The sequence below is a fragment of the Fictibacillus sp. NRS-1165 genome (genome assembly GCF_050468105.1).
Taxonomy (GTDB): domain Bacteria; phylum Bacillota; class Bacilli; order Bacillales; family Fictibacillaceae; genus Fictibacillus_C; species Fictibacillus_C terrinigri.
Genome location: NZ_JBDPNU010000045.1, coordinates 1 through 57671 on the forward strand (window position 1 = coordinate 1; position 57671 = coordinate 57671).

A 57671-nucleotide genomic window follows, 5' to 3' on the forward strand; every position below is an offset into this window, starting at 1 on the left:
TTATCAAAGCCTAAAACTAATTCTCTACAGGAATGCTAAAGGGGAGAGGTTAGTGGAGGAATTCTTAAGTCGGCTTCAGAATAAATATAATGGAAAACTTTGTATGATGCGTTCGGATGGAAGGAGACAGCCGTATGATTTGGTTGCTTGTTATTTTTCCATTAGCATTGCTCTTCTTCATCGCTGCAATCATTGAGAGAAATGGAAAAAAGAAACGAAATGAGTTTAACATGAATCATCACAATCAACACATTACTGAGGAAGGCAATGCTGTACGAGAGGCAGCATTGCAAAACGCTAAAAATAATAATAATCATGTATAGGAGTGTAAAAACGTTGGAGAGGGGATAAACCTGATCGAAATGGTGTTGTATTTGATGATGATTATTCCAAACAAACTATTTTGGTGTGAACTGGTTGCTGCGGCAGCCTTTTTTTGCGCGGAATTCTAGTAATTAGATGGTTAATGGTGGCCGTTTCGAGGCTGATCTTCGTTGTCCGGGTGCATTACTCACGGGTTTCGTTCATTTACTTTCACGGTTCGACATGTTTACTCACCAAACGCATCATCTTCAAAAATTTTATGAAAATATCGTGGATGCAAGAAGCCGCAAGCACTGTTAATCGAATCCGGCGTTTATTTTTTTTCTTCTCTTAATCTACTTTATTGTGTTTACTCTCGAAAAAACCCTTATTATCGGTTTTTAGCCCAATCAAAAACTATTATTCTTCATAAGATAATTAAATCACTTAATAGTGTTATAGATTTTGATTTCTTTTGTCATTGGGACAAGGCTAGGAGGGCTACCATGGGGTTGTTGGAGGATTTAGAAAAAAAAATATTAATAGGGGATGGTGCGATAGGCACCTTGCTGTACTCCTATGGAAAAAGCTGTTGTTTTGAGGAATTGAATCTTTCTCGGCCCGAACAGATTTTAAATATTCATAGGGCTTACATCGAAGCAGGAGCGAATGTGATTCAAACGAATACTTACGCCGCGAATTATGTGAAGTTATCAAGGTATGGTTTAGAGGATCAAGTAAAGTCTATTAATAGTGCAGCTGTAAAAATAGCAAAAAAAGCTGCCGGAGACAAAGCATTTGTAGTGGGGACGATAGGCGGGTTGCGAGGGATACGGCCGGACAGCAGCATTACTATAGATGATATTAAACGTACTTTTCGAGAGCAATTATATTGTCTATTACTTGAGGACATAGATGGTTTATTACTTGAAACCTATTATGACCTCAATGAATTATTAACCGTATTATCCATTGCCAGAAAGGAGACATCATTACCCATCATCGCACAAGTTACGCTCCAAGAACCAGGTATGATGCAGGATCGTATCCCGATAAAAGAAGCCATCCAAAAATTAGTGGAACATGGGGCTGATGTCGTCGGATTGAATTGTCGATTAGGTCCAATCCATATGATTCAAACATTAGAAGATATTCCCCTCCCTGAAAGGGCTTTTTTGTCAGCCTACCCCAATGCCAGCCTTCCTTCATTCTGCGACGGAGAACTTAAATACGAAAGTGATGCGGATTATTTTAAAGAGTATGCACAATCTTTTCAAAAGCAGGGTGTTCGGTTACTCGGCGGGTGTTGTGGCACTACACCGGATCATATACGCGCATTTTCCAGCGTGCTTCAGGATACTGCTCCGATCAAAGTGAAAACGGTGAAACCAAAAGCACAAAAAGTAACAGTGCAGGTGTCCCAACCACCGCGTCCCACGCCATTACAAGAACTCGTGAAGAAAAGAAGTTCCATTATCGTTGAATTAGACCCTCCAAAAAAATTAGATGCGGATAAATTCTTTGCAGGTGCAAAAGCACTTAAGGAAGCCGGTGTAGATGCGATTACTTTAGCGGATAATTCACTGGCATCCCCACGGGTCTGTAATATGGCTTTAGGTTCCATGGTTAAATCACAAGTTGGGGCAAGGCCCTTGGTTCACATTGCATGCCGTGACCGAAATATCATCGGCCTCCAGTCACATCTTATGGGGCTTCATACATTAGGTATACATGACATTTTAGCCATTACAGGAGATCCTACCAAAGTGGGGGATTTCCCTGGTGCTGCTTCCGTATTTGACGTGTCATCATTTGAATTGATCCAGATGATCAAACAGTTTAATGAAGGCATCTCGTTATCCGGAAAGGATCTTGGCCAAAAAACGGCGTTTTCTGTCGGCGCTGCCTTTAACCCTAACGTCCGTTCACTGGATCATGCCATAAAAAGGATGGAAAGGAAAATTCAATCGGGTGCAGATTATTTCATTAGTCAACCCGTGTTCTGCGAGAAAAAACTAATGGAAATCCATCAGGCGGTCAAACCATTAAACGTTCCATTATATATTGGCATTATGCCGCTCACCAGCAGCAGAAATGCAGATTTTCTTCATCATGAAGTGCCTGGGATCAAGATTCCCGAAACGATTAGGGAGAGCATGGGGAAATTCAAAGATGATCCAGTTAGGGCGCCCCTGGAGGGTTTAACCATTGCAAAATCTTTGCTGGATACGGCAATGGAGCTTTTTAATGGTATTTACCTGATCACTCCTTTTTTACGTTATGAATTAACAGTAGAATTATCAAATTATGTAAAAGAAAATGCTAGTCACCAACCGAAAGGAGGATAACCAAGATATGTATGACCCATTTTTAAACCGATTAAAAAACAAAATATTAATTATGGACGGTGCGATGGGTACCATGCTTCAACAAGCCCAGATAACCGCAAAAGATTTCGGGGGAGAAGAATACGAGGGCTGTAACGAGCATCTAAACTTAACAGCACCTTCTGTTATTAAGTCGATTCACCTGGACTATTTGCACGCTGGAGCAGATATTATTGAAACCAACACATTCGGCGCCACGAATCATGTTTTGGATGAGTATGGCCTTGGTGAAAAAGCTTATGAAATCAATCGAACAGGCGCACTTATTGCAAGAGAAGCGGCAGATCAAATTTCAACCAATGAATGGCCGCGATTTGTCGCAGGCTCGATGGGACCGACAACTAAAACCTTAAGTGTAACGAGCGGAGCAACGTTTGAAGCTCTTACGATTGCTTATGAAGAACAAGCAAGAGGATTGTTGGATGGAAATGTTGACATATTATTGCTTGAAACATCTCAGGATATGCTGAATGTGAAAGCCGGTTTTCTAGGCATTAAACGGGCGTTTAAAGCAACTGGCAAGGAAGTTCCGATTATGGTATCAGGAACCATCGAGACCATGGGAACAACACTTGCCGGCCAGTCCATTGAAGCGTTCTATATCTCCCTTCAACATATGAATCCTGTTGCGGTAGGACTAAATTGTGCGACGGGTCCTGAATTTATGCAAGATCATATAAGGTCGCTCTCGCAGCTCTCTACGTCTGCAATAATCTGCTACCCGAACGCGGGGTTACCCGATGATGAAGGCCATTATCATGAAACACCGGAATCTCTGGCAAAAAAGCTGGCCGGTTTTGCGGAAAAGGGCTGGTTGAATATTGCAGGCGGATGTTGCGGGACAACACCTGAACACACTAAAGAGATCTTCAAGGTGATGAAGCAATATAAGCCTCGAATGATTCAACAAGACCATCCCCATATGGTATCAGGAATTGAACCGTTTATTTATGATGATCCATCATTGCGGCCGATCATGGTCGGTGAGCGAACGAACGTCATTGGATCCCGAAAATTTAAACGATTGATTGCAGAGGGCAAATTTGAAGAGGCTTCAGAAATTGCCAGAGCTCAGGTGAAGGGCGGAGCCCATGTCATTGACATTTGTCTTGCGGATCCTGACCGCGACGAGCTTCAAGATATGGAAAGCTTCATGAAGGAAGTTGTAAAAAAAGTAAAAGTGCCCCTTGTTATTGATTCAACCGATGAACAAGTGATTGAAAAAGCATTAACTTATTCACAGGGAAAAGTGATCATTAATTCGATCAATCTTGAAGACGGCGAAGAACGGTTTGAAAAGGTTGTTCCCCTTGTGCATCAATATGGTGCGGCTGTCGTTGTCGGAACCATTGATGAAAAGGGCATGGGAGTGACAGCAGAGCGCAAATTGGAAATTGCCAAACGTTCCTACAACCTTTTGGTTCATAAATATAAAGTTTCACCAAAAGATCTTATTTTTGATCCGCTCGTCTTTCCAGTCGGAACGGGTGATGAACAATATATTGGTTCGGCCAATGCAACGGTTGAAGGCATTCGTTTAATTAAAAAGCATTTTCCTGAATGTCCAACGATTCTTGGTATTAGCAACGTCTCGTTCGGCCTTCCTTCTGTCGGCAGAGAGATCTTAAATGCCGTCTATCTTTATCACTGTACTCAGGCAGGATTGGATTATGCAATCGTGAATACGGAAAAATTGGAACGGTATGCCTCCATTTCAAAAGATGAGGTGGATATGGCGGAGAAACTTCTGTTTGAAACAACAAAAGAAGCGCTGGATACTTTCACTGAATTCTATCGGGGAAAAAAGAAAGAAGCAAAAGCGGCCGGCCCGATTCTGTCACTTGAGGAACGTCTCGCCTATTATGTTGTTGAGGGGACAAAAGAAGGCTTGATTCCCGATTTGGAAATGGCGTTAAAAAAATACTCCCCTCTTGAAATTATAAACGGACCCCTAATGGATGGAATGCAGGAAGTTGGCCGCCTTTTTAACGACAATCAATTAATTGTTGCGGAAGTTCTTCAGAGCGCAGAGGTAATGAAAGCTTCTGTTACGTTTTTGGAACCCTTTATGGATAAGAATGATGCTGCCTCTACAAAAGGGAAGGTTTTGCTTGCGACCGTAAAAGGCGATGTTCATGATATCGGAAAAAATCTCGTGGATATCATATTCAGCAATAACGGTTACCACGTCATTGACCTTGGAATTAAAGTTCCTCCCGCTGAGCTGATTGAAGCGGTGAAAAAGGAAAAACCTGATATGATTGGACTCTCCGGCCTTTTAGTAAAGTCTGCTCAGCAAATGGTCGTAACTGCCCAAGATTTAAGACAGTCCGGAATAACGACACCCATTTTAGTAGGGGGTGCGGCATTAACCCGTAAATTTACCGAAACGAAGATCGCTAAAGAATACGATGGAATCGTATTATATGCAAAAGACGCCATGCAAGGATTAGATCTTGCCAACAAACTGCAAACACCTGAAGAAAAAGAAACGATGCTGATTCATAAATCGAAAAAGAATGACCCTCCTCCGTCCGATGTAAATGTTGAAAAACACCCCAAACCATCAGTCGAGAACAAACGATCTTCCATTTCTCCTTCACCGGCTTTCATTCCCAAAGACACGAAACGTCATATTTTGAAGAAAGTTCCTTTAGGTCACATTGAACCCTATATTAATCTTCAAATGCTTCTAGGACATCATCTTGGGATAAAAGGTAAAATTCCTAGACTCATTCAAGAAAAGGATAAACAAACCTTAAAGCTTAAAGCCTTTGTGGATCAGCTGCTGAAAGAGGCAAAGCAAAATAAATTCATTGCACCCTCCGCTGTTTATCAATTTTTTCCGGCACAGTCCAAAAATGATACGATTCTTATCTACGACCCTAACAACCATCAATCCATTATTGAACGATTTCATTTCCCGCGTCAGGCCAATTCTCCCTATCTTTGCCTAGCTGACTATTTAAAGCCCGTTGAAAGCAACACGATGGATTATTTAGGATTTTTTACAGTTACTGCAGGGCTTGGTATCCGTCAACTCGCATTAAAGTATAAAGAACAAGGAAGATTCCTTGAAAGCCATACATTGCAAGCTCTGGCACTGGAAACGGCTGAAGGGCTCGCTGAATTCATACACCAACAAATGCGGGATCGCTGGGGATTCCCTGATCCCATTGATATGGCCATGCAGGACCGTTTTGCCGCCCGGTATCAGGGCCAAAGATATTCATTTGGCTATCCGGCTTGCCCAGAGCTGGAAAATCAAACAAAGCTCTTTAAATTGTTAAACCCAGAAGATATTGGCGTGCAATTGACTGAGGAATTTATGATGGATCCGGAAGCATCTGTATCTGCAATCGTGTTTTCACATCCAGAAGCCCGGTATTTTAATGTTGATAATAGATGACGATGACTAAAGAAAGAAATCAGTTTGATCGACTGCGTTTGACTGCCGGCCACAAGAATTGTCTTTAAGCGAAAAGTGCTGACTTCTATTTTAAGTCAGCACTTTTTGTATAGCTATTTGCGGATTTTTAAGATAACTAAGAGAGTTGTCCAACCAATTCTATTAAACTTGCATAAAATGGAATTTAAATAGATAAGTAAGGAGAGGATGCCCTTCAAACACTCGTGGGGATGAACTAGATTTAAAACACTTTTGTCTCTCTTTTATGAAGGCGGCGGAAGGTAAGTATAAAAAATTTTTTATTTTGGGGGATTAGAAAGGAATGTATCAAAAACAACGACACTTTTTTACATCAGAATCTGTTACTGAGGGTCATCCTGATAAAATCTGTGATCAAATATCGGATGCGGTATTAGATGCGATTTTTGAAAAGGATCCTTGTGCCCGGGTTGCTTGTGAAACGTCTGTTAGTTCTGACTTAGTCGTTTTATTCGGGGAGATCACAACCGACTGCAAGGTAGATTTATTGCAAATCGTAAGAGAGACCATTCGAAATATCGGTTATACAAATACCGAACTTGGATTTGATGCTGATACCTGTAAAATTTTAATAGCGCTCAATCAGCAATCTCCAGATATAGCTATGGGAGTGAACCAGGCTCTGGAAGCCCGTGAAGGTTCAATGAACGAGCATGAAACAGAAGCCATTGGTGCCGGTGACCAAGGCATAATGTTTGGTTTTGCATGCAATGAAACTGAAGAACTAATGCCATTGCCGATTTCTTTATCAAATAAGCTGGCTAGACGTTTAACAGAAGTGAGAAAAAATGGAATGATTGGTTATTTGCGCCCGGACGGAAAAGTGCAGGTTACCGTGGAATACGAACATGCTAAACCAGTCCGCATCGATACCATTGTTATTTCTGCACAACATCATCCCGAAGTAAAATTAGAACAAATAAAAAATGATTTGCATAAACATGTAATTAAACACGTATTACCGCCAGAATTAATTGATCATAACACAAGATATTTTATTAACCCGACTGGCCGTTTTGTCACTGGTGGACCACAGGGGGATGCAGGATTAACAGGACGTAAAATTATTGTTGATACGTATGGTGGATTTTCACGTCATGGAGGAGCGGCTTTTTCGGGAAAAGATCCAACTAAGGTGGATCGTTCAGGAGCCTATTCTGCACGTTATGTGGCTAAAAATATTGTTGCAGCAGGCCTTGCAGAAAAATGTGAAGTTCAACTGGCTTACTCTATTGGGGTAGCTAGCCCTGTTTCAATAACGGTTGAAACTTTTGGTACTGGAAAGATAGAAGAGGCAAAAATCGTTGAACTAATACGTAAAAACTTTGACCTTCGCCCAACTGGCATTATTAAAATGCTCAATCTAAGGCAACCCATTTATTTTCAAACGGCTTCCTATGGACACTTTGGCAGAACGGATGTTATATTGCCGTGGGAGAAAACGGATAAGGCAGATATGATAAAAAAAGAGGCGGAGAAAATCATGAAACATGCATGATGTTTAAGAACTTAAACAATAGTTGATTCCACTGAAGGTCCTGGGATGAATCAATGCCAACAGGCACTTTGCATGGAATTCAATTTTTTGCAAAAAGGAGAGGTATTTATGAATCTCTATGGGGATTCGGGGGCCAATTCTATAAGGGGTTATATTAGTGCGGAAGAGGAACCTGCAGGAAGTTATAAGATTCTACGAAAATTTGAAACTCCAACACAGAGGATTGCCCTTGTCGATCATAATGGGAATCTATTGGTTTATAGCAATGGCCACCAGATGTTTGGCACAACAGCTGATGAGGATCTGTTCGCAGAAGCAATGATACACATCCCCATGGCTGCCGCACGAAGGAGGAAGAGTGTTCTGATCATTGGCGGCGGCGGCGGAATAACGACTCGTGAAGCCCTTCGTTATACTGATGTGGAAAAAATCAATACTCTTGATGTTGACAAAATAATGATCGATTTCGGTAAAAAATTGAAGCCACTGGTTCAATTTAATAAAGGGTCATTGAATCATCCAAAGGTCGAGACCGTAATTGAAGACGGCAGAAAGTTTGTAAAGAAAAACTCAGAAAAATGGGATGTCATTATTGTTGACCTTCCGGAGCCAAACGAGAAAAATCCTAAGTTATCCCGTCTGTTCAGCAGGGAGTTTTACAGCCTTCTTAAAGAACGTCTATACCCAGGAGGCGCAATCGGTGTAGCTTGTTCCAATGCAGACTCGACAGCAGAGTACCTATGGAGTATACACGCAACGCTCACAAAAGCAGGTTTCTATGTACTTCCATACCACTATTTTGAGCCGGTAGCCGCAGAGAATTGGCTATTTTGTCTTGCTACAGCATCGACAGTTCAACCAAAAGACTTACGCATGTCAGTTGAGGCAAAATACCTGTCAACTAAAAAGTTAAGAGATATGTTCGACATGCCCTATTATTTTGTCATCTCTAAGGATACAGGCAAAGTCCAAACAGATGACAACACAGTGTTGGTTGAAATTATAAATAATGCGTGGTACAGTTGAACGTCGTTTCGTTCTAAATACGAATCTCCAAACGAAAGCTACCAATTAAACATGGTAGCTTTTCGTGGCCATAAGTACGGTTATACAATTTCCTTTTTATAAATTTCATGCAATTGCAGATTATCTAAGGCATTTACAATAGCGGATCGTTGATGGGATAAAGTATTACTTTGGAAATGAAATAAGCTGGCTAAATTTTTAGGAAGTGTCCGACAAGGAACAGGTACTGTTTTTAATTTAGAGGGGAAAGGTTTATTAGATGCTAAATGAAAACCCCAATCACCGAAAGATGGGATAACCGTATGATAGCTTTCTGTATAAAAACCTGTTTTTTCAAGGGTTAACCCAATGCTCCAATATACAACAGGTGTGTCAAAAGGGGAATTGGATTGGCAGACAATCATCCCGTTTTTTGACAAATGGTTTCGCACCATTTGAAACATCTCCAATGAATACAGGCTTGCAAGAAAATCATCTGCAGGGTCTGGAAAATCAATAATCATAAGGTCATACGTCTTTTTGTTCTTTTTTAAAAATTCGCGGGCATCTTTTGCATAGACGTTCACACGTTTATCGAACAATGATCGTTCATTAAGAGCCACAATTTCAGGAACTTGACTCGCTATTTTTAAGATTTCAGAGTCAATGTCAACTAGATCCACATGCTTAACATCTGAATATTTTAATACTTCTCTTAATGCAAGTCCGTCACCGCCCCCTAATATTAGGATGTTATCATGAGATTTTGTAAGTGCCATAGGTACGTGGACAAATGCTTCGTGATAAATTCGCTCATCCAAAGAACTAAATTGTAATTGTTCATCCAAATACATACGGATGTCACTAGCTTCTAAAACTTGGATATTTTGATACTTGCTTTGCCCTTGATATAATTTTTTGTTTTTAACAGCCAACATTTCTCTAAGACTGATTCTATCCCACAGATCCCCTCGAAAATGTTTTTTATTATCCTTTGGATTCGATTTTTGTTTCAGTTTCTGATTCTTATTATCATTACTGGTTTGGTGATTTATAAAATGTTGCGACTGCCAAAGCTTTGAACCATTCATCTCCATTCCCCCAACAAATTTAATTAATCTTTGAAATCAATGTCATGACATTCTATTGTGCATTTCAAAAGACGGTTTGTACGAATGTCCAACGATTCATTAAAATGATGAAAATACCTATAAGTTTTAGATGAAGATACTGTCTGAAAAATAGCGGGGTCGAAGCAAATTCGGTGTTTAAATAACAGTGAGGAACACGGTTTCGCATAGAATAATGGTCTAGTAGGAGGGAACCCTTGGAAAATAATGAACATCATACAATGTATGATTCCTCAATATAGTTTAAAGGTGAATCTTTCAGGAATCGGTTTAATACTTAATGACCCAGCTGCCATTTCAGGCTGCTTTTTATTGAGTTAACGGGCATGTTAGTAGAGTAAGAGTTATGTTGAAATTTGGTTATAAAAAAGGAGAGGGAAGAGGTTTTTTTAATGAAGTTCATATTTAATTAAACCAGCTTATGCAATTTCTTCTTCAATCCATCTTTAGCCGTTCACATCAACAAAAGAAGCTCGAGGAATCCTCGGGCTTCTTGTATTGTTTGCAATTTTTAATAGTAGATAATATCTAGTTTTCCGGAAACCTGAGTATTGGAGATACTATCCCTAACATCAATTTTTAGGGTCTTAAATGCAGTACATGCCTTTGTTTGTGCATTGCATAAGCGGACCTTTAATTTAGATGTGTCGGTAAGTTTTTTGGTCCCATTTACATACAGCGGATGCACAAGATCGATCTTAAGATTGCTGTGTGAATTGGGATTATAAATGGAGCCATCCCATTTACCATCTTCTGTCTTGAATGCAAATCGAGGGACACTCGCAGAAGCAGTCTTATTCCAAAACGAAAAGGCCGTAACAAAGGCAATGGCAAATACAATTAAAAATGCTGCAATTCTTTTCATTTTTTCCTCTCCCTTCATACTGTGGCAGTAAAGCTTTGTATCGAGCGGCAGTTAAACCGAATAAGGAATTTGCAGCGATTGTAATTCCTTCTTCAATATCTAACTACATGATTAGACGTCTTAATAAGAAGGTTACGTTTAAAAAGACCTATTTGTGGAGTGCTTGACTGAATTTTGAAGCTGTTTATTCCTAGATATAACGATTTTTTATTTTGCATTTTTCGTTATGGGAGTGCGATTACGGAATCATTCTATCACCCTTAACTGATCAGTAAAATTCACTTGCCGGCTGGCATTTTTTCCTATCACCGTAATCGTCAAATCCTCTGGCGAAAGACTTGTTGTCGCAATTTGAAATGTAAAAGCAGAATAGTTAACAGCAATATTTTCCAAGCTTATTTTTGTACCAGCAGAAACACTTTGAAGGCTATGATAGATTTTTTATTTTCCGTAACTCCCTCTACAAGTACATCCATTCCTTTTAATGATGTATTGTGCATAATAATATCCATAACATTTGCGATCATCGCTCCCTTTGTCCACATTTTGAATGGGACCTAAGAAGTAAATGGACAAGTCAATCACCCCTTTCTTTTTTCTACTATTACTATATGAGCTCTCGGAGACAACGTGTGCGTTTTACTATGAATCTATCTAGTGATGCAAGACTATCACCTATATATAAAATAAATTCTGTGAATATGGTATGTATAGCAGGCAGAAACGATGCTGAAAAGGAGAGGTGAAATGTGAAGATAGTATTGGCTGCATACTGGTTTATCCCTCATCTCGGAGGGGGTTGGCGCTGAATAACTGGTATATTGATTTAATGGTAGAACGGCTGTTACAGCATTATAAAACTTACGGTCATTAAAAAACCAAAAGTGAAAGGAAACTGATTCATGAAAGTACTTGGTGATTTATATCATTCATTGTTTCTTGATGGAGTACATAGCGAAGTGCACCAATAATGAAAGCCATAAAGGGGCTGGTAATTATTTAATATAAGAGGATGCGGTTTCACCGATTCCGATATCCGATGCTACTGCTAAAAACTGAATAAATTTTATGTTGCCGCGGCCCCCGATTTTAGTTACAGAAACGGAAAATTTAATACGGACCCAGTGTGCCACTGGGCCCAAGCAATTAAAACCCGCCTTCAAAAGGCTGAAAAGGAATTCGCAATCTTTGTTCCACGACGCGCAGCCGTTGGTTTAATCGGTTTAACCGGCGTGAATGGATAGCGACAGTGTTTTCTAGCTGGTTAACTTCCCGATTAAGCTGGTTGACTCGGTTTTCCAGCTGATTAACCCGCCTTTCCAGCTGCCTTATCGGAGGCTGTCGATCTGGATCATGCTCCTGCTGAGGATAATAATTATACGTCTGTTGTGAATAAGGGTCGGATGGCTGCTGCTGCACGTATGGTTGATAACTGTATTGCTGCTGCTGAACATATGGTTGATAAGAACCGTATGGATAAATAAATAACCTCTCCTTTTCATAAATTCTCAAAATAAACTCCTGTATAAGATATGTATCCAAGATGGGAGTGGACATATATAAACACCTATTTTTTTAAAAAAGAGAGAGGAATCCAGTTTTTTTTTAATGCTGTTTGGTGACAATCCACCTTATGGAAGCGGGTTAAGAGGTAACACTGTAAAACAGGATGACATGAATTTTATGCAGGATAGATCCTATTTTGTTGTCAGTGCTTGCTGTCCGCCTGCAGCAAAAAACTCTACGAAAATTTAAAAATGGATAAACCCCGGGGATGTATCCCATACGAAAATAACATTCAGTGCATGTGATCATTTCTTGGGCAGAAACGGCGCAAATGATTCACAGGCTTGGCCGTCAATGTCTGCCCACCGCTAACGGAGATTGCTATTGTGATAGGGGCGTTAGACATCTCTGCAAAGAGGTGTTACAATGAAAAGTGATTATAAGCTGAAAGGAATGATGGGTGGACGATGGATAACTAATCTCTTTTTTAGAAATTTGAAATGATATTTCGAATGATACTAATTAAGGATTAGTCTGCCCATTTTCTCACCATATTCCTGCCATCTTTCTGCAATGAAAGATGGGTTATTTCAGTACGGTAAAATGCGGCTAATCCTTCCAAATTCATTGGGAGGATTTTTTTTATCCTCCCACGAAGAGGGGAAGATAATTGATGCAGGAATTAATCTTATTACAAAATGTAAGTGTGGAAATAAAAGAAAACACTATTTTCGAAAATTTAAATACAAACGTACAGCAGGGAGATGTGATCGGGATCATTGGCAAGAATGGTGCTGGGAAATCCACCCTGTTAAAGTTGCTGAACCAGGATGTACCGCCTTCAAAAGGACAGATGATACATCTGCAAAACGATCTTAAAAAGACGATGGTTGAACAAGAAACCGAGTCTTATTCTTTTCAAGAGGTGACTTCTGATGAAGTAGCCTTATTAGAGAAATGGCAAGTTCCAACTCTTGATTTCTCCAAATTAAGCGGGGGGGAAAAATTAAAGGCCCGGCTTTCAAAAGGGCTCTCACAAGAGACAGATATTTTATTGCTGGATGAACCAACAAACCATCTTGATGAGCAAAGCATGAAGGTTCTCACAAAACTGATTAAAAGACACAGAGGCACCATTATTCTTGTATCCCATGATCGTTATTTTTTAGATCAAGTGGCAACCAAGATATGGTCGCTTGAAAATAAAACCCTTATAAGCCATAAGGGCAACTATTCCAGTTATATGAAATTCCGTGAACAGAAAAGACTCACACAGCAGCGGGAATTTGAGAAACAGCAAAAAATGGTTGAACGCATTGAAGGCCAAATGAATGAGCTCACCTCCTGGTCGAAAAAAGCCCATGCACAATCGACGAAAAAAGAAGGGTTTAAAGAATATTTTCGAGTGAAAGCCAAACGCATGGATGCCCAAGTAAAATCCAAACAAAAGCGCCTCGAGAAAGAGATTGAGAAAATGAACGTTGAACCGCTTGAACCAGAATACAAAGTGAGTTTCTCCATGAAAGCAAATAACAAAGTGGGAAAACGCTTCTTGGAAGTCAAAAATTTAACTAAATCGTTTGATGGAAGAACGTTGTTTAAAGACGCCAGTTTTACGATACAGCATGGAGAAAAAGTTGCCATTTCTGGTCCGAATGGCAGCGGGAAGACGACTTTTTTAAAAGTCATTCTCGGACAGGAAACGGCTGAAGGAGAGGTATGGATCTCACCTTCTGCCAAGATCGGCTATTTAACGCAGGAAGTGTTTGATTTACCGCTTGAGCAAACGCCCGCGGAGCTCTTTTATAAAGAAACCTTCGAAGAGAGGGGGCAGGTTCAAAACTTAATGAAGCATCTAGGATTTATGGCTTCTCAAGGGTCAGAACCCATTGAACATATGAGCATGGGTGAACGTGTCAAGTGCAAGCTGATGAAGTATATTTTAGAAGATAAAGATGTACTGATCTTAGATGAGCCAACGAACCATCTTGATTTAGCCTCACGTGAACAGCTTGAAGACACGTTAGCTCAATATAATGGTACTTTATTGGTCGTATCGCATGACCGCTACTTCCTGGAAAAAACGGCCAATACCAAGCTTGTTATAGCGAACTCAAGTATCCACAAGCAGTTAGGCGAACCAGCATCCGCAAAAGATGATAGGGAAGAAATTCGTCTGCAGCTTGAAACAGAGAGGCAAGAAGTTTTAGGGAAGCTTAGTTTTATGACTCCCCAGAATAAAGAATATAATGAACTTGATCTTAGGTTTAAGGAGCTTACGAAACGAATAAAAGAGCTTTAAGAATGATACGTTAGGCAATTTATGCAATTTAAACGAACGTTTAACCTGAACAAAGGTTTTTTGCCCGGACTGTAGAGTATGAAGCAGAAAGGGAGAATTTCATGTTTAATGTGGAGATAAGAAGGCCCTCGATTAAAGATGTTTCACTGCTGCATGAATTTTTCCGAATCGTCATCACTGATACCTTTTCTAAAGAGGGAATCGGAGAGAAGCTGGAAGATTTAAACGAGGAAATTGAGAGGAAGAAAGATTATTTGGAAAATGATTTAAACAGTGAAGGATTGGATCGCTATTTCCTAATTGCACTTGTAAGGGATCAAATGGTTGGATCCATCGAATTCGGTCCCGTAAGTGAACTTATCCGTTCTTGTACAAAAGGTGCTCTAAAAGAGCTGATGGAGATCGGTACTGTGTTTGTTCATCGTGATTGCCAAGGACAAGGCATAGGCAATCTCTTATTGAGCAGGATGTATGCCACACTTCAGAATAGAGGCATAAACGAATTTTGTTTAGACAGCGGGTACCAAAGTGCGCAAAAAATCTGGACAAAGAAATTCGGTGAACCGGATTACCGGCTTAAGGATTATTGGGACAAAGGCTATGACCATATGATATGGAGAGTAGGCTTACAATCTATGAGGGTATAAAAAAGTATAGTTGCAAGAAATTTAATAATAAAAACGACAGAAAAGGGCAGCGAATCAGCCACCCTTTTCACTTTATTTTGATAGTGTCATTATATCTAAGATCGCGGCAATCAGGATCCCTGCGGCATATCGAAACAGATCTGCAATAAGAAAACCTTTGCCCAGGATTAATGCTCCGAACAATGTACTTCGAATGTGATTGATCCAGTCAGCCTGATAAAGCTGGCTGAATTCAATGCCGAAGCTGAACAACAGACTGAGACATATGGCTGTCGGCAGGCCTTTTTGTATGAGCAAAAATCGAAATCCGAAATAGACCATCATGGCCCACAGCACATCCCCGGCATTCTGTGCCGCTAATAACGGAAGCAGATGGCTCCATTTTCTGGAGGCGAGGCCTGAAAAAATGGTGATAATGATTGCGATACTATAGGCTATCCTTAATTTGCGAGTCTTCAATGGAATCACTCTTTATACTTTTATATATGGCAAATCTGAATGTACATGGATAGGATAATAGAAGCAATCATTAAATTTGTTATGAGAGAGCGATGTTAAATTCCTTTAGCAGATCTTTAAACGCCGGCCTTTCATTTCCGCCTCTCCCCAAGATATGGGTGGCTGTTACTAAAGAATTTAACACAGCTTCTTCCACTGCTTCTCCAACGGCACGAAAAGCTGTATCCATATCCTCCTCATGAATGGCAGGAATGGTTAAGCAGGTTGAAGGTTTGTCATGGGGGATTTTAGTCGCTGTTGAAAATCCGATGACGATCTCTCCGCTGCCATGCGTGATGATGGAACCTGTCCGTGATAATCCGGCAACCGATCGTTTAATGATACGGTTGAGCTGGCGTTCAGAAACTGGCAGGTCAGTGGCAACGATCACCATGATCGAGCCTTTATCTTTTTCCTCCAATGATTGGAGCAGTGCTTCTTTCAGCTCCTGCCCAATCATCCTGCCGTTTATCATAAGATCACTTAAAATCCCAAAGTTCGACAACACGAGCACGCCGATGGTGTATTCTCCATGATCCAATTGAAATCTTCTGGATGCTGAACCGATTCCGCCTTTCAAGGAATAACAAAGCATGCCCGTTCCTGCTCCGACACTGCCTTCCTCAAATTCAGGTGAAGCGTTATGTATCGCTTCGTGAACATGTTCCTTCTTAACAAATTGTGCCCTCACATCATTGAGCAGCATGTCGTTGCACTCTCCGATAATAGGATTAACCGTTCCCGTCGAACGGCCGATTTCAGGATTATCTTCCAGCATATATTGGATTAAAGCATCTGCTGCTGTTCCGATACTTAAGGTGTTCGTTAAAATGATGGGCGTCTCCAGCACACCCAACTCTTGCATTTGAATGGCACCCATCGTTTTTCCAAAGCCATTGATCACATGGCTTGAAGCAATCAATTTTTCTTTAAACGTATTGCCAGGGTGGGGCAGGATGGCTGTTACTCCTGTTTGCATGTCCTGATCACTAAGGGTTACATGGCCGACTGTTACACCCGCTATATCGGTAATGGCGTTATAGTGGCCGGGTTCCAGCCGCCCTATTTTTACCCCGTAATCACGTATCCTTTTTTGGTGGTGCATTGAAAAATCACCTTCTATCTCTTATTAGATTTTCTTTCTTTAGTTTACCATTGTCTTTTCCTTCATTTCAGAAGAAAGAATGCCGGAAATGGATATGTCTGGTAAAATAAAAGGAGAGGTTTAATTAAGGATGAGGAAAACCGGTATTACTGTTAATATTGATCATCGTTGCTCTGTGAGATGTTATCAGACTAAGGAAAAATAGCCAGACGATAAAAAATAAAGAGGCTTAAATTATCGGACGGGGGACATTGATGAAGAACAAGTATGTTGTTCTAGGATTGGTGCTGGTGTTTTTTATTGGGTTTGTATCCTTTTCCACAAATGAAAAAACAGAGAATGTACGAACGGCCACTGATGACCACCCGGAGCAGACCGATGCTCCAGAAATGGATGTTACGAAAGCGGTTAAAAAAAATGCACTGCTGCTTGACCCTAACGTTTATGCTTTAGTAAAGAAGGATGAAAAAACCTTTTGGCTTAAGCTTACACCCGACATGGATTTGGAAGAGATGACCGATATCGTAAATCATATAGCTTATTTTATATTCTCCAGGGAAGCCTTAAAGGCAGGCATGAATATTAATCAGGAGGAAGTGAAGCGAGAACTCGAAGCCTTGCAGACTGGAGAAAATAAGAAGTATCATGACCGCAGGCTGAAAGATTCCAATTTAACAAAAGAACAGTATTGGTCAGAAATAAAAGAACAGATTGAACGCAACAACTTAAGTCAGCAATATTTGAAAAAAGAAATTGGAGAGCCTTCAAAAGTAGGCGGAGCCGAATACAAACAGGCTGTAAACCAATTGATTGAAAAGACCTACTTAAAACATCAAAAGGATATCCAGGTCAATTCAATGCTGCTGAAAAATGAGGGTTAAGAAATTGGGATTGATGATATTTCGTATAGTGATAATGAAGGACTATCGGTGCTTCATGCAGAAAGTTAATCGATCTAGACGCATGGTTTAGAGAAGCAATGGGGGATGTTAAATGAATCAGTTAGTGTCAGAGCTGGAAAAGATCCTCTCTGCAGTGCCGAGGAAAATGGAAACTGTTACGGATTTCGAGGACAAACCACTTCCGTCCAAGTGGTCTAAAAAAGAAATTCTTGGACATCTTTGTGATTCAGGGAATGTGAATCACCAGCGTTTTGTTGATATCATCGCTTCAACTGACGTGGTTACATTAAAAGGCTATAATCAGGATTTTTTTGTGGAGATCCATGATTATCAGCATTCTTTTAGCGTCGAAGATATTATTCATCTATGGATTTCAGTTAATAAACAGATCACCGCGCTTCTTGTGAATGTTTCTGAAGAACAGTGGAAGCTTGATTGTAGAGTAGATGCCCAAACCGTTCAAACGTTAGAGTGGCTCGTAAAGGATTACATTGATCATATGAATCATCATCTCGCACAAATATTGGCAGGGTGTTGAGGAACTGTCCATATTGAAACGCAAACTTTTAACTTCTTTATATATGACCGTTCTAATAACCATAACTTATGGTTCAATCAGTGGTGTTTAATGGTCGTTTATCTCCACTGGGGAATGACAGTTGAAGATGGCCTGGTGAATCTTGGACTGAAAATGAGATCCGGACATGTAAAATAAAGGGAATAATCTGTCGTACCGCTAAGCTGCAGCTCTCGTCCTCAAGAACTATTTTGGGATGGGAGTTTTTTAACACCTACAACGAATATAAAAAAAATGATAAGACAAAAGGGGATAGCTATGAATCCTTTATTAATGGAAGTTCCGACTCAATTAGAAACGGAAAGACTGATCCTTAGAGCACCCTTGCTGTCTGGGGATGGAGAGGTCGTCAATCAAGCGATAAAAGCATCTCATCAAGAATTAAAAGCCTGGCTGCCATTTGCTCAGACGATTCCGGCTGTAGAAGAAACGGAAATTAATTTGAGAGGGGCACATATCAGCTTTCTGAAAAGAGAAAACTTCCGCTTCCTCATTTTTGACAAGAACACTTTTGATTTTATAGGCACCACCAGTCTGCAGGGGATTGACTGGGAGATACCAAAATGTGAATTAGGATACTGGATGAACACAAAATTCGTCGGACGCGGATATATGACTGAAGCTGTAAAAAAATTAACGGATTTTGGTTTGGAACAGCTGCAGTTTAAAAGAATTCAAATCAGGTGTGAATCGGCAAACATAAGAAGCCGATCGATTCCGGAAAAATTGGGGTTTATCCTGGAGGGAATCCACAAAAACGATGATTTATCAGCAGATGGTTCAAGGCTGACTGACACTTGCGTTTATGCCATAACCAGATGAACGGGACGTAAGGAGGACATGAAGCGGCTGACGTGAATTGCATTTCATATCAAGCTTTACAGGAACCAAAAAGTAATCATAGAACTTATTAGTTCCTACGTCACTTGAAAGTGCGTACTTCTCATTTGAAAATTAATGTTCGATAATGAACTTGTTTGATTTAGCTTAACAAGAGGAGGAAGAATAGTGGCAAATCATTTACAAGATACAACCACTTTGCATAATGGAGTAAAAATGCCCTGGTTCGGGCTAGGGGTATTTAAAGTTGAAGAAGGTCCGGAATTGGTGAATGCTGTAAAGTCAGCCATTAAGCACGGTTATAGGAGCATTGACACCGCAGCCATCTATGAAAATGAGGAGGGTGTCGGAACAGGGATCAAAGAAGGGCTTGCCCAAACAGGTTTAAAACGGGAAGATCTATTTATTACTTCAAAAGTCTGGAATACGGACTTGGGTTATGAATCCACGCTGGCCGCCTATGAAGAGAGCCTGAGAAAGCTTGACTTGGAATATCTGGACCTGTATCTTATCCACTGGCCGGTTGAAGGCAAGTATAAAGATGCCTGGAGAGCGCTTGAAACGCTATATCAGGAAGGCCGGGTAAAAGCGATCGGAGTAAGCAATTTTCAAATTCATCATCTTGAGGAATTGATGAAGGATGCGGAGATCAAACCGATGGTCAACCAGGTTGAATACCATCCGCGGTTGAACCAAAAAGCGCTTCAGGAATTTTGTAAAACGCAGGATATCCAGCTCGAAGCCTGGTCACCTTTGATGCAGGGGCAATTGCTGGATCATCCGGTTTTAAAAGAAATAGCAGACCGGCACAACAAGTCTGTGGCTCAAATTATCCTAAGATGGGATCTGCAAAATGGGGTCGTTACCATTCCTAAATCAACGAAGGAGCATCGAATCATCGAGAACTCCCAGGTCTTTAATTTTGAGCTATCGGATTCGGAAATGACTCAGATCGATCAATTAAATCAAAATCTCAGAGTAGGACCAGACCCTGATAACTTTGATTTCTAAAAAAAAGACGCGATTTTATTCGCGTCTTTTTTTCATGCCTTTCATCTTTTGAAAGGAAGAATTTTCTGTCTCATTTTTATATCAAAACTTATTGACAAAGCAGCCAATTGCCATCATCATTAGTAATGATAATTATTATCAATTATGTTGGGGGAATTCAAATGAATAGAAGAAATCTCTCTATTTTTATTTTTGCCTTTTTTTTATTAATAGGTATACCATCTCAGGCAGCAGCGAAGGAAAGCAGCTCCCAGGTCAAGGTGTCTCAGAGCATTCCTTACATAGATGCATCGATTGATGCGGTGAAACAAAAGGATTTCAACCAGGCTGAAACGTCGTTTAACACGTTTAAACAGAAATGGACCCGGGCTGAAGGGGAGGTCCGTAAAGAAAATCTGAGCGGCTACAGCAAGATAAAAACGAAAATGGCAGCTGTTTCTGTAGCAATGTTAAATGAAGATCAGAAGAAATCGGAAGAATCTCTTCAAATGCTAAAAGTGTTGCTTAATCAATATAAAGAAGGACAGATGGCCAATTCATCTGCCAAAACATCTTCGAAACACGTAAGTATCTCTGCGTATTTACTAAAAATTAAAGAAGCGAAACAATCTCTTGATGAAGGGGATCAAGCCCAATCAAAAGCACAGGTTGAGGAGTTGAAATCTCTTTGGCTCAGCGTAGAAGGAAACGTGGTAGGGCAATCCCAAAAAGTATATAACAACTCCGAGCGGAGGCTGGTTCTGCTTGCCTCTTCTGTCAATAACCCAAATGAAAACAAGAAATCCATTCAAATGCTTGATGATATGGAGAAGGACCTGAAACCGCTCGCAAATTCTTCATACGGCATGTGGGATGCAGCATTGATTCCGCTGCGCGAAGGCCTTGAAGCATTGCTTGTGATCGGCGCCCTGTTAACTTTTACAAAACGAAGAGAAGAAAGTAAAGGCGGTCTTTATGTCTGGGGCGGAACGATCACAGGAATCGCTGCCAGCTTGGGGGTAGGCTTCCTCGTCAGCTATGTGCTGAGTTCATCTGCTTTCGGCCAGAATAATTTTCTCATTAATGGCTGGTCTGGGGTCATCGCGAGCCTCATGCTGCTGTACGTCAGTTACTGGCTGCACAGAAATACCAATGTGAACCGCTGGAACTCTTTTATGAAGACGAAAACAGAAAAAGCGGTAAGCGGTGGAAAACTTCTCTCACTCGGAATATTGGCGTTCTTGGCCGTTCTCCGTGAAGGAATTGAAACCGTCATCTTCTTGATCGGGATGGCGAATCAGATGTCCTACACCTCTTTGATTACAGGTATCCTTCTCGGGTTTGGAATCCTGGCCGCCATCGGTGTATGCATGCTGAAGCTAAGCGTTCGTCTGCCGCTGAAGCCTTTCTTTATGATTTCAAGTCTGATCGTGTTTTATCTGTGCATAAAATTCATGGGATCCGGCATACACAGCTTGCAGCTCTCAGGCTTCATGCCGTCCACAACAGCTGAATACATTCCTACCATCCATTCATTTGGCGTGTATCCGTCCTTGTACAGTACGATGCCGCAGCTTATTATCATCAGCATTGCAATCATTGTCATTTTTGCACAGCAGTTAAAGAAGAAAAAAAATAACCATAATCGGCATCAGGAGGCCAGCTAATCATGAAATTATCAAAATCCATTATTCATACTGCACTGACTCTTTCTTTAATCACAGTACCCGTTATTTCGGGCTGCAGCAATGAGGCGGCATCATCCGGTGAACATAAAAAAGCAGCATCATCCAAGAAAAATGAACTGAAATCACAAGTAAAAGAAATGCAGGGATCACTCCATCAACTGCAGGACTCTCTTCAAGAAAAGAATGAAGAACAAGTAAAAGAATACGGCAAACGCTTGAATAAGCAATGGTTATCGTATGAGAACAACATCCGCGAAAAGTACCCGCTGCTGTATACGGACACTGAAAAATACTTGCTCCCTTTGTATGCTGAAGTAACAAAAGATAACTATAACAGCAGCAAGGTCCAGCAGTTAAGCGTGGACTTGGACCGTTCCTTAACAAACCTTGAAAAAGCAAAAGAAACTACACAGAAAACGACAGAAGTATTGGATACAGCAGTGAAGAAATATAAAACGTATGTGGACGAACAGACAGAGGCACTGGTCAAATCAACAAAAACTTTTAATGATGCCGTAAGAGCGAACGATACACAAAAAGCGAAAGAGGCTTATGCCGAAGCTCGTGTATACTATGAACGCATCGAACCGATCGCTGAGAGTTTCGGTGATCTTGATCCAAAGATTGACGCTCGCGAGAACGATGTTGAAGGTGAGTGGACAGGTTTCCATAGAATTGAAAAAGCCTTATGGAAAGACGGCAGCTTAAAGGATATGAAAAAATACGCCGACCAGCTTGATCAAGATGTGGCGGAGCTGCAGAAAAAGGTTCAGGGTGTAAAATTGAACCCGACTCAGATTGTTGCAGGTTCCATGGAATTGCTGAATGAAGCGGCAATCTCCAAGGTAACGGGAGAAGAAGAACGTTATTCGCACATTGACCTCGTTGACCTCGCGTCCAATGTAGAAGGTTCTCAGGCGGTATACCATGCGGTTCTCCCGGTTCTTAATGAAAAAAATAAAGATTTGGCACAAGATTTGGATACTGAATTTAATAAAATTACAGCCTTGCTTGAAGAGCATAAGAAAAGCGGAGCTTATTTGGATTACAAGAAACTGACCAAGCCTCAGGTGCGTGAGCTGAGCCAGCAGTTGAATACACTATCTGAATCCATGGCCCAAACGGCTGAAATTTTTCAATAGATTAGGAGAATCAACGTGAAGGAAAAAGAAGACCAAACGGTAAAGGAGCAGGAAGAACTTAAAACTTATTCAAGAAGGGACATGCTGAAAATGTCTCTTCTGGCTGGGGCTGGGGTAGCGATCAGTGCGAGCGGCATCGGCGCAGTCACAACCATGACAAATGTCTTTGGCGAGACTACGAAAAAATCAGGGTCATCTGCTGAAAAGGAAAGCATTCCGTTTTATGGCAAGCATCAGGCTGGCATTGTGACACCTCAGCAAACCTATGCTTACCTTGCTGCCTTCGATTTTACAACGGACTCGAAAAGCGATGTGATCCGGCTGTTGAAGCAATGGACGGTTCTTAGCGAGCACATGAGCCAGGGCAAGACAGAACAGAAATTCAACAATGATTGGCTTCCTCCAAAAGACACCGGTGAGGCTCTCGACCTTCCTCCATCCCGCTTAACGATGACCTTTGGCTTTGGACCTTCTTTTTTCAATACAAAGGGAATCGACCGGTTTGGCGTAAAGAGTAAAGCACCCAAGCATCTAAAGGACATTCCGGCCATGCCGCGGGATAACCTCCAGGACCCATTCATTGGCGGGGATATGTGTGTGCAGGTTTGTGCAGAAGATCAGCAGGTCGCTTTCCACGCCATCCGGAATTTTATTAAAACAGCAGTGGGTAAAGCTGAGATCAGATGGATGCAGTCAGGATTCATTAGTGCCAAGCATGGAAAAACTCCGCGCAATCTCTTCGGTTTCAAGGATGGAACCGCGAATTCCGGGCCAAAGGATACGAAAGCCCATGACCAGATAATCTGGGCAGGAGAAGGTGAGCCAGCGTGGATGAACGGCGGTTCGTATATGGCCTTCCGCAAAATTAAAATGTTTCTGGAAGTCTGGGACCGTTCATCTCTAAAAGATCAGGAGGACACGTTCGGCAGAAAGAAGGAGAGCGGTGCTCCGTACGGCAAGATCAACGAGCATGATAAAGTGAATCCGATGCAAATGCCTCCTGACTCCCATACAGCGATCGCCAAACGTTCAGGACAGCAGATGTACCGCCGGGCCTATTCCTACACGGATGGTGTGGATTCCAAAACGGGATATGTCGATGCGGGCTTAATGTTTATCAGCTATCAAAAAAATCCGGACGAACAATTTGTACCGATGCTTAAAATGATGTCGAAGGCAGACAAGCTGAACGAGTATACGCAGCATATCGGAAGTGCCCTATTTGCCGTCCCAAGAGGGATAAAAAAAGGTGAATATATTGGACAGCCTCTTTTAAGCAGCTTTTAAGAAAAGAAACAACCCGATGAAAACCAGATGATTGAAGGCAGGTAAACCAAGTGTTTTACAACTTTTTCCTATAAGGCGATACGGTGGTGGTTCATCGGTCTAGCAGCGTCAGCCGGGCGCAAGCAAAAACAGGTGGCAGACCTAAAGTGGATCCCCTCATGCTGGAACTGGCACTGAAAATGTATTTTGATGTAGACAGCGCCTATTCTATACATGAAATCGTACAAAAAACCGGGGTGAGCCTGGCAACATTCTATCGCTATCTAAACAGAAAGCCTGTTCATGGAAGTAACCTTTTAAAAACAGTGCATCATACCGAATTTTTTCGGATGATGCACTGTTTTTTTATTACGTTTGATTTTCAGAGATATATGTTTTTACGCTTGGAGGCTCATAGGTGCTGAATTGAATAAGAAGGTCTTCAGGTGCGGAAGCGGCGAGTGCCATCTCCCGGTACTTTTCCTGCAGAAATCCTTCGGCCGCCATGTGGTTAAACAACGAGATCAGAGGATCAAAATAGTGGTTAATATTTAAAAGACCACAGGGTTTTTGGTGAAGGCCCAACTGCGCCCATGTGAAGATCTCAAAGAACTCCTCCATGGTACCGGGTCCGCCCGGCAAAGCGATAAATCCATCTGACAGTTCGGCCATTTTCGCTTTTCTTTCGTGCATCGAATCAACCACGATCAGTTTAGATAAATTCTTATGGGAAATTTCTCGTTTTTCCAGAAAGTCCGGCATGATTCCCGTCACATGTCCGCCATGCTGCAGAACGGAATCCGCTACCGCGCCCATCACACCAACACTTGCTCCGCCATAAACCAGCCCAATTTTCCGGTCAGCGAGCTCCTTGCCCAACCGGGCAGCTTCTTTTACATAAATATCCGAAACGCCGTTGCTGGAACCACAGAATACCGCCAAATTTTTCAAATGCACCACTCCTCCTTTTATCCAGTTAAAATTATATCAATACTTTCTTAAAAGCTAGTAATTTTATTTTTAAAAGGAGAATCTTATCCCTTCTGACGAATACATGATAAGTCGAAATTAACGGTGGAGGTAGTTAGAGTATGAAATTGGATTGGGTAAGAACCAAAATCCGTTCGCTTTCTGGTGCTGAAAAAGTAGAGCACATTCCAAAGGGATTTTCGGGAGATGAAAAATACGCTGTAACGTTAAACGATGGCAGGGTTGTATTATTACGGCTGGCGGCGATGGAAAAGTATGAGAGGAAGAAATCAGAGTTCCAGCTTTTAAATCATCTCATGAAATATCCCGTTCAATCACCGGAGGCGGTCGAGATCGGGAGACTCGATCAGATGGGCCTTTGTTTTTATGTGCTCTCATACATTGATGGAGAGGATGCGAGTGAGGTATTGCCTCATCTTTCGGAAGAGGAGCAATACCAGATCGGCAAAAGTGCAGGGAAAGACTTGTGGAGCATGCACCAGTATCCTGTACCTGATGAGCTTGAGCCTTGGCATGAAAGAGTGATGAGCAAGTTTTATCGATATTTAGAGGCTTATGAGACGGGTGAGGTCAAAATAAATAACGATGGGAAAATCAAGGCGTTTATCGAGAGGAATAAACACCACTTAAAAAGCCGTCCGAATCGGTTTCAGCATGACGATTTTCATCCCAGCAACCTTGTTGTGAGAGATAAACGATATGCGGGTGTCATTGATTTTAACCGGTTTAACTGGGGAGATCCTTATCATGATTTCTGTAAGGTCGGGTTATTCAGTAAAGAGGTGAGTGTGCCTTTTTGCATCGGACAGATCAATGGCTATTTTAAGAATAAGCTTCCAGAGGACTTTTGGATGATATATGCCCTTTATATGGACATGAATGTGATGTCTGCCATCGTATGGTCGGTAAGGGAGACGCCGGATCAAGTGGATGAAATGCTGGAACGATTGAACGGAGTGCTGGAAGATCATCAAGATTTTGAAGTTCTTCAACCGAAGTGGTATACAAAACATGCCTCCCCAGTCAATCAGGTGTGAGCCGATGCTGATTAAACGTATTTCATGCAAGGTGATAGAAGGACAGATGGATTCTTTCTATGACTCCCAAAAACAATGGAAATCACTCAGCCGGGTGAACGGGTTTATCGGACAGGTGGGCGGCTGGAGTAAAAGACACCCCCTGACGGCTTCTATCTATGCATTTTGGGAAAGCCAAGGAGATTATGATTTTTTTATGGGTGAGATCCATGACCAAATCTTTGTTCAGTCACGGCAGGGAAATACATACTCATCCATCGAAGTGGATATGTTCCAGGAAGAGAAAAGGATTCTGGATTGGAGAATGATATTTTGGGAGTTTTAAGGAATGCTCAATTTATTCGTGCTGTGGTCCAGCAAGCAGCAGACCATGTCTGGAATGCAAGCTTGGAAAGGGTGAAAGGAATGCTGGGAATGACATTCGCCTCTTCTCAAAAAGAAAAGGACTGTTTTCTTGTATGGTCAGCCTGGCAGGCGGAGCTGGATGACACAATCAAGCAGCAAGAAGAAACCATTCGCGTGATAGAAGATTGGCGAGTGTGTTCGGGGGAAATGAGGAGGAAAATATGATTTTCACAACAGGGGTCAGTATTGCCATAGGAGTGGTGGTCATATCATCACTTGCCGCGTGGTACAATACCCAAAAGATTTCGAGAGATTTGGCTGATATAAAGGAAAAACTCGGAATATCTGATATTGAAGTGAACAAATCTTCTTTTTTCGATCGCGATTAAGTAAAGCAATAGAAGAGACCAGGAGGTACAGACTATGTTTCCAGGAACGCTTTATGAAACCCACGTCAAAACAAGAAATTTAGAAGCAGCTATGGAGTTCTATGAGAAATTGGGTTTAGATCTCGCTCATATCATTGAAGAGCGGCGTGCCGCGTTTTACTGGTTTGATAAAAAAAATAAGCGAGAACAGATGCTGGGTGTATGGGAGGTGCCGGAAGAAGAATTTCATAGAAGCCACTTTGCCTTCAAGGTATCCTATTACGACATGATCCATGCGAGGGATTGGCTTTTGGAGAGAGGGATAAGCCCAAGGGCGGCTTTTGGGCTTGAACCTACTGAGCCGATGGTTCAGACATGGACGCCAACTGCCAATCTCTACTTCTATGATCCAGACGGCAATTCTTTGGAATTTCTCTGTTTGCTTCCGGAAAAGAACATTAAAGTGGAGCAAGATGTCATGTATTTAAGTGAATGGGAAAAGCTTTAAGAAAATGGGGGGTAACAAGATGAATACAATGTTTAAGACAATAGATACGGTGTTTCTGGAAGGGAAGGATAATGAGTGGTCCATTCAAGGATCTGGCTTGGGTTATATTATTTTTACGTCTTAGAATTTATGAAAATGATGCGTTTTGTGAGTAATAGTGTCAAAACGGTGAGTAAAGTCTGAATTTCCGTTAGTAAAGGTGATAAAACAGTGAGTAACATCCACATTTCCGTGAGTAACTACATTAAATCGGTGAGTAAATCGTGGCCGCCAGACAGACCGCATGAATATACGCTGACAGTGTTTGCTCAACGTGATCTTTTGCCTTTAAAAAATGGCTTTTTTCTAAATGAACTGTATAAATGCCTGAAACACAATGTATTAGCCGTAGCCACTGTTTCAGGAACCTATTTTAATCAAAGAAAGAAGGAGAGTGTTCGGCCACTCCATTAACTTCTTTTTGATGGGAGGGCAAGACTGATACAGGAGCCAATGCCAATGCTTCAACGGATTCATCTTTATTTTTTATCGTATTCTGGTGAATAAGATGTGGCCTGAACGCAGCCGAAGATCTTAACCGGCTTACGAGGTCATGCTCTTTTTGATCACTGTACGGCGCATTATTAAACGCTTGTTTAATGACATCGATCCTCTGTGAAATGAACATCTTACATTTCCTCTGTTCGAATAGGCATAGATCTTTCTCTCCTCATATGGTCATTCCGTTTATTAATACATAGTAAGGGACGAGACGTTATTAAATAAGAAAAGTGAGTAAGCACTCACTTTTTATTGACAGGCCGCATAAACATGCTATTATAAAAATGAGTGAGTACTCACTTTTGCTGGAGGAGGCTGGTTATGGACTATAGTGTGGAAATTGAGAGCGTCAGTAAAAGCTTCGGGAAAAAGGCTGTTTTAAAAGAGATCAGCTTAAATATTGAAGAAGGAAAAATTTATGGATTTATTGGCCCATCGGGTTCTGGAAAGACCACTTTAGTAAAATTGATGGTCGGAATGGATGATCCTGATAACGGGACGGTTCATGTGTTTAAGGAAAAGGTTCCAAATCTCGGATTGCTGCAGCACATTGGCTATATGGCGCAGTCTGATGCTTTGTATCTGAGCTTAACGGGCAAGGAGAACTTGAAATTTTTCGCGTCCCTTTACAAGATGCCTAAGTCAGAGGCGGCAGAACGGATCGCTTATGCTGCTGATCTCGTACAGCTGACAGCTGATTTAAATAAACGTGTTTCTGCCTATTCCGGTGGTATGAAACGCAGATTATCTCTGGCCATTGCCTTAATCCAGAACCCTAGACTTCTGATATTGGATGAGCCGACCGTGGGGATTGATCCGGAATTGCGGTTAAATATTTGGAATGAATTATTGAGGCTGAAAAATGAGGAAGGAAAAACGATCATCGTAACGACGCATGTGATGGACGAAGCGGAACGGTGTGATTTGATTGCGATGATCAGGGAAGGCCGCATATTGGCTAACGGCACACCAGACGAGTTAAAAGAGCTGTATCAAGCTGACAACTTTGATGAAGTCTTTTTAAATGCGGGGAGGAAAAGTCATGAGAACAGCCGCTCTAATTAAACGGATCTTTCAGGAGATGTTCCGTGATAAACGAACGTTAGCCTTATTGTTTATTGCACCCTTGCTGATCTTATCCCTGATGTATCTTTTATTTAACTCAGACAAAGTCCAGCCGAATCTGGGAGTGACAGGTGCGGATCATCAGCTGGTTAAGGCACTGGAAAAAGCCGATATTCATACCGTTCACTATAAGAGAATAACGAACACGGAAAAGACGATAAAAGATGATGATCTTGATGCGGTTTTGCAGTATAAAGATTCTCAATGGAAATTAACCTTGCAAAATGATGATCCGAATGCTGCCAAAGCCCTGCAGATGAAGGTTCATCAAACCGTATCACAATTTCAATCCGCATTGATGAACAACGACAAAGCAGCCCGTCCTATGGAGGACATCAAGACAGGGTACATTTACGGAAATAGAAATACCGACTTTTTTGATGTTCTGAGTCCTACGCTCGTTGGTTTTTTTGTTTTCTTTTTCGTTTTCCTCATTTCGGGTATTGGCCTATTAAAGGAACGGACTTCCGGTACATTGGAACGATTAATGTCTACACCCATTCGCAGATGGGAAATTGTCACGGCCTATCTCGTTGGTTTTGGAACGTTTGCCGTCATACAAACCATAATCGTTGTACTGTATGCGATCAATATTTTGGATATGGTTCTGGCAGGGTCCATTTGGAATGTTATTATAATTAACTTATTATTGGCGCTGGTGGCTTTATCCCTGGGAATCCTTTTGTCATCTTTTGCCGCCACTGAATTTCAAATGGTTCAATTTATCCCAATCGCGGTTGTTCCGCAGATCTTCTTTTCAGGAATCATCCCCCTTGATGGATTGGCGGATTGGCTTCAAGCTGTGGCTAAAGTGATGCCTCTTTATTATGCGGCAGACGCTCTTAAAGGTATAATGTATAAAGGAATGGAATTAAGCGATATTAGCTGGGATCTTATTGCACTATTGATATTTGCTTCGTTCTTTACAATTCTGAATGTATTTGCATTGAAAAAGTACCGTAAATTATAAAGGTGAACGTTCGAAAGTAGGGATGAAATTGTTTAAAGGCAGTCTCTTGGAGGCGATGGTTGCCCATGCATCAGAAAACAAAAAGCAAACCGACAAACAGCAGAAGATTTTGGAATCGGCGATTAGAATCTTTGCAGAAAAAGGGTATACAAACACCTCGACAAGTGAGATTGCCAAAGCTGCCGGTGTAGCCGAGGGAACCATATTTCGTAAATATGGAACAAAGGATAACTTATTGCTCTCGGTTATCGTTCCTTTTCTAAAGGATTTATTTCCTGCCATTGCCGAGGGTGTGTTTAATGAGGTGATGACAAAAGATATTCTTAGTTTTGAAGACTTTTTAAGGGCTTTTCTAAAAAATCGAATTGATTTCTTTAATGAAAACAAAGAGATCTTTCAGATCGTTGTGAAAGAGATGCTCTATAATACAGAACTTCGGAATGAAATGCTTCCTTTCTTTTTGGAAAACGTCTCCCCTCGGATCGCCAAAATAATCAATGTATTCAAGGAGCGCGGTGAGCTGGCTGATTTTCCAACAAGAACGATTCAAAAAATGGTATTTACCTTTATCGGCGGGTATTTCGTATCAAACTTCGTATTGCTTCCTGAAAATGGTACTGACAGTGAGGATAAAGAAATTGAAAATATCATCCGTTTTGTAATGAATGGAGTGGGAACAGGAAAGAAGCCTCATTAACAGAGTGTATCAACGAAGAGAGAATATAGGAGAAGCAGGTTCCAACGGGAGCCTGCTTTTTTAGTTCGGATAATAGATGGTCATGCTCAAACGGGTCAGTGTTTCTCCCGAGTTATGATAGACATGAGGCCTGTCTGCTCTAAACCGGATGGAATCCCCGCTTTTCACAGTATATTCTGTGTTGTTCACCCGTACGGTTAATTCTCCGTCAAAGACCGTTATAAATTCCTCAGTGCCTTCACCATGAGCGTCGGAGCTCAAAAAACCGCCCTTGTCGATCTCGACGGAATACATTTCAAACCGGCGATCATCCTGGAAGGGGAAGTAAGGATATACCCTGTATTTTCCGTGGTCTTCCGTTAAGGCCTGGACTTCGCCTCGTAACACGACTTTCGTATCCGGCTGTGGTTCGTTGATCAGGGAAGTAAACGAGATTTTCAGTCCATTGGCGATTTTCCAGATGGTTGTAATGGTAGGGCTGGATTCTCCTCTTTCGATTTGTCCGATCATGGTTTTGCTTACTCCGGTGAGTTCCGCAACCTTTTCCAAGCTTAATTTTTTGCTTTCCCGAAAGGCTTTTAAATTTTTTGCTATAATCAGGTGGATTTCCTCCATAAATAACCTCCAGACCTATTTACAATATAACGACCGTTCTGTACAATATAGTGAAAATCGTTATAGTGATCATAATAGACATTATAACATACACCACGGAGGGGAAACACAATGTCCATCTTGTCATTTTTGTTGTATGTGTTCGTTACAAGCTTCACGCCAGGTCCCAATAATATTATGGCGATGCTGTTTGCCAACCAATACGGTTTAAAGCGGACGCTCAGATTCTGTTTCGGGGTAGGGGCAGGGTTCTTCATCATCATCATGCTGAGCAGCTGCTTTAATCTTTGGCTAAAGAATGTCATTCCAAAGATTGAGTTTGCGATGACGATCCTCGGTGCGGTTTATATGCTGTATCTTGCTTACAAAGTTTTAACAAGCACAAGGAAAACAAAAAGCAGCGAAACAGAAGACAGAAATAACAGCTTTACGGCTGGGATGCTGCTTCAATTCATTAATCCGAAAGGCCTTTTATACGGCTTGACGGTGATTTCCACGTTTGTAATTCCCTTTTATCATTCCAATATCAGTTTGTTGCTGTTTTCATTGTTTCTTGCTTTTATCGGTTTTCTTTCTACGTTCAGCTGGAGTCTGTTTGGTTCCATGTTTCAAGCCTTTCTATCCAAATACCGAAGAGCATTTAATGTAGTGATGGCCCTGTTGTTGGTATACAGTGCGGTTTCGGTGGTATTGGAATAAAAAATAAATGAATTGAAACGATCGTCATCTGCATTAATAGAAAAAAAGCAAGGCTGAAAAACTCAGCCTTGCTTTTTTCTGTATCAGGATTCGATTTATTTTTTCGCCTTGCTTACTTTTAGTTTCTTGCCTTTCACTGTGGTGTTTTCCATGGCTTGCATAACAAGTGACCCCTTTCCATTGAGAATATCCACATAAGACCAGTTTTCCTGGATGGTGATGATTCCGATATCATCTGCTGAAACTCCAGGGATTTTAGCAATCGTTCCAACAAAGTCGACTGCCCGGATCTTCTTATTTTTTCCGCCGCTGAAATGGAGCTTCGTAATATCCTGATTGATGCGGGCTGTTTTATTATTTCGTACCACACGGCGTCCGTTGAGCTTTTCTTCAAAAGCATGCTTCATTTTTACGACTTCCTGTTTTGTTGGTGCTTCCGCCTCATCGATCTCAAACCGGATGTATCTTTCGATGGCTCTAAGGTATTTTTCTTCAAAAGGCAATACAAATGTAATGGCTCGCCCTTTTTTGCCTGCACGGCCGGTTCTTCCTGTCCGGTGGACATAGCTCTCTTTTTCCATAGGAACATCATAGTTGATAACGAGGGTGACATTATCAATATCGATTCCTCTTGCTGCCACATCGGTGGCCACCAGATAACGGAAATTTCCTATCTTGAAGCCGTCCATCACTGCAAATCGATCTTCTTGCTCCAATCCTCCATGAAGTTTTTCACAAGAATACTGAGCGGAATGCAGTTCTGCAAATACGGTATCGACGTGCTCTTTCGTATTGCAGAAAATAATGCAGCTGTCTGGGTTTTCAACGACTGTCACGTCTTTCAGAAGAGAAAGCTTTGCGTCTTCCTGCGTTTTAATTATGGAATGCTCTATGGTATCTGTCGTAACTCCGTCGGAAGCGATCTCAATTTTTATGGGATCCTTCATGTATTGATGGCAGAGGTTTTCAACTGCGTCAGGCAATGTGGCAGAAAACACCATCGTCACTCTGTTGGAAGGAAGCTGTTTAATTATCCTTTTCACTTCATCAATAAAGCCCATGTTCAGCATTTCATCGGCTTCATCAATGATCAGATACTTGACTTGAACCAAGCTGAGGGTTTCTCGCTCGATGTGATCTATAACGCGTCCCGGTGTACCGACCACCACATGCGTTTTTTGTTTCAATTCCTCTTTTTGTTTCGCAAAAGGCTCCTTGCCATATAGAGCTACCGCTTTAATCCGTTTAAACCTTCCGATATTCGTAAGGTCTTCCCGCACTTGAACAGCGAGTTCACGTGTAGGGGTTAGGATTAAAGCCTGTGGCCCCTTTTCTTCCCATTCCAGCATTTCACATACCGGAATACCAAAGGCGGCCGTTTTTCCGCTGCCTGTTTGGGATTTCACGACAAGATCTTGCTTCCCCAGGGCTAAAGGTATCACTTCCGTCTGAACTTCGGTCGGTGTTTCGTATTTTAACACAGTCAGTGCTCGTTTTATTTCATCGCTTATACGATAATCATTAAACCTTTGATCCTTCATGTAGTAACCTCAATTTTTTTGTATTATCCAGAATCAGCATAACCTGAATAGAGTTCATTATACTCGAAATGATGGGAAATTCGGGTTTTATTTTCAACGATTGGTTTAAGGAAGCCTCCTTTTCAAGATGAAACCACCCCAGTGTCCGCAACGGTAATTTCGTCGCATTAGGATGGAAAGAAAAAACAGTTGAAGGAAACAAGGAGCTGTTTTATAATAACTCTTAGCGTTAACTAACTTGATATTTAAAATCCTCATCAATCCGATGAGGTAGAGGTCGCGGCTTTTATTAGTAAGACGTACGAGATGCAGAGAACATCAGAGACTCCGTGTGAAAAGAAAAGCTGCCGAAATTTGTGCTTAACTCTGGAAGTATGAATTGGGGCTGTATCCGAACAGGAACAGCACTGTCACACCCGCGAACAACCGGCGGGTGGGATGCGCTATCTTACGGAAGGCATGATGCGGATTAATAATAATCGTCGCCCAATGCTTGGCGGCTTTTTTATTTCCCGCTCCTTCCTAAAACGAAAAGGAGTATTTTTTATGCAAAAGACAGCAAAGAATTCACCAGCACGACCGCCGTCTCCAAACACGGCGAATGAATTGAAGAGGGGATTGAAGTCCCGCCATTTAACGATGATCTCTCTTGGGGGAACCATCGGAACCGGATTATTTCTTGCAAGTGGAGGCTCGATTCATACCGCAGGCCCTGGAGGGGTACTGCTCTCTTATGTAGCCATTGGCATCATGGTGTTCTTCTTAATGACAAGCCTTGCGGAAATGGCGTCATACATGCCGGTCGCTGGCTCATTCAGCACGTATGCATCGAAATTCGTGGATCCTTCTCTTGGATTTGCGCTCGGCTGGAACTACTGGTACAACTGGGCCATCACGATTGCGGCAGAGCTTGCGGCTGTAACGTTAATCATGAAATTTTGGTTTCCTGATACACCTTCTTTTATATGGAGCGCCCTGTTTTTAGGCATTATGTTCTTATTGAATTATTTATCCGTTAAAGGGTTTGGAGAAGCAGAGTATTGGTTCTCTTTAATAAAAGTAGTTGCTGTTATCATCTTCTTGATCTTGGGAACGCTGATGATCTTCGGCATTATGGGCGGAGACACGATCGGGTTTAAAAACTTTACGCTCGGGGATGCACCGTTCCACGGCGGATTCTTTACGACGCTCGGCGTATTTATGGCTGCCGGATTCTCGTTCCAGGGAACGGAACTGTTAGGGGTTGCAGCAGGAGAAACGGAAGATCCGAAAAAGAACATTCCAAAAGCGATCAAAAGCGTGTTCTGGCGCATCCTTATGTTCTATGTTCTGGCAATCCTGGTCATCTCCTTGATCATTCCTTATACAGACAGCCGATTGGCAAGCAGTGATATAACTGTAAGTCCATTCACACTTGTATTTGATAAAGCAGGAATTGCATTTGCGGCTTCTGTTATGAACGCGATTATTTTAACAGCAGTACTATCAGCCGGCAACTCCGGAATGTATGCATCCACCCGTATGCTTTGGGATATGGCACGAAAAGGAATGGCACCTAAATTTCTTGCGAAGCTTGATTCCCGCGGTGTACCGGTTCCAGCCTTGATCGTGACAGCGGCAGTCGGCGCGGTAGCCTTTCTGGCTTCATTGTTCGGCGACGGTGTCGTCTACACTTGGCTGTTGAATGCTTCCGGTATGTCAGGGTTTATCGCCTGGCTTGGAATCGCGATCAGCCATTACCGGTTCAGAAGAGCCTATGTGGCCCAAGGAAGGGACTTAAAAGAACTGCCTTATCTGGCAAAATGGTTCCCGATTGGTCCGCTCTTCGCTTTCGCTCTCTGTATTGTCGTTATTCTCGGACAGAACTATTCCGCATTTACAGGCGGAAGCATCGACTGGCAAGGAGTTCTCGTTTCCTACATTGGCATTCCGATCTTCCTGGCCGTTTGGTTAGGCTACAAATTCAAACACAAAACGAAAGTCGTTCCGCTCAAGGAATGCGATTTTGAATAAGAAGCAAGTGAAGCAGGAGCCCCTCGGTTTCCTGTTTTTTTATGGATTTATGTTGCCTGAATAATGGAAGGCGGTATGATAGAAGCAGATAGATGATAAAGCAGGGGGAGCCCATGAGAAAATGAAAAGGAATTGATGATGATGAAAATAGATCTGCAAGATCTATTCACTCTTGATTTTGCCTATCTTGAAACCTTTACGAAGCGCACAGAAACAGCCTGGGGCTCCATATTTTGCAATGAAAACCAGCCTGACTATTATGAGCAAATCACATACATATCAGTAAAAATAGTGAAGATCCAGGTTTAGTGATAGAGGAAGCGATCACTTTTTATGAATCAAGAAACCCTCATACCGCGATTCTATATTTATCAATTAGAAGCACAGGGAAATTTGCTGGCTGAATTAAAAAGGCGAAAGTTCCTTTATGAAGAAGTGAGTACTCCAGTTCAATTCTGGAATTATCAAATCACGGATCTCATCAACGACCCGAAGGTGACCATTGAAAAAGTAACGGAAGAAAATTATGAAGAAGCGTTGTATATCGAAGGAAGCATTAAAGAATTTGGCGGAATAGAAACCATTGAAAAAGTCTTTCGAGAACAATTCAATCATCCGGCATTCATTCATTATCTCCTTCGGTACGAAGGAACAGCCTGTTCCACAGCCTGTATGTTTAAAGAGGGCGATCAAGCTCGGATTGAGAGTGCAGCTACGGTTGAAGGATATCGGGGAAAGGGGCTAATAGGACAACTCATTCAGTTTATCCAAAAAGAAGCCAAAACAAGAGAGATCAAAAAGTTTTGGATTTTTCCGATTAATGAGTCAGTTGAAAAAGTATATGAAAAGTATGGTTTTCGGACCGTTCAAAGCATAACAATGGGACACGCGTTTTTACGTGGAAAAAGCATAAAAGAGATTCAGGGATAGGCAAAAAAGCACAACAGGAGGAATTCCATGGCAAGGAAGCTGGTTTATTTTGTTGTTTTTTCTTTCATCTTGTTCATCGTTCTGTTCAAAATATTATTAAGGGGCAAGCCGGCGGAGGAGAATTGGCTGGTCTATCTATCGCCAATGGGACTCATTCTATTAGCGTTATTTCTAATGATCTGTGTCATTTTAGGCTTCTTATTGTGGAAAAAAAGCAAGATTAGAAGTGGATTAAGGGATAATAGAAAGAGACCAAGCTTAATAAAGTTTAAGCAGGGTCTCTTTTAAGGAGGCTGTTTTACTATAAGTAAAACAACTTACGAAGCACATTTGGAAAATGGTAAACAGGGTTATGCATGTACTCTCGTGTTTTTAGAGGTCTTTTGCGTCCCGATTTAAATAGATTCTTGCTGCCGGCATAAAGAGAAATGTACCAGATCTTTACCATTTCATAGAACTCACGGTATTCACGGTTGGACAGTGAGAGGTCTTTCGGAAACCCAATGGAATAAAGCTGATCCATGAAGAGGGTTTCCGCAATTTTATCGGTTTGCTCAGACACCTTGCCGCGCTTTACCTCAAACCCTTTTTGCTGCAGCTGATTCTCAAATCCATTCAGCGTATTTCCCCTGCAGAGCAGCACGGTTTCGTTCTTTGGAACATTTAATTGGGTTAGAAGAGACATAATATAGTCTTCTTTCGGTATTTTTACTGATGTTTCGGAGGGGAGCGGGACATAGACGGCCGCATGATCCCCGGTTTCCATTCTTCTCGCTGCAAACACTTCTCCTAATATAGGGCATCCATTTCCTGCGTCATCTATCTCAATCATGTAAAAGGCTCCCCTGCTGTAATTTACAATGGCCAGTAACCAATGTTCGTGGTGACCTCTATTATACAATAACCATTTATTGGGTTGAAAGCATTATACTTTGATTGTTTATTTTATCAATAAGCTGGCCGGAAGTGAATATTGCAGCGAATTCATCGTGCAGGGTGGCTAATGAAACTTGATGGACGGTTTCCGGATCATAAGAAATACCCATATGATCCTTCAGTTCAAAAGCGGCCGTAGCGTCAGAAATAAGCATGGTCTGAAACCCCAGGTTGCTTCTCATCCGGGTAGTAGTTGATATACAATGGGGTGTTGTCAACCCGGTGATCACAACTGAAGTAATTTCTTTTGATCTAAGATAATCTTCCAGATCAGTCCCTATAAATGCACTATTCACCTTTTTAGTGATGACAGGATCGTTATCAACAGGCTGTACAATCTCTTTTATTGCAAACCTGCATTCTTTGGATGGAAAACGGAAGAAGGATGATCAGACATATGCTGGATATGTATGACTGGCCATGACTTGTTTCTCCACAGATTCAGGATTTTTCTAATGTTCTCTTCTGCCTCCAAGTTATTTCGTTTTCCCCATTTTGGATGTTCAAAAGCTTTTTGTACATCCACTATAACTAAGGCATGATGTTTATTCATTGGATTTCCCCCCGGTTAACGCACAGCTTTTTGCGATGCTCTTCTTAGGTCTTCTCACTAATTCACCCTTGCAATTTTGACAGATCATATCCATTTCTTCTGAACAGGCTTCGCAAAACGTACATTCATGCGTACAAATGTAAGCTGTTGAATACCCATTAAGCGCTTTAGAGCATTTCTCGCATTCATTCTTCATTTCTAATGCCATATTATGTTCCTCCCCTTTTTGCTTGGTTAAAGATAATTCATTATAAGAAATATGTTGAATTCTATACATGGGTTTATTAAGCTTAAATGGGAGATTTTCTTTAAATATTATGAAATTTATAGGTAATATCTTTAATTTTTAAGGAGGTTCAGAGTTGGATAAAATTGATGAGAAAATATTAGTCTGTCTTCAGGAGAACGGGCGAATATCCATTACAGAGTTAGGAAAAAAGGTAGGGCTCTCAAATCCGGCTGTAAATGAGCGAGTTAAAAAGTTAGAGGATAAAAATATCATTTTAGGCTATAGGGCGATTGTTAATCCAGAGGCTATCAATAAGGCTATAACTGCGTATATCCTCTATAACACAACAAGGTGTAAACCCTTTGTGTCTTTTTGTAAAGATCATCCTGACGTCATTGAAGTAATCGGCTCGCAGGACAATATGATTATTTAATCAAGGTCGTAACGGATTCAGTAAAAACATTGGAGGTCTTTATCGACAGCTCCATGGAATTTGGAAAACCATCTTCATTGATCAATCTTTCATCTCCTGTGATGAATAAAGCAATAAAGTAAAAAAGAAAGACCCATCCACTTGGAGGAGTCTTTCTTTAAAAGGTGTGTTTAAACCTCTAGTACTAATTGATCTCTGCATTTGCACTGCGGTTAAATCCAAGATAGCGAGTCCCCTGAAAGCTGAGTTCACCTGTATCTCCTTCTGCGGGCATACAATATTCCTGGCCTTTTACTCTGAGCTCTATTCTTTCACCGTCCTCGAGCTGGAATACAGGTGAATTATTGTTATGATTCCATTGGGCAGCACCTTTCACAATGCCAATTACAATGGTTGAAATAACGATGATAGCGATTATCCCAATGAGAATAGGAACAAACTGAAACATGAAATCACCTGTTGGATCGTCGAGCATCTTGCATCCCCCCGATTATCAATTTCCTAATTTTCACATATTATTACGCCGTATGGGAAATATCTTTAAATTTTTGGTGTTATTTGAAACTTTTTGTTATCCTTTTCGTATATGTAAGAGTTGAGATTTAGACTACCAAATGGAAGAAGGAATAGAGAATGTTAAAGAAGATGATTGCGGCTACCTTGGTTATGACGTTTGTGCTGATGCCGGTAAAGGATATTGTATTCCATGACCAGACACAAACTGTGAGCGCGAAAGGCTATCGTTCGGGGGTAAAATCATTTAACTCCGGTGGTAAAAGCGGAGGCTCCTCATTTTTCCAAAACAAGGGCCAGCAGCAAAACAAGCAAAAAAGTTTCTTCAGCAAAAATAACAGTTATTCTGCAAAAGCGAAAAAAGGCGGCTTCATGAAAGGCCTTATTTACGGGGGAATCGCTGGTATGCTTTTCGGCGGACTATTAGGAAACATGGGAGCATTCGGTTCATTCCTTGGTCTGATGATTAACATCATCGCTGTTCTAGTGATCATTTCCCTCATTACAAGAATCTTTGCGAACTTAAGAAACAGCCGCAGGAGACAGGATGACCGATGGAACAAATAATGCTTTACGAGCAAGACATCGTTAATGCGCTTTGCCTGTTCCATGCTCATAAAAAAGAAGTAGAGGCTGAAGATGTTCAAGTTGAACTGCTGTATGATGATGACTATGGATTTTCCGCGGAAGTGCATGTTGGCGGCAGAAAACAAGTTTTAATTGAAGCGAACCTGATTGAAGCGATCCGCTTCTATTTGGATAACAAGATGAATATTAATTCTTTTTCAGCAGGCCTCGAATTGGCCCTTGATGAAGAGGAAGGCATTGTGGCTTACGTTAAAATTAGATAAAACAAGGAAACACCAATCTTTTAGGGATTGGTGTTTTTTGCGTTTTGCAGGAAAGAGTCCGGCATGACGACCGCTATGACTTCTCCTTTGACACAAAGGGTATCGCCTGCAAATACTTCCGTATGTACTTTCCACTTCTTCGGATGAACCTCTTCCAACGTTCCGGCGGCTTTCAATTCATTGCCATGCGGGGTGGGCTTCATAAAGTCCACCTTCAGCGAGGCGGTCACAAATCTCGGAGGTTCTGCGCCGTCACCTGGTTCATGCCCGTTATTTCGATGCAAGGCAAGGGCTGCAGATCCTGTGCCATGGCAATCCATCAGAGAGGCGATTACTCCACCGTACACAAATCCTGGTACAGCCGTATGTTCAGGCTGAGGCATATAGACCGTTTCCGTTTGATCCCCATTCCATTTCGTCTTGAAATGGTGGCCATCCTTATTCAGCCTTCCACATCCATAACACCATGAATAATCGTCTGCATACACGTCCTGAACCGCTTTCTGCTGCTCCATTCCACTCACTCCGTTTCTGTATATGTTCATCTATACCTTTCAACAGGGGGGGGGAATATTCCTTCGAACATCTAGTTGTATAAATTAATCATAATCCACCATCTTAACTACAGCTTTAGCCATCTCATACACCTTTTGCTTTAAGTTTTCTGGACGGATGACCCTGACCTGGTTGCTGAAACCCAGGATGAACTCTGCAGCTTCCTGTTCTGTATCAAAGCAGATAGTGGCAGGAACCCATCGATCATTTAAAGGTGCGTCCAATTTTATATTCTGCATAAAGCGTCCTGTGAATTTGATACGGGGAACAATGGACGGAGACAGCTCAACTTCTGTTTCGCAGGTAGGCAGAGCTTTCATAAAACTTTTTGTCGAGCTTTCCCAATACTGCGCCAAATTAAAATCCGCGGGTCGTGTAAAAGCATCCTCTGTTTTAACAGCTGATGTAATCCTCGATATTCTATAATTTCGAATGTCTTCATTCACAGAGGCGATTAAATACCATGTACTGCCTTTCGCTACTAACCCTAAAGGATTTACGACACGTTCTTTCGTTTCGCCGTCTGCCCGTTCATAGAGGATTTGCAATTTCCTCTCTTCCCAAATGGCTTCCTGCAATGTTCTGAAGGCGGTAGTTTTTTCAGGAGACTGCCTCCATGAGCTTGTGTCTACATGGATTCGATCCCACACATCGAGGGCCTCTTGATGAAAGGAGGCGGGGATGGAAGCCAGGAGCTTTTCGCGAGCATCGTTCCAGTCTTGAGTAATTCCCAAGTCAGAAAGCAGCTGGACGGAAGGGGAGATAAACAATGATTTCAGTTCATTGGCCTTCAAGCCGGTCAAATTGGTCTTGTATTTTTCAAGCAGCCGCCATCCGCCTGATTTTCCGCGGTCAGCCACTACGGGAATTCCCGAGGCGCTTAAGGATTCCATATCCCGATGAACGGTGCGCGGTGTAACTTCTAATTGCTCCGCCAATTCCTTGGTTGTCAGTTTTCCTTTGTTCTGCAATAACAAGAGGATGGCAATGAGCCGATCTGCGCGCATAGAGAACCTCCCAGTACTCATAATATATGACAAAGAGTGTCATTATTTAATAGTATACGCTAAATAGGAATCTATTCGAACGGTGAACTGTATAATTTTTAAATATTCATTGACAGGAATATTCGCTTTGAGGTATGTTTAAAATGAAAGGAGAAACGATCAATGAGCGCGAACATCATTGCTACATTATCTGCACTTGCCGAGCCTAAGCGCTTACAGATTATTGAGCTTTTGCGTGAGGGCCCTCTCACTGTAGGGGAGGTAGCTGAACGGCTTGGTCTTCTCCAGCCACAAACCTCTAAACACCTCCGAGTTTTACATCAAGCTGGCCTTGTTGAGGTTCACGCAATGGCAAACCGCCGAATCTACAAGCTGTGTCAGCTGCCATTCAGAGAACTGGATGAATGGCTAGGTTCCTTCCAACAGGTTTGGGAGGAAAGGTTTGATCGTTTGGATGAGTTTTTGCTTGAAATGCAAGGAAAAGACGGTTACCAAACTTAGGAGGAATGAAAATGTCAGTAAACTACGGAACGAATTCATTAAAAGCAGCTGTCGAAGGTAAGGTTCTTGTGATTGAGAGAGTGTTTAACGCCCCGAGAGATCTTGTGTTCAAGGCTTTCTCTCAGCCGGAACACCTGTCAAAATGGTGGGGGCCAAAAGGCTGGGAAACGGAAATTCGCCGGTTTGACTTTCGGCCGAACGGCGTATGGCTATACTGCATGAAATGTATGGATAAGAACCAGGGTGATTTTTACGGCCAGGAATCTTGCGGGAAAGCGGTCTACCAGGAGATTATCGAGCCTGAGAAGATCGTGTACAAAGATTACTTTGCCGATGCGGAAGGAAATGAGATGGAAGGCATGCCGGAAATGCTGATAACCATCGAATTTATGGAATATGAAGGTGCAACGAAAGTCATCAACCGTTCCGAATTTGCGACGGAGGAAGCTCTTCAGCAAGTCAAGGAAATGGGAGTCGTCGAAGGATTCTCTTCTCAAATGGAACGTTTGGATCAGCTTTTGGAGAACCTATAATCAGCCAGTGATAAAAATCAAGAAAGCATCTTTTGTTAGGTGCTTTCTTTTTTGTGTAATAAAATGAAAGGAAGATACATAGACAGGAGCACTCTAAATGAGAGAACAGGAATTTGACGCATTGCTTAACATAGAAACGGTTGGGGATCAAAAATGGTTTTATCCGGCTTCCCATTACCACCGTTATGAACCGACACCGTATGCAGCTTTGGAGGAATTGGCCGCACATTATGAATTGAAGAGCACCGACCGGCTTGTTGACTTTGGATGCGGCAAGGGGAGGGTCAGCTTTTACATGAATCATTTTCAGCAAGCGAGCGTCATCGGAGTCGAGATGAATGAAGAATTTTATCAGGAAGCGCTGAAGAATATGAAACAGTACGTGGAAAAGCATCACAAAAGAAGGGATGATATCTATTTTCACCTGGGGCTGGCTCAGGAATATCCCGTACATCCCGAAGACAATCGTTTCTATTTCTTTAATCCGTTTTCGATGCCGATTTTTATGAAAGTGATTTCTAATATCCTTTTGTCAGTGGAGGACTCGCCTCGAGAAGTGGAGCTGATCCTTTACTATGCAACAGAGGAGTACACTTACTTTTTGGATGATCAGACCGCTTTTGAATTGAAAGAGGAAGTTCGTTTGAACAATCTGTATGAAAAAAATCCTTACGAGAAGTTTTTAATCTATAAGTTGAACATATAAACAGGGCTTGCCGGCAAAGGCACGCCCCTTTTTTTATTTTGCAATAGGTTCCATTGTTTTTTCGGCTTTTACCTCGGTGATGCTCTCGTATTCACCCGGACGCAGGACACTTTGGTCGCCTTTCATCAAGTAGGTGTAGGCGAACATGGAGATGAATAAGCCAAAGGTCCAGGCGTTATCCCATAAAAAGCGGAGGCCGGGTACGATGAGGCCAAGAACAGGGATGGCCACTCCGATAATCAGGGCATAGACACCGTTTTTATTGTAGCCGGACGAGTAGTTGTACCGGCCGTTCAGTTCATACAGCTCCTTCAGAGCCATTTGTCTGCGGCGCACGAGCCAGTAGTCGGCGATCGCGATGCCGTCGATCGGGCCGAGCAGCGCACCATATGTTCCGAGCCAGCCGAAAATGTAATTGCCGAAATTGGACATGATGTACCACGGCTGCATGAGGATGGCGAATAATCCGGTGATGAGTGCTCCGAGTCCGAATGTGATCCGTTTTGGATAAAGGTTTTCTACCGCACGGGCAGGAGCTACGATATTCGCTCCGACATTGATGGTAAGGGATGCCATGGCGATAATAATGGTTCCTAGGAAGATAATGAATGGCGGGAATTTCGCAAGCAGCTGAACAGGATCCCAAATTGCTGAACCAAAAATAACAACGGTAGCAGAGGTAACGGCGATACCTATGAAAGAGAAAATGCTCATGGTGAGAGGAAGTGAGAAGCTTTGTGCAATCATTTGCGATTTCTGGTTCTTGGCGTAGCGGCAGAAGTCTGGAATATTGAGAGCGAGTGTGGCCCAGAAAGCAATGACCCCTGTCAGTGCGGGAAAGAATACTTTTAAGAACTCGCCGTTTGTTGAGAATTTGGATGGTGTAGATAAAATCGGCCCCCAGCCGCCAGCATGAGTGAACGCCCAGATCATCAGGATGATCGAGGAGACTCCGACTACTGGAGCGGCTATTAAGCTTAAGATTCGGATGGCTTCTGGCCCTTTGTAAGCTACCCCGACGTTTAGCGCCCAGAATAAAGCAAAAATGATGGCGGTATGGCCGGTCAGGTTTTTCCACGCCGGGAAGGATGCAGATAACAGGACATCAATGGCAGTCGTACCGATCCAGGTATTGATTCCGAACCAACCGGCAGCGACAACCGCACGGGCGAGCGAAGGGATGTGTGCCCCTTTTGATCCGAACCAAAGCCGGGCAAAAACGGGATACGGAATGCCGAATTTTGTACCGGCATGAGAGTTTAACAGAATCGGGATCAGAACGATCACATTTCCGAGAAAGATGGTTCCGATGGCTTGCCACCAGTTCATGCCAAGGGAAATCATTCCGCTGGCCATGGTGTAGGCAGGAATACACAAACACATTCCGATCCATAGGGTAGCAAAGTTCAGACCGGTCCAGGAATGCTCCTTTTCTGTTGTAGGCCGCAGATCATCGTTCCACAATTCACTGTCACTTAAACTATTAGCTACATCTTCGGGCAGGGTTACGATACCGTTTTGTTCAATTTGCGTTTTCATCAAAGAATACCTCCCTTTTCTGGCAACTCAAATCAACAGGTTGTAAAAAGCCGCGATGTATTCATCGGCCCTCCTCTCTCCTCGTTATTTTGAAACTCAAACTTTTTAAAAGTTCGCCATCGGCAGAACAAAAACCTTCTTCCCCAAAATTAAAGGATCAGGCCTTCCAAAAGAGAATCGTAACAAGGAAGTTTCATAAAGAGAGAGGGAAAGACAAGTTGAGCGATACATTTACAAAAGCATTCGAACAGGCGGACTATCACGTCAGCGGCCACAGTCCAAGAAGCGTGCAGGTATTAAAAGAAGCCCTGGAAGGCTACGACTCTGGCCTGGAAAGTGATATGTACGGCAGCGGGAAGGTCATTGAAGAGTTTCAGGAAAAGATGGCTAAGGTGCTGGGAAAAGAATCAGCGGTGTTTTTTCCTAGCGGTACGATGGCCCAGCAGATTGCCCTCAGAATCTGGTGCGATGAAAAAGGCATCAAGAGGGTCGCGTATCATCCGCTCAGCCATTTGGAAATTCATGAGGAAGATGGTCTGAAGGAGCTGCATCACATTGAGCCGGTTCTGCTGGCCGATGAGAATCGTGTCATCACACTGGAAGATGTCGTGAACATGAAAGAAGATATTGCTTGTTTATTGCTGGAACTGCCGCAGCGGGAAATCGGCGGACAGCTGCCGGACTATAAAACGCTTCAAGAAATTTCTGCTTTCTGCCGTGAAAAAGGGATATGGGGCAAGGCTTTTTGAGATTCTTCCTTTTTACCAAAAATCGGCGGAAGAAGTGTGCGCACTCTTTGATAGTGTCTATATTTCTATGTACAAGGGGATCGGTGGAATTGCGGGAGCGGTTCTGGCCGGCGGCCATAAGTTCACAGAACAGTCGAAGATATGGAAAAGGCGTCATGGCGGAGATCTTATCAGCCTTTATCCCTACATCCTGAGTGCCGACTATTATTTCAACCAGCGTCAGGAGAAAATGGAACAGTATTATAAAGAGGCAAAGGAGCTTGCTGGTTTTTATAATGAATGTCATCGGGTTTACTTAAGGCCTGCCGAGCCTGTCTCCAACATGTTTCATGTTCATTTTCAAACGCCGAAAGGAACGATGGAGTCGCTGCTGGCCGAGTTATATGAAGAGTCAGGTATTGGACTGAGCGGACATATAAGAGACGTTAACGGTCAAACGAGCTGTTTTGAGGTAAGCATTGGTGATCGATACGTCGAAGTGCCAAAAGAGAAGCTGAAGGGTGCCTTTGAAAAACTGGATAAAAAAATGAGGGAACTGTAAAAACGAACACAAAAAAGATGCGCTGCGCTGTACGGCGAGCGGCATCTTTTTTATTGCCCGTCTATTCTCGATGTTCAAAGGTTTTACAGGCGGTTTCCTCCATGTCAGCAGCATTTTTTCCATGAAGACCCATGACATAGATAGAGTCTGCGACACACTTGTCACCCTTTGCCCAGTACTTACAGTTTTCCACATCGCACAGAACTTCCAGTTTCATGTTAACTGCCTCCTTTAATTGGTTTTGTTCATCATTACCCCCTAAAGATCGCAGTTAATCATGATTCAGGAATATTCTGTTACACAAATTGGCTCATGTAGATGTCGTCTACATAGTGGCCGGGACGTAATTTAGCGTTCTTTTTCCGTCTGCCTTCTTCCTTAAAGCCAAATTTTTCGTACAGATGGAGAGCTCTTTTGTTATTGGAAAACACCTCCAGAGAAATCTTTTCGACGCGTTCGTCCTTTTTGGCCCACTCCAGAAGATGCTGCAGTAATGAGCTGCCGATGCCTTGTTCGGTGTAAGGCTCTTGGATGCTCATGCCAAACATTCCTTGATGGGAAAACTTCTTTCTCGTGGATAATTGAAAGTTCAAAAGGCCGATCACCTTTTCCTGAACTTCCGCCACAAGGAGCAATCCGTGCTGTTCATGAGAGGCGATCCACTCTTTCTCTTCTTCAAGAGTGGTCTTGAATTCTTCTGGACTGGTAGCAAGAAAGTCAGGGTACGATTTAATAACTTTTTTAGTATGGATGAGGATCTGTTCGGCATCTGCCTCTGTTGCTTTTCGGATCGTACAGCGGTTACTCAAAGTAATTCCTCCTATGTTCGATTGATATTTTTTAGTTACTCCATCAAGGTTCACCTTTCCTGCTTATATGGAAATGCCAGCGTGAAGGAATATAGAAAAAGATAGATTCAAAACAGCCGCCATTTGGGTAAATGTTCTTACAAAATAGTAATTTTTAGTAATTTGGTCCAATACCTTCATCGTAATACGTTTTTTACAATAAGGAAAGATAAACAGCAGAGGATGAGGTAACGTTGTTTGATAAGCAAAAAAACAGGCATCAGGCGGATATGCTCGACTGGTATTATGGCAAGGTGGATCAATTGATGCAAACACTGGACCAGCTGAGATGGGATCGAAACCGTGTGCTGACAAAGGCACAGACCTGGGAGAGCAGAAGCAAAGAGGTTTACCAGCAGATCATGAACGAAGCAGCCGTCACGCATTTTGGAGCGGCCAGTACAGGAGAACAGCTGAAGGATGCACTGAAAAGGGAAGCCCGACGTCTAAGAGAAGAAGCAGATGAATTTGAAAGGCAAGAAAAGCTGAAAGCATAGCATACAGAGGTGCCAGGCACCGCAATTACACAAGTGTGTAATCGTGGTGCCTGGCACCTATTAAATTACTCAATGTAGGGTATATCACTAGTAACTTGATTTGTTGCTGGGAGGAATAGTATGAAATGGAAGGGAAGAAGACAGAGCACGAATGTTGAGGACCGGAGAGGTATGGGAGGCAGAACACTCGTTGGAGGAGGAATAGGGGGCATTGTGGTCGTTCTGATCGTCATGCTGCTTGGCGGCAATCCTGGAGATCTCCTGAACAGTATGACGGACGACAGTTCAAATCAATCTGCCCCTTACGAGCAAACGGGTGAGGAAAAGGAGCTTGCTTCCTTTGTGTCTGTTGTCCTTGCTGACACTGAGGATGTCTGGACAAAGGAGTTTAAGAAAGAGGGGAAGGAATACAAAAAGCCGAAGCTTGTCCTATATAACGACAGTGTCCAGTCTGCATGCGGAACGGCGGGGTCATCAGTGGGGCCATTCTATTGTCCGGGTGACCAGAAGCTGTACATTGATTTAAGTTTCTATCAGGAGCTGCAAAATGAATTTAAGGCACCCGGTGATTTCGCGATGGCATATGTGATTGCCCATGAAGTAGGGCACCATGTGCAGAATCTGCTGGGAACGATGGATCAGAACTCGCGCCAGCACCTGAGCAAGAAACAAGCGAATGCTCAGTCGGTTCGGGTAGAGCTGCAGGCCGATTATTTTGCCGGAGTCTGGGCGCATCATGCCCAGGGAATGGATCTGCTTGAAAAAGGGGATCTTGAGGAGGCGGTCACTGCGGCAAGTGCTGTAGGTGACGATACGCTTCAAAAGAAGGCACAAGGGTATGCTGTGCCGGATAGCTTCACTCACGGTAGTTCCGAGCAAAGGATGCGTTGGTTCAAGAAAGGTTTCAATAACGGTGGCATTGAAGGCGGGGATACGTTTCACGCCAAAGATCTATAGCAAAATAGGTGCCAGGCACCGCAATTACACAAGTGTGTAAACGCGGTGCCTGGCACCCGGTATGCTAGATGATCATTTGTTTTTCTTCTTTTAATTGCAGGCTTTGCTGAACTTTTTTATTATTTTGGGTTTTCTTTACTCTTAGAAAATAAAGGAGATAACAGCCGATTAAAAATGGCAGTCCGCAATATAGAGCCATGCGCTGTTCAGCGTCAAATGCGAGGCTGATCACCACAATACTGTTAAGTGTTAGAGCAAGAAGCGGCAGGAAAGGGTAAAGAGGCGTTTTGAATTTCAAATCTTCTACCCGGCCACCTTCACGAATAAACTTTCTCCGGAAAAATAACTGTGAAGCCGAAATGGCAATCCAGCCGACAATGGCTCCTAAACCGGCAAGGGACAGCAGCCAGACATAGACCGTTTTCGCTGCTACAACACTGGATAAAAGAGAAAGGCAGGCAATCGCCAGTGTAAGCAGCAATGCATTCATAGGTATGCCTCTTTTATTTAATTTACTTAGGACGGGACTGGCCATACCCTCCTGAGAAAGTGAAAACAACATACGCGTTGCCGCATAGAGCCCCGAGTTTCCAACTGATAATAGTGCTGTCAAAATAACGAAATTCATAATATCTGCCGCATAGGGAATTCCAATGTTATCAAATACTACGACAAATGGACTTTCAATAACTCCTGCTTTTTGCCATGGAATAAGTCCAGCCAAGACTGTGACTGCAAGTACGAAAAAAACGAGCGTTCTCCATACTGTTTGCCGAATGGACCGAGGAATGGTTTTTTCGGGATTTTCACTTTCACCTGCCGCAATTCCGATTAACTCGGTACCTTGAAAAGAAAAGTTTACCGAAATCATGGTTACCATTAAAATGGCCAAACCGTTTGGAAACAGCCCATCATCGAAAAAGTGGGTAAACATGGGTGCAGAATGTCCGTTTTTCATATCAATAATACCAAACATGGCAGCTCCGCCAAGAACAATAAACAAGATAATGGCTAACACCTTAATGCTGGAAAACCAAAATTCAGCCTCCGCGAATGCTTTAGCTGATAAGGCATTCAAAACAAATAATAATCCGGCAAAGATGGCACACCACATCCAAACTGGAGAGTGAGGAAACCACCTTAGCATTAACTGTCCTGCCGATAAAAACTCAAGAGCTACTGTTACTGCCCATCCCAGCCAATAAAGCCAGCCAACCGCAAATCCAGTTGCTGGGCCGATAAATCGGGTGGTGTAGGTTTGGAAAGAACCTGAAACAGGCATGGCCACGGACAGTTCGCCTAAACATAGCATCGTTAAATACATAATAAAACCGCCAACCAAATAGGACAGAACTGCACCTGTTGGTCCAGCTTGATTGATCGTATAGCCTGTACTAAGAAAAAAACCCGTGCCTATCACTCCGCCCAGTGAAATCATAAACAAATGACGGGATTTCATCGTGCGCTTGAGTTCTTGCTGCTGATGATTTGATGTATTCATAACATCTCTCCTTTTTTATTGAATGAGCTTACAAATAAAGAAATAAAATATTTATTATTTTCTGTTAATTCAAATTGCAATTTTCATGCCAAATAGAATTTTCCTGAATATGACGGAAAAACAGGGGCATTCCAGTGTCAAAGTGCCAAAAAAATAGGCACTAGTGTTAAAAATTTTGCATCTTTCTGCAAAATTTTTAATCCGTAAATGAAAGAACCGAAAAGGGATATAAAATGGCCCTTTTCGGTTCAAAGCAGTGACATTAATCGCAACCGGTAATCAGAAAGTCATCTTCTATTTCAGCAAGAATCGTTTGAGGCGTTACAGTCTGTCCCGGCTTTGCGTCTAAAGAGGTGACATATCCGCTAATTCCAACGGATACTTCTTCGATCGTTCCGTCCGTTGTTTGAATGATAAAAAGTTTTTCCCATTCATAAACGAGTTGTTCAGGTTTAATAAGAATCTTTTCGATTTTTCCAAAAAATGGGCTGTAAACTTGTTCAATGACTTCAACCACTGCATTTCCCTCCTCGATTTTTACTGCTGTTCATTTGAATTTATACCCATCCACGGAAGTGTGAGGCCTCTGCCATCTTGCGAATACCCACCATATAAGCAGCCAATCTCATATCGACTTCGCGGGTTTGTGACGTTTCATAGATGTTTTCGAACGAATCCACCATAACTGTATTAAGTCTTGAAGCCACTTCTTCCTCTGTCCAATAATAGCCTTGATTGTTCTGTACCCATTCGAAATAGGAAACCGTTACCCCTCCAGCGCTGGCGAGTACGTCAGGAACAAGCAGAATGCCTCTGTCTGTAAGCATTCGCGTTGCTTCAAGAGTGGTAGGGCCATTGGCCGCTTCAACAATAATAGAAGCTTTGATTCGATGCGCATTTTCAACTGTAATCTGGTTTGAGATGGCAGCGGGGACAAGAATATCGCAATCCAATTCAAGCAGTTCTTGGTTGGTAATCGTTTCCGCAAATTGTTTCGTAACGGTGCCGAAGCTGTCACCCTGTTCCAATAAATAATCGATATCAAGGCCATCAGGGTCATAGAGGGCACCATAAGCATCGGAAATACCAACTACATTGGCCCCGGCATCATGCATAAATTTAGCCAGGAAGCTTCCGGCATTCCCGAAGCCTTGAACGACAACCTTCGCACCTTTTATGTTGATGCCTTTTTTCTTGGCCGCTTGACCAATACAAATGGTAACACCACGAGCTGTAGCCGTTTCGCGGCCATGAGAACCTCCAAGTACAAGCGGTTTGCCTGTGATAAAACCAGGAGAATCGAATTCTCTGATGCGGCTGTATTCATCCATCATCCATGCCATGATCTGTGAATTTGTAAACACATCAGGTGCTGGAATATCCTTTGTAGGACCAACCAGCTGGCTTATTGCGCGAACATATCCTCGGCTTAGCCGTTCTAATTCATTAAAGGACATCTCTCTGGGATCACAAATAATACCGCCTTTCCCGCCACCATAAGGAAGGTCGACAATGCCGCATTTTAAGCTCATCCACATGGATAATGCCTTGACTTCTTCTTCATTTACCTCTGGATGAAAGCGGACGCCGCCTTTGGTTGGTCCCACGGCGTCATTATGCTGGGAACGGTAGCCTGTAAACACTTTCACCTTCCCGTCATCCATCTGAACCGGAATGCGTACAGTAAGCATTCTTATTGGCTCTTTGAGAAGTTCATACATCACTTCAGAGTAGCCTAATTTGTCCAATGCCTTTTTAACGATGGTCTGCGTTGATTGAAAAAGGTTCAATCCCTCTTTTTCCTGTTTTGTTTCTTTTTTCTGCTTATTAAGAACGGTTGTGGCTGCCACGATTACACCCCATTTTTCATATTTAACACCTTGGTCAGTTCGTTCCGTAAAATCTATACGCTAAGATAAAATGTTTTTAATTTTTGTTAGGGCCCAATTCAGTTCATCTTGTGTAATGACAAGAGGAGGGGCAAACCGGATAACCGTTTCATGTGTTTCCTTGCATAATAATCCCTCAGCCTTTAATTTCTCACAATAAGGGCGGGCAGGCTTATGAAGTTCTACACCGATAAACAATCCTCTTCCTCGCACTTCCTTAATGAGGGGATTGTTGATTTCCTTTAATTTATCCATAAAGTAGTTTCCGAGTTCCAATGAACGTTCTGCAAGCTTCTCTTCTTCCAGCACCTCCAGTGCTGCAATGGAAACGGCACAAGCGAGAGGATTTCCTCCGAATGTTGAACCGTGTGAACCCGGATTAAAGACTTCTAAAATAGTTTTATTGGCGGCGACGCAGGAAATGGGAAATACTCCTCCGCCCAGTGCTTTCCCAAGGATGTACATGTCAGGTTCAACTTCATCCCAATCACAGGCAAATGTTTTACCGGAGCGTCCAAGGCCAGCCTGGATTTCATCCGCAATAAATAGAACGTTATGTTCCTCACACACTTTAGCCACCTGTTTCAAGAAACCTGCAGGAGGAATTAGAATACCCGCTTCTCCCTGAATAGGTTCGATTAAAAAGGCTGCCGTATTTGGTGTGATTGCTTCTTTTAACGCTTCAATATCGCCATAAGGGATCAGCTTGATGCCGGGAAGCATAGGGCCAAAACCGCGTTTATACTCCTGCTCTGAAGAAAGGGAAACGGCGGACATGGTCCGGCCATGAAAGTTTCCTTCACAGGCAATGATTTCTGCCTGGTTGCCGCCTACTCCTTTTACATCATAAGCCCAGCGGCGGGCAGCTTTAATGGCTGTTTCTACAGCTTCGGCACCCGTGTTCATTGGCAGAATCATATCTTTGTTCGTTAATTTTGCTACTTTTTCATAAAAAGGAGCAAGTTGATCATTATGAAAAGCACGGGAAGTTAAAGTGATCTTGTCAGCCTGGTCTTTAAGGGCTTGAATGATTTTGGGATGGCGATGTCCCTGGTTCACGGCTGAATAAGCACTTAACATATCCATGTAATTGCTTCCGTCAGGATCTTTTACCCACACACCTTCGGCCTCTGAAATAACAATAGGAAGCGGATGATAGTTGTTCGCTCCAAACTGTGATGTTTTATCAATGATCTCTTCTGTTTTTGTTTTCGTTTGATTCATTTTTAAATCTCCTCTCATTTATAAGATTTATAGAGTCTCTGAAGTTGTTTTTGCCTGCATGTGAAGGATCAAGTAGTCAGGTCCGCCTGCTTTGGAGTCTGTTCCTGACATGTTGAATCCGCCAAATGGCTGATAACCAACGATCGCACCTGTGCATCCACGGTTGAAGTAGAGGTTTCCAACGTGGAACTCCTGCTTGGCACGCTCTATGTGCTCACGGTTGTTGGTGACTAGCGCACCTGTTAAGCCATAGTCTGTGTTATTTGCTATTTCCATCATGTGATCGAAATCAGTTGCTTTACAGAATGCGACCACAGGACCGAAGATTTCTTCTTGCATTAAGCGTGCTTTTTCGTCGACATCGGCAATGATGGTCGGCTGGATGAAGTAGCCTTTGGAGTCATTTCCTTCTCCGCCTGTTGCCAATCGGCCTTCCGTTTTTCCGATTTCGATATAGCTCATGATTTTTTCGAACGCTTTTTGATCGATGACCGGTCCCATGTACGTATCCGCGCTTACGGGATTTCCGACGGTTAATTGTTTCGTAAGCACCACTGCTTTTTCAAGCACTTCATCATACACATCCTGATGGACAACGGCACGGGATCCAGCCGAACATTTTTGTCCGGAGAAGCCAAATGCAGAGTAAACGATGGAAGAAGCAGCTAAATCCGTATCCACGTCTTTATCGATCACCATCGTATCTTTTCCGCCCATTTCCGCGATGACACGCTTCAGCCAGATTTGGCCAGGGTGAACTTTCGCCGCGCGCTCATAAATATGGCAGCCCACTTCGCGAGAACCTGTGAAAGAAACAAAGCGAGTTTTCGGATGGTCCACCAAATAGTCGCCGACTTCTGCTCCGCTTCCCGGAATGTAGTTTAATACGCCGGCAGGAAGGCCTGCTTCTTCCATCACTTCTACGAATTTCGCAGCCACAACAGGCGTTGTATTGGACGGCTTAAGCAGAACAGTGTTGCCAGCGACAATCGCCGCAACCGTCGTACCAGCCATGATCGCTAACGGAAAGTTGAATGGAGAAATAATCACACCCACTCCAAGTGGAATATAGTTGAACTTGTTGATTTCACCTGCACGGCTGTTCACAGGCACGCCGTCTTTTAACTTGACCATTTGACGAGCATAAAACTCAAGAAAATCGATCGCTTCTGCAGTGTCCGCATCTGCTTCTTTCCATGGTTTCCCGGCTTCTTTTACGAGGTAAGCGGAGAATTCATGCCTGCGGCGGCGAATGATTGCTGCGGCACGGAACAAAATGTTAGCACGTGCTTCCGGCTCCCACTTTTTCCATGTTTCAAATGTAGAAACAGCGGCTTGCATCGCTTTCTCTGCTAAATCCTGATTGGCTTTGGAAACCGTACCAATCACTTCGTTTTTGTTCGAGGGATTGATGGATACGATCTTTTCCTCTGTAGTGATGCGGTCCCCGCCAATGATCAGGGGATATTCTTTATCCAGAGCAGTTTGAACAAGCATCAATGCTTCTTCAAACGCCTTCTTATTTTCTAAGTCTGTAAAATCTGTAAATGGTTCGTGTTTGTATGCGACTGTCATTGAAATCCCTCCAATTTTATTTTCATTTATTCATATTGCAAGTTTCGTGCCAAAGCTGGCTTTGCAGCAAATGAGCCTTATTAAGATAATAATCGCAGAAAAATTTTGCACTGTTATGTTTATTTTGCAGCCTGCATGCAAAAAATATTTGCATATAAGAGGATGATTCATATACACTTCATATAGAACAGCATGAGGGGGATTGTAAATGGCGGATCAAATTCATAATTTTAAGAACCTTAATCTGATTTTAAAAAGAATCATCGACGAAATAGACGTTGGTTTGCATGTGGTTGACGAAAAAGGAAATACGATCATCTACAACCAAAAAATGATGCAAATTGAATCCATGGATATCCATGATGTGCTTGATAAGAATTTATTGGATGTGTTTCGTTTTACGAAAGAGGGGGACAGTACACTCGTACTGGCATTACAAGAAGGAAAAGAAACAAGGAATGTGAAGCAAACGTATTTTAATAACAAAGGCAAAGAAATCACAACCATTAACAATACATTTCCTGTGATTAAAGATGGTGAAATTACCGGTGCGGTAGAGATTGCAAAAGATGTTACAAAGCTTGAACGGCTCATTCGCCAGAATATTAGCCGCAGGGGAAATGCCAGATATACTTTTGAAAGCATTATAGGGAGCAGCCCACCTTTATTAGAGGTCATCGAAAACGCAAAGCGAGCAACAAGAACATCTTCCTCCGTACTTATTGTAGGTGAAACCGGTACAGGTAAAGAGCTGTTTGCGCAGAGCATCCATAACGGAAGTATTCGTTCCGCCGCACCATTTATTTCGCAAAATTGCGCGGCTCTTCCTGATAACTTGATTGAAAGCCTGCTGTTTGGAACAAAAAAGGGTGCATTTACCGGTGCGACTGAGCATCCGGGATTGTTTGAGCAAGCAGAAGGAGGAACGTTGCTTTTAGATGAAATTAATTCTCTTAATCCGAATTTACAGGCAAAACTGTTAAGGGTATTGCAAGAGAAAACCATTCGACGCATCGGGGATACAAAGGACACTCCGATAAACGTAAGAATTATTGCTACAATCAACGAGGACCCAATAGATGCGATTGCCAATCAGCATTTAAGAAAAGATTTATTTTATCGCTTAGGAGTAGTCACACTCTTCATTCCTCCGCTCCGCGACCGGAAAGCAGATATCCCGCAGCTGGCGAAAAACTTTGTTGATAAGTATAATGAGTTATTTCAAATGAATGTAAGAGAGGTCGACGAACAAGTTATGGAATCCTTTCTTGCATATGAGTGGCCTGGAAATGTAAGAGAACTGGAGCATGTTATTGAGGGTGCGATGAATTTAATCATTAATGAGGATTCCATCAATTATTCTCATCTGCCGTTTCAATACCGAAATAAATCGAAGTTTAAAGAAGTGATTACATCTGACTCTGCAATTGAACAATTCATGCTGAATACAGCCCAACCGACAGTGCAGCTAAAGGAACAAATGGACATGATTGAAAAGTACTATATTCAAAAAGTATTAAAAACGAATAAATATAACATATCCGCCACTGCAAAACTTTTAGGCATTAGCAGGCAAAGTCTCCAATATCGGATGAAAAAATTTAATCTGCAGGGGAATGAAGGACAATAAAAAAGGGTGCCAGGCACCGCAATTACACAAGTGTGTAAACGCGGTGCCTGGCACCTTGCTTTGTTCTTTTTTACTTATGCGCCCCTTCGCTCGGGGTGCGCTTCTTCGGCCGGCTGGTTAAACAGGTAGTCCTTCACCGGGGTGCTGGAAGCTTGAGCTCTCTTCACAAAGAAGGGATTCAGCACAAGTACAGTCAGGAAGTTAGCTGCAATTCCCCAGAATCCTTCATAGATACCAAACGAGGTGCCGGTTGCGTAAACGGTAAATGTAACAGCCAGTCCTGCGAGCAATCCGATAATGGTCGCTTCTCTTGTTTGATTTTTCCAAAATAGACTGATGACGATCGCCGGAAAAATCTGCACCATGCCTGAAACACCTAAAAGCTGCAAGGAAACAAGAGCAGAAGGGAAGACGAGGCCGAACAGCAGAGCCAGTCCAATCACAACGAATACCATTCCGCGCGTAATCATCGTTAATCTGGAAGCTTTCACCTGCGGATTGATCAAGTCACGGTATATGTTATTGGCAAACAGGTTCGATGCACCAATCGCCATGATCGAGCAAGGGATGAGTGATGCCAGTGCGATCGTTGAATAGGCCAGTCCTTGAGCAACACCGCCGTAAGAGGTTTGGATCAGGCTCAATAAAGCAAAGCGCGGATCGGTCCCTTTTGGCAGGACGAGAAAAGCAATGAACCCAAGGAAAACCACGAGAATTAAAACGATATTGTATAACGGCAAAAACATCGCATTCTTGCGGAGGGCATCACCGCTTTTCGCCGTGAATACTCCGGTTGCTGCATGGGCCCACATGAAGAGTGCCAGCGAAGAAACGAGTGAAGCGGTAATGAACCAAGGGATTCCCTTCGGCCCGGAATTTGGAATGGTTAAGAGCTGCGGCGCTTCTTTTACGATCTGATCGACCATCGGGTTCCAGCCGCCAAAGTGGATGATCGGAAGAGATACCACCATAAACAGCATGATGGCCCACACCAAAACATCTTTAAGGATCGCTGTGTAGGTTGGACCTTTGATTCCACTGAAAAAGGTATAAAGAGCAACGAGCAGGAACGACGTAATGACAACGACCTTAACATTTATAAAACCGGTTCCGGCTACTTGAAGCGTATCCTGAATTCCGCTGAGCTGCAGACAGATGTAAGGAATGAGCATAAGCACACCGACAATGGCGATGAGCGCAGAAAGAAGCTTGCTGTCAAACCGTTCCCGCGCATAATCAGCCAGCGTGGTCAATTTATGATGATTTGCCACTTTCCAAAGCTTAGGAAGAAAAAAGTAAGAAATAAAGAAAGCGAGTACAGAATATGGAATCGCAAAGAAGGCAAGGCTTCCGGCAGAATAAGCTGTGCTTGTCAGCCCGAGAAACGTGTAGGCGGTGTACAGATCAGCTCCCACGAGGAACCAGAC

Annotated in this window: 56 protein-coding genes, 4 pseudogenes and 1 riboswitch (1 of these 61 running past the window's edge); of the genes and pseudogenes, 36 read left to right on the forward strand and 24 right to left on the reverse strand. The window is 42.5% G+C overall.

Annotated features, from left to right (window positions below):
* Positions 1 to 134 precede the first annotated feature (134 nt).
* From ABHN01_RS19155 to ABHN01_RS19175, 5 genes are all read left to right on the forward strand, one after another.
* Positions 135 to 323: a hypothetical protein gene (locus ABHN01_RS19155; protein ID WP_429876840.1), complete on the forward strand. Its 189-nt coding sequence runs from the start codon at positions 135 to 137 to the stop codon at positions 321 to 323.
* Positions 324 to 809: 486 nt separating this feature from the next.
* Entirely contained in the window at positions 810 to 2651 is a 1842-nt protein-coding gene (locus ABHN01_RS19160; protein WP_429876841.1) for a bifunctional homocysteine S-methyltransferase/methylenetetrahydrofolate reductase, read from the forward strand.
* Positions 2652 to 2658: 7 nt separating this feature from the next.
* Positions 2659 to 6099, forward strand: a complete 3441-nt coding sequence (gene metH, locus ABHN01_RS19165) for a methionine synthase (protein WP_429876842.1) — start codon at positions 2659 to 2661, stop codon at positions 6097 to 6099.
* Positions 6100 to 6421: 322 nt separating this feature from the next.
* On the forward strand, positions 6422 to 7636 hold the full coding sequence (gene metK, locus ABHN01_RS19170; protein WP_429876843.1) for a methionine adenosyltransferase: 1215 nt from the start codon (positions 6422 to 6424) through the stop codon (positions 7634 to 7636).
* Positions 7637 to 7744: 108 nt separating this feature from the next.
* Complete coding sequence (locus ABHN01_RS19175) at positions 7745 to 8662, forward strand: spermidine synthase (protein ID WP_429876844.1); 918 nt, start codon at positions 7745 to 7747, stop codon at positions 8660 to 8662.
* Positions 8663 to 8742: 80 nt separating this feature from the next.
* Here the strand turns inward: ABHN01_RS19175 and ABHN01_RS19180 are convergent, their stop codons facing one another.
* From ABHN01_RS19180 to ABHN01_RS19190, 3 genes are all read right to left on the reverse strand, one after another.
* Complete coding sequence (locus tag ABHN01_RS19180; RefSeq protein WP_429876845.1) at positions 8743 to 9732, reverse strand: spermidine synthase; 990 nt, start codon at positions 9730 to 9732, stop codon at positions 8743 to 8745.
* A gap of 550 nt (positions 9733 to 10282) precedes the next feature.
* A complete protein-coding gene (locus ABHN01_RS19185) occupies positions 10283 to 10636 on the reverse strand; it encodes a hypothetical protein (protein WP_429876846.1) in 354 nt (117 codons plus the stop codon).
* A gap of 1146 nt (positions 10637 to 11782) precedes the next feature.
* Positions 11783 to 12118, reverse strand: coding sequence for a hypothetical protein (locus ABHN01_RS19190; protein WP_429876900.1), 336 nt, complete (start codon positions 12116 to 12118; stop codon positions 11783 to 11785).
* A 697-nt stretch (positions 12119 to 12815) separates the two neighbouring features.
* On the opposite strand from ABHN01_RS19190, the gene abc-f reads away from it, so the two are divergent.
* Positions 12816 to 14444: a ribosomal protection-like ABC-F family protein gene (abc-f, locus tag ABHN01_RS19195; protein WP_429876847.1), complete on the forward strand. Its 1629-nt coding sequence runs from the start codon at positions 12816 to 12818 to the stop codon at positions 14442 to 14444.
* A gap of 101 nt (positions 14445 to 14545) precedes the next feature.
* Positions 14546 to 15091, forward strand: coding sequence for a GNAT family N-acetyltransferase (locus tag ABHN01_RS19200; RefSeq protein WP_429876848.1), 546 nt, complete (start codon positions 14546 to 14548; stop codon positions 15089 to 15091).
* 72 nt (positions 15092 to 15163) lie between these two features.
* Here ABHN01_RS19200 and ABHN01_RS19205 read toward each other — a convergent pair whose 3' ends face one another.
* Both ABHN01_RS19205 and ABHN01_RS19210 read right to left on the reverse strand, forming a co-directional pair.
* A complete protein-coding gene (locus ABHN01_RS19205) occupies positions 15164 to 15550 on the reverse strand; it encodes a DUF2809 domain-containing protein (RefSeq protein WP_429876849.1) in 387 nt (128 codons plus the stop codon).
* Between the two features lie 79 nt (positions 15551 to 15629).
* Positions 15630 to 16694: a P1 family peptidase gene (locus ABHN01_RS19210; protein WP_429876850.1), complete on the reverse strand. Its 1065-nt coding sequence runs from the start codon at positions 16692 to 16694 to the stop codon at positions 15630 to 15632.
* Between the two features lie 254 nt (positions 16695 to 16948).
* Between ABHN01_RS19210 and ABHN01_RS19215 the strand changes: the two genes are divergently transcribed.
* From ABHN01_RS19215 to efeB, 7 genes are all read left to right on the forward strand, one after another.
* Complete coding sequence (locus tag ABHN01_RS19215; protein ID WP_429876851.1) at positions 16949 to 17575, forward strand: hypothetical protein; 627 nt, start codon at positions 16949 to 16951, stop codon at positions 17573 to 17575.
* Positions 17576 to 17687: 112 nt separating this feature from the next.
* Positions 17688 to 18134: a DinB family protein gene (locus tag ABHN01_RS19220; RefSeq protein ID WP_429876852.1), complete on the forward strand. Its 447-nt coding sequence runs from the start codon at positions 17688 to 17690 to the stop codon at positions 18132 to 18134.
* Between the two features lie 297 nt (positions 18135 to 18431).
* On the forward strand, positions 18432 to 18995 hold the full coding sequence (locus ABHN01_RS19225) for a GNAT family N-acetyltransferase (RefSeq protein WP_290401121.1): 564 nt from the start codon (positions 18432 to 18434) through the stop codon (positions 18993 to 18995).
* Positions 18996 to 19181: 186 nt separating this feature from the next.
* A complete protein-coding gene (locus ABHN01_RS19230; protein WP_429876853.1) occupies positions 19182 to 20024 on the forward strand; it encodes an aldo/keto reductase in 843 nt (280 codons plus the stop codon).
* Between the two features lie 161 nt (positions 20025 to 20185).
* Positions 20186 to 21670 carry an FTR1 family iron permease gene (locus tag ABHN01_RS19235; RefSeq protein ID WP_429876854.1) on the forward strand — a complete coding sequence of 495 codons (1485 nt, stop codon included), beginning with the start codon at positions 20186 to 20188 and terminating at the stop codon, positions 21668 to 21670.
* A gap of 2 nt (positions 21671 to 21672) precedes the next feature.
* Complete coding sequence (efeO, locus tag ABHN01_RS19240) at positions 21673 to 22833, forward strand: iron uptake system protein EfeO (protein ID WP_429876855.1); 1161 nt, start codon at positions 21673 to 21675, stop codon at positions 22831 to 22833.
* 15 nt (positions 22834 to 22848) lie between these two features.
* Positions 22849 to 24120, forward strand: coding sequence for an iron uptake transporter deferrochelatase/peroxidase subunit (efeB, locus tag ABHN01_RS19245; RefSeq protein WP_429876856.1), 1272 nt, complete (start codon positions 22849 to 22851; stop codon positions 24118 to 24120).
* Positions 24121 to 24468: 348 nt separating this feature from the next.
* Here efeB and ABHN01_RS19250 read toward each other — a convergent pair whose 3' ends face one another.
* Positions 24469 to 25050 carry a TIGR00730 family Rossman fold protein gene (locus ABHN01_RS19250; RefSeq protein WP_290401125.1) on the reverse strand — a complete coding sequence of 194 codons (582 nt, stop codon included), beginning with the start codon at positions 25048 to 25050 and terminating at the stop codon, positions 24469 to 24471.
* 140 nt (positions 25051 to 25190) lie between these two features.
* On the opposite strand from ABHN01_RS19250, the gene ABHN01_RS19255 reads away from it, so the two are divergent.
* The 5 genes from ABHN01_RS19255 to ABHN01_RS19275 are packed head-to-tail and all read left to right on the forward strand — an operon-like array spanning position 25191 to position 27347.
* Positions 25191 to 26126 carry an aminoglycoside phosphotransferase family protein gene (locus tag ABHN01_RS19255; RefSeq protein ID WP_429876857.1) on the forward strand — a complete coding sequence of 312 codons (936 nt, stop codon included), beginning with the start codon at positions 25191 to 25193 and terminating at the stop codon, positions 26124 to 26126.
* 4 nt (positions 26127 to 26130) lie between these two features.
* Complete coding sequence (locus ABHN01_RS19260; protein WP_429876858.1) at positions 26131 to 26451, forward strand: DUF4937 domain-containing protein; 321 nt, start codon at positions 26131 to 26133, stop codon at positions 26449 to 26451.
* Entirely contained in the window at positions 26439 to 26696 is a 258-nt protein-coding gene (locus tag ABHN01_RS19265; RefSeq protein ID WP_429876859.1) for a hypothetical protein, read from the forward strand. The genes ABHN01_RS19260 and ABHN01_RS19265 overlap by 13 nt, the downstream gene beginning before the upstream one ends.
* Complete coding sequence (locus ABHN01_RS19270; protein WP_429876860.1) at positions 26693 to 26860, forward strand: hypothetical protein; 168 nt, start codon at positions 26693 to 26695, stop codon at positions 26858 to 26860. Before ABHN01_RS19265 ends, ABHN01_RS19270 begins: the two co-directional genes overlap by 4 nt.
* A 34-nt stretch (positions 26861 to 26894) precedes the next feature.
* The gene (locus ABHN01_RS19275) at positions 26895 to 27347 is read left to right on the forward strand and encodes a VOC family protein (protein ID WP_429876861.1); all 453 of its coding nucleotides are present in this window, start codon (positions 26895 to 26897) and stop codon (positions 27345 to 27347) included.
* A gap of 412 nt (positions 27348 to 27759) precedes the next feature.
* Here ABHN01_RS19275 and ABHN01_RS19280 read toward each other — a convergent pair whose 3' ends face one another.
* The gene (locus tag ABHN01_RS19280; protein ID WP_429876862.1) at positions 27760 to 28014 is read right to left on the reverse strand and encodes a hypothetical protein; all 255 of its coding nucleotides are present in this window, start codon (positions 28012 to 28014) and stop codon (positions 27760 to 27762) included.
* A 194-nt stretch (positions 28015 to 28208) separates the two neighbouring features.
* Here ABHN01_RS19280 and ABHN01_RS19285 point away from each other — a divergent pair, with 194 nt between their 5' ends.
* The 3 genes from ABHN01_RS19285 to ABHN01_RS19295 are packed head-to-tail and all read left to right on the forward strand — an operon-like array spanning position 28209 to position 30679.
* Positions 28209 to 28952 carry an ABC transporter ATP-binding protein gene (locus tag ABHN01_RS19285; protein ID WP_429876863.1) on the forward strand — a complete coding sequence of 248 codons (744 nt, stop codon included), beginning with the start codon at positions 28209 to 28211 and terminating at the stop codon, positions 28950 to 28952.
* The gene (locus tag ABHN01_RS19290) at positions 28930 to 29982 is read left to right on the forward strand and encodes an ABC transporter permease (protein ID WP_429876864.1); all 1053 of its coding nucleotides are present in this window, start codon (positions 28930 to 28932) and stop codon (positions 29980 to 29982) included. The genes ABHN01_RS19285 and ABHN01_RS19290 overlap by 23 nt, the downstream gene beginning before the upstream one ends.
* A 28-nt stretch (positions 29983 to 30010) precedes the next feature.
* Positions 30011 to 30679: a TetR/AcrR family transcriptional regulator gene (locus ABHN01_RS19295; RefSeq protein WP_429876865.1), complete on the forward strand. Its 669-nt coding sequence runs from the start codon at positions 30011 to 30013 to the stop codon at positions 30677 to 30679.
* 60 nt (positions 30680 to 30739) lie between these two features.
* Here ABHN01_RS19295 and ABHN01_RS19300 read toward each other — a convergent pair whose 3' ends face one another.
* Positions 30740 to 31294, reverse strand: a complete 555-nt coding sequence (locus ABHN01_RS19300; RefSeq protein WP_429876866.1) for a helix-turn-helix domain-containing protein — start codon at positions 31292 to 31294, stop codon at positions 30740 to 30742.
* 111 nt (positions 31295 to 31405) lie between these two features.
* On the opposite strand from ABHN01_RS19300, the gene ABHN01_RS19305 reads away from it, so the two are divergent.
* Positions 31406 to 31993: a LysE family transporter gene (locus ABHN01_RS19305; RefSeq protein ID WP_429876867.1), complete on the forward strand. Its 588-nt coding sequence runs from the start codon at positions 31406 to 31408 to the stop codon at positions 31991 to 31993.
* A gap of 95 nt (positions 31994 to 32088) precedes the next feature.
* Here the strand turns inward: ABHN01_RS19305 and ABHN01_RS19310 are convergent, their stop codons facing one another.
* A complete protein-coding gene (locus tag ABHN01_RS19310) occupies positions 32089 to 33534 on the reverse strand; it encodes a DEAD/DEAH box helicase (RefSeq protein ID WP_429876868.1) in 1446 nt (481 codons plus the stop codon).
* A 263-nt stretch (positions 33535 to 33797) separates the two neighbouring features.
* Positions 33798 to 33988, forward strand: a riboswitch (Lysine riboswitch).
* Positions 33989 to 34080: 92 nt separating this feature from the next.
* Between ABHN01_RS19310 and ABHN01_RS19315 the strand changes: the two genes are divergently transcribed.
* The 3 genes and pseudogenes from ABHN01_RS19315 (at position 34081) to ABHN01_RS19325 (ending at position 36765) form a co-directional block, all read left to right on the forward strand.
* A complete protein-coding gene (locus ABHN01_RS19315; protein WP_429876869.1) occupies positions 34081 to 35547 on the forward strand; it encodes an amino acid permease in 1467 nt (488 codons plus the stop codon).
* Positions 35548 to 35688: 141 nt separating this feature from the next.
* Positions 35689 to 36477 (forward strand): annotated as a pseudogene (locus tag ABHN01_RS19320) (GNAT family N-acetyltransferase).
* Between the two features lie 27 nt (positions 36478 to 36504).
* Entirely contained in the window at positions 36505 to 36765 is a 261-nt protein-coding gene (locus ABHN01_RS19325; protein WP_429876870.1) for a hypothetical protein, read from the forward strand.
* Positions 36766 to 36778: 13 nt separating this feature from the next.
* On the opposite strand, the gene ABHN01_RS19330 is transcribed toward ABHN01_RS19325, so the two are convergent.
* The 3 genes and pseudogenes from ABHN01_RS19330 to ABHN01_RS19340 form a co-directional block, all read right to left on the reverse strand.
* Entirely contained in the window at positions 36779 to 37309 is a 531-nt protein-coding gene (locus tag ABHN01_RS19330) for a hypothetical protein (RefSeq protein ID WP_290401137.1), read from the reverse strand.
* 76 nt (positions 37310 to 37385) lie between these two features.
* Positions 37386 to 37966 (reverse strand): annotated as a pseudogene (locus ABHN01_RS19335) (cysteine hydrolase family protein).
* On the reverse strand, positions 37959 to 38174 hold the full coding sequence (locus tag ABHN01_RS19340) for a DUF1272 domain-containing protein (RefSeq protein ID WP_429876871.1): 216 nt from the start codon (positions 38172 to 38174) through the stop codon (positions 37959 to 37961). Before ABHN01_RS19340 ends, ABHN01_RS19335 begins: the two are co-directional and overlap by 8 nt.
* A 154-nt stretch (positions 38175 to 38328) precedes the next feature.
* On the opposite strand from ABHN01_RS19340, the pseudogene ABHN01_RS19345 reads away from it, so the two are divergent.
* A pseudogene (locus ABHN01_RS19345) lies at positions 38329 to 38750 on the forward strand (Lrp/AsnC family transcriptional regulator).
* Positions 38751 to 38812: 62 nt separating this feature from the next.
* On the opposite strand, the gene ABHN01_RS19350 reads toward ABHN01_RS19345, so the two are convergent.
* Entirely contained in the window at positions 38813 to 39103 is a 291-nt protein-coding gene (locus tag ABHN01_RS19350) for a DUF2500 domain-containing protein (RefSeq protein WP_429876872.1), read from the reverse strand.
* Positions 39104 to 39261: 158 nt separating this feature from the next.
* Here ABHN01_RS19350 and ABHN01_RS19355 point away from each other — a divergent pair, with 158 nt between their 5' ends.
* Entirely contained in the window at positions 39262 to 39708 is a 447-nt protein-coding gene (locus ABHN01_RS19355) for a hypothetical protein (protein WP_290401142.1), read from the forward strand.
* Positions 39696 to 39992, forward strand: coding sequence for a YxcD family protein (locus tag ABHN01_RS19360; RefSeq protein WP_429876873.1), 297 nt, complete (start codon positions 39696 to 39698; stop codon positions 39990 to 39992). The genes ABHN01_RS19355 and ABHN01_RS19360 overlap by 13 nt, the downstream gene beginning before the upstream one ends.
* A 20-nt stretch (positions 39993 to 40012) precedes the next feature.
* Here ABHN01_RS19360 and ABHN01_RS19365 read toward each other — a convergent pair whose 3' ends face one another.
* A complete protein-coding gene (locus tag ABHN01_RS19365; protein ID WP_429876874.1) occupies positions 40013 to 40507 on the reverse strand; it encodes a PaaI family thioesterase in 495 nt (164 codons plus the stop codon).
* Positions 40508 to 40591: 84 nt separating this feature from the next.
* The gene (locus tag ABHN01_RS19370) at positions 40592 to 41554 is read right to left on the reverse strand and encodes a helix-turn-helix transcriptional regulator (protein WP_429876875.1); all 963 of its coding nucleotides are present in this window, start codon (positions 41552 to 41554) and stop codon (positions 40592 to 40594) included.
* A gap of 162 nt (positions 41555 to 41716) precedes the next feature.
* Between ABHN01_RS19370 and ABHN01_RS19375 the strand changes: the two genes are divergently transcribed.
* The 3 genes from ABHN01_RS19375 to ABHN01_RS19385 all read left to right on the forward strand — a co-directional run bounded on the left by ABHN01_RS19375 (position 41717) and on the right by ABHN01_RS19385 (position 43294).
* Positions 41717 to 42055: an ArsR/SmtB family transcription factor gene (locus ABHN01_RS19375; RefSeq protein WP_429876876.1), complete on the forward strand. Its 339-nt coding sequence runs from the start codon at positions 41717 to 41719 to the stop codon at positions 42053 to 42055.
* An 11-nt stretch (positions 42056 to 42066) separates the two neighbouring features.
* A complete protein-coding gene (locus tag ABHN01_RS19380) occupies positions 42067 to 42588 on the forward strand; it encodes an SRPBCC domain-containing protein (protein ID WP_429876877.1) in 522 nt (173 codons plus the stop codon).
* Positions 42589 to 42685: 97 nt separating this feature from the next.
* Positions 42686 to 43294: a class I SAM-dependent methyltransferase gene (locus tag ABHN01_RS19385; protein WP_429876878.1), complete on the forward strand. Its 609-nt coding sequence runs from the start codon at positions 42686 to 42688 to the stop codon at positions 43292 to 43294.
* 33 nt (positions 43295 to 43327) lie between these two features.
* On the opposite strand, the gene ABHN01_RS19390 is transcribed toward ABHN01_RS19385, so the two are convergent.
* Positions 43328 to 44833 (reverse strand): NCS1 family nucleobase:cation symporter-1, encoded by a 1506-nt coding sequence (locus ABHN01_RS19390; protein ID WP_429876879.1) that lies wholly within the window; start codon positions 44831 to 44833, stop codon positions 43328 to 43330.
* 218 nt (positions 44834 to 45051) lie between these two features.
* Here ABHN01_RS19390 and ABHN01_RS19395 point away from each other — a divergent pair.
* A pseudogene (locus tag ABHN01_RS19395) lies at positions 45052 to 46123 on the forward strand (threonine aldolase family protein).
* A 61-nt stretch (positions 46124 to 46184) separates the two neighbouring features.
* On the opposite strand, the gene ABHN01_RS19400 reads toward ABHN01_RS19395, so the two are convergent.
* Together ABHN01_RS19400 and ABHN01_RS19405 are read right to left on the reverse strand one after the other, a co-directional pair.
* Complete coding sequence (locus tag ABHN01_RS19400) at positions 46185 to 46340, reverse strand: DUF1540 domain-containing protein (RefSeq protein ID WP_290401151.1); 156 nt, start codon at positions 46338 to 46340, stop codon at positions 46185 to 46187.
* 79 nt (positions 46341 to 46419) lie between these two features.
* Entirely contained in the window at positions 46420 to 46932 is a 513-nt protein-coding gene (locus tag ABHN01_RS19405) for an N-acetyltransferase family protein (RefSeq protein WP_429876880.1), read from the reverse strand.
* Positions 46933 to 47165: 233 nt separating this feature from the next.
* Between ABHN01_RS19405 and ABHN01_RS19410 the strand changes: the two genes are divergently transcribed.
* Together ABHN01_RS19410 and ypfJ are read left to right on the forward strand one after the other, a co-directional pair.
* A complete protein-coding gene (locus tag ABHN01_RS19410) occupies positions 47166 to 47468 on the forward strand; it encodes a hypothetical protein (RefSeq protein ID WP_429876881.1) in 303 nt (100 codons plus the stop codon).
* Between the two features lie 120 nt (positions 47469 to 47588).
* Positions 47589 to 48425, forward strand: a complete 837-nt coding sequence (gene ypfJ / locus ABHN01_RS19415; protein WP_429876882.1) for a KPN_02809 family neutral zinc metallopeptidase — start codon at positions 47589 to 47591, stop codon at positions 48423 to 48425.
* Positions 48426 to 48489: 64 nt separating this feature from the next.
* Here ypfJ and ABHN01_RS19420 read toward each other — a convergent pair whose 3' ends face one another.
* The 5 genes from ABHN01_RS19420 to pruA form a co-directional block, all read right to left on the reverse strand.
* Positions 48490 to 49926: an amino acid permease gene (locus ABHN01_RS19420; RefSeq protein ID WP_429876883.1), complete on the reverse strand. Its 1437-nt coding sequence runs from the start codon at positions 49924 to 49926 to the stop codon at positions 48490 to 48492.
* Between the two features lie 262 nt (positions 49927 to 50188).
* Positions 50189 to 50443 (reverse strand): hypothetical protein, encoded by a 255-nt coding sequence (locus ABHN01_RS19425; protein ID WP_290401156.1) that lies wholly within the window; start codon positions 50441 to 50443, stop codon positions 50189 to 50191.
* 40 nt (positions 50444 to 50483) lie between these two features.
* Positions 50484 to 51716 carry a Glu/Leu/Phe/Val family dehydrogenase gene (locus ABHN01_RS19430; RefSeq protein ID WP_429876901.1) on the reverse strand — a complete coding sequence of 411 codons (1233 nt, stop codon included), beginning with the start codon at positions 51714 to 51716 and terminating at the stop codon, positions 50484 to 50486.
* A gap of 120 nt (positions 51717 to 51836) precedes the next feature.
* Complete coding sequence (locus tag ABHN01_RS19435) at positions 51837 to 53039, reverse strand: ornithine--oxo-acid transaminase (RefSeq protein ID WP_429876884.1); 1203 nt, start codon at positions 53037 to 53039, stop codon at positions 51837 to 51839.
* Positions 53040 to 53066: 27 nt separating this feature from the next.
* Positions 53067 to 54614, reverse strand: a complete 1548-nt coding sequence (gene pruA, locus ABHN01_RS19440) for an L-glutamate gamma-semialdehyde dehydrogenase (RefSeq protein WP_429876885.1) — start codon at positions 54612 to 54614, stop codon at positions 53067 to 53069.
* 208 nt (positions 54615 to 54822) lie between these two features.
* On the opposite strand from pruA, the gene ABHN01_RS19445 reads away from it, so the two are divergent.
* Positions 54823 to 56244, forward strand: a complete 1422-nt coding sequence (locus ABHN01_RS19445; protein ID WP_429876886.1) for a sigma-54 interaction domain-containing protein — start codon at positions 54823 to 54825, stop codon at positions 56242 to 56244.
* A gap of 74 nt (positions 56245 to 56318) precedes the next feature.
* Here the strand turns inward: ABHN01_RS19445 and ABHN01_RS19450 are convergent, their stop codons facing one another.
* Positions 56319 to 57671: the 3' portion of a sodium:solute symporter family protein gene (locus ABHN01_RS19450; RefSeq protein WP_429876887.1), read on the reverse strand. The gene runs 147 nt beyond the window's last position; only the last 1353 of its 1500 coding nucleotides appear in the window; the start codon falls outside the window, past its right edge; the stop codon is at positions 56319 to 56321.

Excerpts from the sequence above, each read along its gene's own strand:
- metK (WP_429876843.1), top strand. The coding sequence starts at position 6,422 with ATGTATCAAAAACAACGACACTTTTTTACATCAGAATCTGTTACTGAG.
- ABHN01_RS19355 (WP_290401142.1), top strand. The coding sequence starts at position 39,262 with ATGTTAAAGAAGATGATTGCGGCTACCTTGGTTATGACGTTTGTGCTG.
- ABHN01_RS19330 (WP_290401137.1), bottom strand. The coding sequence starts at position 37,309 with ATGATTGAGATAGATGACGCAGGAAATGGATGCCCTATATTAGGAGAA.
- ABHN01_RS19290 (WP_429876864.1), top strand. The coding sequence starts at position 28,930 with ATGAGAACAGCCGCTCTAATTAAACGGATCTTTCAGGAGATGTTCCGT.
- ABHN01_RS19225 (WP_290401121.1), top strand. The coding sequence starts at position 18,432 with ATGAATCCTTTATTAATGGAAGTTCCGACTCAATTAGAAACGGAAAGA.
- ABHN01_RS19380 (WP_429876877.1), top strand. The coding sequence starts at position 42,067 with ATGTCAGTAAACTACGGAACGAATTCATTAAAAGCAGCTGTCGAAGGT.
- ABHN01_RS19300 (WP_429876866.1), bottom strand. The coding sequence starts at position 31,294 with ATGGAGGAAATCCACCTGATTATAGCAAAAAATTTAAAAGCCTTTCGG.
- ABHN01_RS19350 (WP_429876872.1), bottom strand. The coding sequence starts at position 39,103 with ATGCTCGACGATCCAACAGGTGATTTCATGTTTCAGTTTGTTCCTATT.
- ABHN01_RS19200 (WP_429876848.1), top strand. The coding sequence starts at position 14,546 with ATGTTTAATGTGGAGATAAGAAGGCCCTCGATTAAAGATGTTTCACTG.
- pruA (WP_429876885.1), bottom strand. The coding sequence starts at position 54,614 with ATGACAGTCGCATACAAACACGAACCATTTACAGATTTTACAGACTTA.
- ABHN01_RS19435 (WP_429876884.1), bottom strand. The coding sequence starts at position 53,039 with ATGAATCAAACGAAAACAAAAACAGAAGAGATCATTGATAAAACATCA.
- efeO (WP_429876855.1), top strand. The coding sequence starts at position 21,673 with ATGAAATTATCAAAATCCATTATTCATACTGCACTGACTCTTTCTTTA.
- ABHN01_RS19325 (WP_429876870.1), top strand. The coding sequence starts at position 36,505 with ATGGCAAGGAAGCTGGTTTATTTTGTTGTTTTTTCTTTCATCTTGTTC.
- ABHN01_RS19360 (WP_429876873.1), top strand. The coding sequence starts at position 39,696 with ATGGAACAAATAATGCTTTACGAGCAAGACATCGTTAATGCGCTTTGC.
- ABHN01_RS19420 (WP_429876883.1), bottom strand. The coding sequence starts at position 49,926 with ATGAATACATCAAATCATCAGCAGCAAGAACTCAAGCGCACGATGAAA.
- ABHN01_RS19255 (WP_429876857.1), top strand. The coding sequence starts at position 25,191 with ATGAAATTGGATTGGGTAAGAACCAAAATCCGTTCGCTTTCTGGTGCT.
- ABHN01_RS19340 (WP_429876871.1), bottom strand. The coding sequence starts at position 38,174 with ATGGCATTAGAAATGAAGAATGAATGCGAGAAATGCTCTAAAGCGCTT.
- ABHN01_RS19275 (WP_429876861.1), top strand. The coding sequence starts at position 26,895 with ATGTTTCCAGGAACGCTTTATGAAACCCACGTCAAAACAAGAAATTTA.
- ABHN01_RS19305 (WP_429876867.1), top strand. The coding sequence starts at position 31,406 with ATGTCCATCTTGTCATTTTTGTTGTATGTGTTCGTTACAAGCTTCACG.
- ABHN01_RS19180 (WP_429876845.1), bottom strand. The coding sequence starts at position 9,732 with ATGAATGGTTCAAAGCTTTGGCAGTCGCAACATTTTATAAATCACCAA.
- ABHN01_RS19365 (WP_429876874.1), bottom strand. The coding sequence starts at position 40,507 with ATGGAGCAGCAGAAAGCGGTTCAGGACGTGTATGCAGACGATTATTCA.
- ABHN01_RS19260 (WP_429876858.1), top strand. The coding sequence starts at position 26,131 with ATGCTGATTAAACGTATTTCATGCAAGGTGATAGAAGGACAGATGGAT.
- ABHN01_RS19155 (WP_429876840.1), top strand. The coding sequence starts at position 135 with ATGATTTGGTTGCTTGTTATTTTTCCATTAGCATTGCTCTTCTTCATC.
- ABHN01_RS19210 (WP_429876850.1), bottom strand. The coding sequence starts at position 16,694 with ATGCACCACCAAAAAAGGATACGTGATTACGGGGTAAAAATAGGGCGG.
- ABHN01_RS19370 (WP_429876875.1), bottom strand. The coding sequence starts at position 41,554 with ATGCGCGCAGATCGGCTCATTGCCATCCTCTTGTTATTGCAGAACAAA.
- ABHN01_RS19280 (WP_429876862.1), bottom strand. The coding sequence starts at position 28,014 with ATGTTCATTTCACAGAGGATCGATGTCATTAAACAAGCGTTTAATAAT.
- ABHN01_RS19315 (WP_429876869.1), top strand. The coding sequence starts at position 34,081 with ATGCAAAAGACAGCAAAGAATTCACCAGCACGACCGCCGTCTCCAAAC.
- ABHN01_RS19400 (WP_290401151.1), bottom strand. The coding sequence starts at position 46,340 with ATGAAACTGGAAGTTCTGTGCGATGTGGAAAACTGTAAGTACTGGGCA.
- ABHN01_RS19215 (WP_429876851.1), top strand. The coding sequence starts at position 16,949 with ATGAAGAACAAGTATGTTGTTCTAGGATTGGTGCTGGTGTTTTTTATT.
- ABHN01_RS19185 (WP_429876846.1), bottom strand. The coding sequence starts at position 10,636 with ATGAAAAGAATTGCAGCATTTTTAATTGTATTTGCCATTGCCTTTGTT.
- ABHN01_RS19375 (WP_429876876.1), top strand. The coding sequence starts at position 41,717 with ATGAGCGCGAACATCATTGCTACATTATCTGCACTTGCCGAGCCTAAG.
- ABHN01_RS19220 (WP_429876852.1), top strand. The coding sequence starts at position 17,688 with ATGAATCAGTTAGTGTCAGAGCTGGAAAAGATCCTCTCTGCAGTGCCG.
- ABHN01_RS19285 (WP_429876863.1), top strand. The coding sequence starts at position 28,209 with ATGGACTATAGTGTGGAAATTGAGAGCGTCAGTAAAAGCTTCGGGAAA.
- ABHN01_RS19390 (WP_429876879.1), bottom strand. The coding sequence starts at position 44,833 with ATGAAAACGCAAATTGAACAAAACGGTATCGTAACCCTGCCCGAAGAT.
- ABHN01_RS19235 (WP_429876854.1), top strand. The coding sequence starts at position 20,186 with ATGAATAGAAGAAATCTCTCTATTTTTATTTTTGCCTTTTTTTTATTA.
- abc-f (WP_429876847.1), top strand. The coding sequence starts at position 12,816 with ATGCAGGAATTAATCTTATTACAAAATGTAAGTGTGGAAATAAAAGAA.
- ABHN01_RS19310 (WP_429876868.1), bottom strand. The coding sequence starts at position 33,534 with ATGAAGGATCAAAGGTTTAATGATTATCGTATAAGCGATGAAATAAAA.
- ypfJ (WP_429876882.1), top strand. The coding sequence starts at position 47,589 with ATGAAATGGAAGGGAAGAAGACAGAGCACGAATGTTGAGGACCGGAGA.
- ABHN01_RS19175 (WP_429876844.1), top strand. The coding sequence starts at position 7,745 with ATGAATCTCTATGGGGATTCGGGGGCCAATTCTATAAGGGGTTATATT.
- ABHN01_RS19270 (WP_429876860.1), top strand. The coding sequence starts at position 26,693 with ATGATTTTCACAACAGGGGTCAGTATTGCCATAGGAGTGGTGGTCATA.
- metH (WP_429876842.1), top strand. The coding sequence starts at position 2,659 with ATGTATGACCCATTTTTAAACCGATTAAAAAACAAAATATTAATTATG.
- ABHN01_RS19160 (WP_429876841.1), top strand. The coding sequence starts at position 810 with ATGGGGTTGTTGGAGGATTTAGAAAAAAAAATATTAATAGGGGATGGT.
- ABHN01_RS19445 (WP_429876886.1), top strand. The coding sequence starts at position 54,823 with ATGGCGGATCAAATTCATAATTTTAAGAACCTTAATCTGATTTTAAAA.
- ABHN01_RS19385 (WP_429876878.1), top strand. The coding sequence starts at position 42,686 with ATGAGAGAACAGGAATTTGACGCATTGCTTAACATAGAAACGGTTGGG.